The 57671-nt window shown below is 66.7% G+C and carries 51 protein-coding genes and 1 tRNA gene (1 of these 52 running past the window's edge); 29 read left to right on the top strand and 23 right to left on the bottom strand.

Annotation, left to right across the window (positions count from 1 at the left end):
- Together NGM06_RS04885 and NGM06_RS04880 are read right to left on the bottom strand one after the other, a co-directional pair.
- On the bottom strand, positions 1–22 hold the 5' end (the start) of the coding sequence (locus NGM06_RS04885) for a DUF8215 family protein (RefSeq protein WP_254269198.1). Its footprint begins 488 nt before the window's first position; only the first 22 of its 510 coding nucleotides appear in the window; its start codon is at positions 20–22; its stop codon lies off the left edge, out of view.
- A gap of 79 nt (positions 23–101) precedes the next feature.
- Positions 102–1445 (bottom strand): ATP-grasp domain-containing protein, encoded by a 1344-nt coding sequence (locus tag NGM06_RS04880; RefSeq protein WP_254269197.1) that lies wholly within the window; start codon positions 1443–1445, stop codon positions 102–104.
- A 114-nt stretch (positions 1446–1559) separates the two neighbouring features.
- Between NGM06_RS04880 and NGM06_RS04875 the strand changes: the two genes are divergently transcribed.
- From NGM06_RS04875 to NGM06_RS04855, 5 genes are all read left to right on the top strand, one after another.
- A complete protein-coding gene (locus NGM06_RS04875) occupies positions 1560–2630 on the top strand; it encodes a succinylglutamate desuccinylase/aspartoacylase family protein (protein WP_254269196.1) in 1071 nt (356 codons plus the stop codon).
- Between the two features lie 120 nt (positions 2631–2750).
- Positions 2751–3143: a succinate dehydrogenase, cytochrome b556 subunit gene (gene sdhC, locus NGM06_RS04870; protein WP_163521002.1), complete on the top strand. Its 393-nt coding sequence runs from the start codon at positions 2751–2753 to the stop codon at positions 3141–3143.
- Position 3144: 1 nt separating this feature from the next.
- Positions 3145–3510, top strand: a complete 366-nt coding sequence (locus tag NGM06_RS04865) for a succinate dehydrogenase/fumarate reductase transmembrane subunit (RefSeq protein ID WP_254269195.1) — start codon at positions 3145–3147, stop codon at positions 3508–3510.
- 1 nt (position 3511) lies between these two features.
- Positions 3512–4402: a succinate dehydrogenase/fumarate reductase iron-sulfur subunit gene (locus NGM06_RS04860; RefSeq protein ID WP_254269194.1), complete on the top strand. Its 891-nt coding sequence runs from the start codon at positions 3512–3514 to the stop codon at positions 4400–4402.
- 21 nt (positions 4403–4423) lie between these two features.
- Positions 4424–6283: an FAD-binding protein gene (locus NGM06_RS04855; protein WP_254269193.1), complete on the top strand. Its 1860-nt coding sequence runs from the start codon at positions 4424–4426 to the stop codon at positions 6281–6283.
- A 314-nt stretch (positions 6284–6597) separates the two neighbouring features.
- Here the strand turns inward: NGM06_RS04855 and NGM06_RS04850 are convergent, their stop codons facing one another.
- From NGM06_RS04850 to NGM06_RS04845, 3 genes are all read right to left on the bottom strand, one after another.
- The gene (locus NGM06_RS04850; RefSeq protein WP_163521151.1) at positions 6598–6798 is read right to left on the bottom strand and encodes a XapX domain-containing protein; all 201 of its coding nucleotides are present in this window, start codon (positions 6796–6798) and stop codon (positions 6598–6600) included.
- Between the two features lie 166 nt (positions 6799–6964).
- Positions 6965–7129 (bottom strand): DUF7556 family protein, encoded by a 165-nt coding sequence (locus NGM06_RS24440; protein ID WP_438267635.1) that lies wholly within the window; start codon positions 7127–7129, stop codon positions 6965–6967.
- Positions 7130–7285: 156 nt separating this feature from the next.
- Positions 7286–9502, bottom strand: coding sequence for a PKD domain-containing protein (locus NGM06_RS04845; RefSeq protein ID WP_254269192.1), 2217 nt, complete (start codon positions 9500–9502; stop codon positions 7286–7288).
- Positions 9503–9887: 385 nt separating this feature from the next.
- On the opposite strand from NGM06_RS04845, the gene NGM06_RS04840 reads away from it, so the two are divergent.
- The 4 genes from NGM06_RS04840 to NGM06_RS04825 all read left to right on the top strand — a co-directional run bounded on the left by NGM06_RS04840 (position 9888) and on the right by NGM06_RS04825 (position 13597).
- Positions 9888–10904, top strand: coding sequence for a DUF1616 domain-containing protein (locus tag NGM06_RS04840; RefSeq protein WP_254269191.1), 1017 nt, complete (start codon positions 9888–9890; stop codon positions 10902–10904).
- Between the two features lie 47 nt (positions 10905–10951).
- Positions 10952–11545, top strand: coding sequence for a metal-dependent hydrolase (locus NGM06_RS04835; RefSeq protein WP_254269190.1), 594 nt, complete (start codon positions 10952–10954; stop codon positions 11543–11545).
- Positions 11546–11672: 127 nt separating this feature from the next.
- Positions 11673–13094 carry a hypothetical protein gene (locus tag NGM06_RS04830; protein WP_254269189.1) on the top strand — a complete coding sequence of 474 codons (1422 nt, stop codon included), beginning with the start codon at positions 11673–11675 and terminating at the stop codon, positions 13092–13094.
- Between the two features lie 116 nt (positions 13095–13210).
- On the top strand, positions 13211–13597 hold the full coding sequence (locus tag NGM06_RS04825) for a methylglyoxal synthase (RefSeq protein WP_254269188.1): 387 nt from the start codon (positions 13211–13213) through the stop codon (positions 13595–13597).
- A gap of 179 nt (positions 13598–13776) precedes the next feature.
- Here the strand turns inward: NGM06_RS04825 and NGM06_RS04820 are convergent, their stop codons facing one another.
- The 4 genes from NGM06_RS04820 to NGM06_RS04805 form a co-directional block, all read right to left on the bottom strand.
- A complete protein-coding gene (locus tag NGM06_RS04820; protein WP_254269187.1) occupies positions 13777–15447 on the bottom strand; it encodes an alkaline phosphatase family protein in 1671 nt (556 codons plus the stop codon).
- 322 nt (positions 15448–15769) lie between these two features.
- Entirely contained in the window at positions 15770–15988 is a 219-nt protein-coding gene (locus NGM06_RS04815) for a hypothetical protein (protein ID WP_254269186.1), read from the bottom strand.
- 145 nt (positions 15989–16133) lie between these two features.
- Positions 16134–17156 (bottom strand): lipid II:glycine glycyltransferase FemX, encoded by a 1023-nt coding sequence (locus tag NGM06_RS04810; protein ID WP_254269185.1) that lies wholly within the window; start codon positions 17154–17156, stop codon positions 16134–16136.
- A gap of 8 nt (positions 17157–17164) precedes the next feature.
- Positions 17165–18799 carry an alkaline phosphatase family protein gene (locus NGM06_RS04805; protein WP_254269184.1) on the bottom strand — a complete coding sequence of 545 codons (1635 nt, stop codon included), beginning with the start codon at positions 18797–18799 and terminating at the stop codon, positions 17165–17167.
- A 230-nt stretch (positions 18800–19029) separates the two neighbouring features.
- Here NGM06_RS04805 and NGM06_RS04800 point away from each other — a divergent pair, with 230 nt between their 5' ends.
- The 3 genes from NGM06_RS04800 to NGM06_RS04790 all read left to right on the top strand — a co-directional run bounded on the left by NGM06_RS04800 (position 19030) and on the right by NGM06_RS04790 (position 21634).
- The gene (locus NGM06_RS04800; RefSeq protein ID WP_254269183.1) at positions 19030–20583 is read left to right on the top strand and encodes a right-handed parallel beta-helix repeat-containing protein; all 1554 of its coding nucleotides are present in this window, start codon (positions 19030–19032) and stop codon (positions 20581–20583) included.
- A gap of 594 nt (positions 20584–21177) precedes the next feature.
- Complete coding sequence (locus NGM06_RS04795; RefSeq protein WP_254269182.1) at positions 21178–21417, top strand: hypothetical protein; 240 nt, start codon at positions 21178–21180, stop codon at positions 21415–21417.
- Positions 21407–21634, top strand: coding sequence for a hypothetical protein (locus NGM06_RS04790; RefSeq protein ID WP_254269181.1), 228 nt, complete (start codon positions 21407–21409; stop codon positions 21632–21634). The genes NGM06_RS04795 and NGM06_RS04790 overlap by 11 nt, the downstream gene beginning before the upstream one ends.
- A gap of 120 nt (positions 21635–21754) precedes the next feature.
- Here the strand turns inward: NGM06_RS04790 and glmM are convergent, their stop codons facing one another.
- Complete coding sequence (gene glmM, locus NGM06_RS04785) at positions 21755–23068, bottom strand: phosphoglucosamine mutase (RefSeq protein ID WP_254269180.1); 1314 nt, start codon at positions 23066–23068, stop codon at positions 21755–21757.
- A gap of 1 nt (position 23069) precedes the next feature.
- A complete protein-coding gene (locus NGM06_RS04780; protein ID WP_254269179.1) occupies positions 23070–23630 on the bottom strand; it encodes a DUF7344 domain-containing protein in 561 nt (186 codons plus the stop codon).
- A 493-nt stretch (positions 23631–24123) separates the two neighbouring features.
- Between NGM06_RS04780 and NGM06_RS04775 the strand changes: the two genes are divergently transcribed.
- The 8 genes from NGM06_RS04775 (at position 24124) to NGM06_RS04740 (ending at position 32656) form a co-directional block, all read left to right on the top strand.
- A complete protein-coding gene (locus tag NGM06_RS04775; protein WP_254270074.1) occupies positions 24124–24705 on the top strand; it encodes an acyltransferase in 582 nt (193 codons plus the stop codon).
- Positions 24702–25790 (top strand): DegT/DnrJ/EryC1/StrS family aminotransferase, encoded by a 1089-nt coding sequence (locus NGM06_RS04770; protein ID WP_254269178.1) that lies wholly within the window; start codon positions 24702–24704, stop codon positions 25788–25790. The genes NGM06_RS04775 and NGM06_RS04770 overlap by 4 nt, the downstream gene beginning before the upstream one ends.
- Positions 25780–26769 carry a Gfo/Idh/MocA family protein gene (locus tag NGM06_RS04765; RefSeq protein WP_254269177.1) on the top strand — a complete coding sequence of 330 codons (990 nt, stop codon included), beginning with the start codon at positions 25780–25782 and terminating at the stop codon, positions 26767–26769. The genes NGM06_RS04770 and NGM06_RS04765 overlap by 11 nt, the downstream gene beginning before the upstream one ends.
- Complete coding sequence (locus NGM06_RS04760) at positions 26766–28187, top strand: nucleotide sugar dehydrogenase (protein ID WP_254269176.1); 1422 nt, start codon at positions 26766–26768, stop codon at positions 28185–28187. The genes NGM06_RS04765 and NGM06_RS04760 overlap by 4 nt, the downstream gene beginning before the upstream one ends.
- The gene (gene wecB, locus NGM06_RS04755; protein WP_254269175.1) at positions 28184–29245 is read left to right on the top strand and encodes a non-hydrolyzing UDP-N-acetylglucosamine 2-epimerase; all 1062 of its coding nucleotides are present in this window, start codon (positions 28184–28186) and stop codon (positions 29243–29245) included. The genes NGM06_RS04760 and wecB overlap by 4 nt, the downstream gene beginning before the upstream one ends.
- A complete protein-coding gene (locus NGM06_RS04750; protein ID WP_254269174.1) occupies positions 29238–30353 on the top strand; it encodes a polysaccharide deacetylase family protein in 1116 nt (371 codons plus the stop codon). Before wecB ends, NGM06_RS04750 begins: the two co-directional genes overlap by 8 nt.
- Entirely contained in the window at positions 30350–31438 is a 1089-nt protein-coding gene (locus NGM06_RS04745; protein ID WP_254269173.1) for a GNAT family N-acetyltransferase, read from the top strand. Before NGM06_RS04750 ends, NGM06_RS04745 begins: the two co-directional genes overlap by 4 nt.
- Positions 31439–31624: 186 nt before the next feature.
- The gene (locus NGM06_RS04740) at positions 31625–32656 is read left to right on the top strand and encodes a glycosyltransferase (RefSeq protein WP_254269172.1); all 1032 of its coding nucleotides are present in this window, start codon (positions 31625–31627) and stop codon (positions 32654–32656) included.
- A 10-nt stretch (positions 32657–32666) separates the two neighbouring features.
- Here the strand turns inward: NGM06_RS04740 and NGM06_RS04735 are convergent, their stop codons facing one another.
- Positions 32667–32834 (bottom strand): DUF7331 family protein, encoded by a 168-nt coding sequence (locus tag NGM06_RS04735; RefSeq protein ID WP_254269171.1) that lies wholly within the window; start codon positions 32832–32834, stop codon positions 32667–32669.
- A gap of 321 nt (positions 32835–33155) precedes the next feature.
- Between NGM06_RS04735 and NGM06_RS04730 the strand changes: the two genes are divergently transcribed.
- The 4 genes from NGM06_RS04730 (at position 33156) to NGM06_RS04715 (ending at position 39163) form a co-directional block, all read left to right on the top strand.
- Positions 33156–34958: a hypothetical protein gene (locus NGM06_RS04730; protein WP_254269170.1), complete on the top strand. Its 1803-nt coding sequence runs from the start codon at positions 33156–33158 to the stop codon at positions 34956–34958.
- Positions 34959–35009: 51 nt separating this feature from the next.
- Positions 35010–36476 carry a flippase gene (locus tag NGM06_RS04725; RefSeq protein WP_254269169.1) on the top strand — a complete coding sequence of 489 codons (1467 nt, stop codon included), beginning with the start codon at positions 35010–35012 and terminating at the stop codon, positions 36474–36476.
- Positions 36477–36574: 98 nt separating this feature from the next.
- Positions 36575–37546, top strand: coding sequence for an NAD-dependent epimerase/dehydratase family protein (locus tag NGM06_RS04720; protein ID WP_254269168.1), 972 nt, complete (start codon positions 36575–36577; stop codon positions 37544–37546).
- A gap of 186 nt (positions 37547–37732) precedes the next feature.
- A complete protein-coding gene (locus NGM06_RS04715) occupies positions 37733–39163 on the top strand; it encodes a S8 family peptidase (RefSeq protein WP_254269167.1) in 1431 nt (476 codons plus the stop codon).
- 242 nt (positions 39164–39405) lie between these two features.
- On the opposite strand, the gene NGM06_RS04710 is transcribed toward NGM06_RS04715, so the two are convergent.
- From NGM06_RS04710 to NGM06_RS04685, 6 genes are all read right to left on the bottom strand, one after another.
- Positions 39406–40275 (bottom strand): CheF family chemotaxis protein, encoded by an 870-nt coding sequence (locus tag NGM06_RS04710; protein WP_254269166.1) that lies wholly within the window; start codon positions 40273–40275, stop codon positions 39406–39408.
- A 118-nt stretch (positions 40276–40393) separates the two neighbouring features.
- Entirely contained in the window at positions 40394–42268 is a 1875-nt protein-coding gene (locus tag NGM06_RS04705; RefSeq protein WP_254269165.1) for a methyl-accepting chemotaxis protein, read from the bottom strand.
- Between the two features lie 225 nt (positions 42269–42493).
- Positions 42494–43714 (bottom strand): HEAT repeat domain-containing protein, encoded by a 1221-nt coding sequence (locus tag NGM06_RS04700; protein WP_254269164.1) that lies wholly within the window; start codon positions 43712–43714, stop codon positions 42494–42496.
- A gap of 86 nt (positions 43715–43800) precedes the next feature.
- The gene (locus NGM06_RS04695; RefSeq protein ID WP_379793204.1) at positions 43801–44412 is read right to left on the bottom strand and encodes a flagellin; all 612 of its coding nucleotides are present in this window, start codon (positions 44410–44412) and stop codon (positions 43801–43803) included.
- Between the two features lie 192 nt (positions 44413–44604).
- Positions 44605–44886: a DUF7521 family protein gene (locus NGM06_RS04690; protein WP_254269163.1), complete on the bottom strand. Its 282-nt coding sequence runs from the start codon at positions 44884–44886 to the stop codon at positions 44605–44607.
- An 88-nt stretch (positions 44887–44974) separates the two neighbouring features.
- A complete protein-coding gene (locus NGM06_RS04685; RefSeq protein WP_163520945.1) occupies positions 44975–45313 on the bottom strand; it encodes a helix-turn-helix domain-containing protein in 339 nt (112 codons plus the stop codon).
- 112 nt (positions 45314–45425) lie between these two features.
- Between NGM06_RS04685 and NGM06_RS04680 the strand changes: the two genes are divergently transcribed.
- Entirely contained in the window at positions 45426–45839 is a 414-nt protein-coding gene (locus NGM06_RS04680) for a chemotaxis protein CheW (RefSeq protein WP_254269162.1), read from the top strand.
- Positions 45840–45871: 32 nt separating this feature from the next.
- Here the strand turns inward: NGM06_RS04680 and glmU are convergent, their stop codons facing one another.
- The gene (glmU, locus tag NGM06_RS04675; protein ID WP_254270072.1) at positions 45872–47053 is read right to left on the bottom strand and encodes a bifunctional sugar-1-phosphate nucleotidylyltransferase/acetyltransferase; all 1182 of its coding nucleotides are present in this window, start codon (positions 47051–47053) and stop codon (positions 45872–45874) included.
- A gap of 451 nt (positions 47054–47504) precedes the next feature.
- On the opposite strand from glmU, the gene glmS reads away from it, so the two are divergent.
- The gene (gene glmS / locus NGM06_RS04670) at positions 47505–49325 is read left to right on the top strand and encodes a glutamine--fructose-6-phosphate transaminase (isomerizing) (RefSeq protein WP_254270071.1); all 1821 of its coding nucleotides are present in this window, start codon (positions 47505–47507) and stop codon (positions 49323–49325) included.
- Between the two features lie 78 nt (positions 49326–49403).
- Positions 49404–50351, top strand: coding sequence for a polysaccharide deacetylase family protein (locus NGM06_RS04665; protein ID WP_254269161.1), 948 nt, complete (start codon positions 49404–49406; stop codon positions 50349–50351).
- A gap of 558 nt (positions 50352–50909) precedes the next feature.
- On the opposite strand, the gene NGM06_RS04660 is transcribed toward NGM06_RS04665, so the two are convergent.
- From NGM06_RS04660 to NGM06_RS04650, 3 genes are all read right to left on the bottom strand, one after another.
- Positions 50910–50995, bottom strand: a tRNA-OTHER gene (locus NGM06_RS04660).
- 80 nt (positions 50996–51075) lie between these two features.
- On the bottom strand, positions 51076–53379 hold the full coding sequence (locus NGM06_RS04655; RefSeq protein ID WP_254269160.1) for a PAS domain-containing protein: 2304 nt from the start codon (positions 53377–53379) through the stop codon (positions 51076–51078).
- A gap of 102 nt (positions 53380–53481) precedes the next feature.
- Positions 53482–54336, bottom strand: a complete 855-nt coding sequence (locus NGM06_RS04650; RefSeq protein ID WP_254269159.1) for a CheF family chemotaxis protein — start codon at positions 54334–54336, stop codon at positions 53482–53484.
- 172 nt (positions 54337–54508) lie between these two features.
- On the opposite strand from NGM06_RS04650, the gene NGM06_RS04645 reads away from it, so the two are divergent.
- On the top strand, positions 54509–55531 hold the full coding sequence (locus NGM06_RS04645) for a lysylphosphatidylglycerol synthase transmembrane domain-containing protein (protein ID WP_254269158.1): 1023 nt from the start codon (positions 54509–54511) through the stop codon (positions 55529–55531).
- On the opposite strand, the gene arlJ is transcribed toward NGM06_RS04645, so the two are convergent.
- Positions 55528–57264, bottom strand: coding sequence for an archaellar assembly protein ArlJ/FlaJ (arlJ, locus tag NGM06_RS04640; protein WP_254269157.1), 1737 nt, complete (start codon positions 57262–57264; stop codon positions 55528–55530). The genes NGM06_RS04645 and arlJ overlap by 4 nt on opposite strands.
- A gap of 234 nt (positions 57265–57498) precedes the next feature.
- Between arlJ and NGM06_RS04635 the strand changes: the two genes are divergently transcribed.
- The gene (locus NGM06_RS04635; protein WP_254269156.1) at positions 57499–57651 is read left to right on the top strand and encodes a hypothetical protein; all 153 of its coding nucleotides are present in this window, start codon (positions 57499–57501) and stop codon (positions 57649–57651) included.
- Positions 57652–57671: the final 20 nt, after the last annotated feature.

Raw genomic sequence — 57671 nt, 5'->3', positions numbered from 1 at the left:
GTCTGGCGGGCCGGTCGGCCATGACTGTCGGTTCGACGACGGCTACCGTCAAAAGTGTGCGGTCGCGCTATCGCGGGTCGCGGACTCCCGAGGCCGCCGACTCACTCCTCCTCTTCTTCGGTCTCCTCTTCGGCGTCAACGCGCTTCTGGACGTTGACTTGGTAATGTTTCAGGATGTCGCGGCCGAGCAGGACCGGGTAGTCCATGTGGCCGCGGTCCTCGATGCTGGCGGTGACCGTGTGGCGGTTCCCGCCGACGCCCACCACCACGTCCACGACGGGCCGGGACCGACTCGACTTGCTGCTGCCCGACTTGACCTTGGCGATGCTCTTGATGGGACCGGCACCGATTTCGGCGGCGAGTCTGGTGTCGATGCTGGTCCGAGTCGCGCCCGTGTCGGACTTGGCTATCACGGTTTCGGACCCGCTGGTACCGCTCAGGATGACCTCCTCGGTGTAACCGATGACGATGGGTTCGCCGGAGGGCGTGTCCTTGGGTCGGGGTTTGCAGGCGGGAACCGAGTCGTCCAGCGAGGCAGTCAGGTTCTCCACCGTCGCCTCGTCGGCGGTGCCGCCAGCTTGTTCGATGGCCAACTGGGCGATGTACGGCGCGGCGCTTCGACCGGTCGCCTTGAACAGTCCCTTGAACCCCGCGGTCGGATTGACTTCGAGGACGTACCAGCCGTCGTGGCCCTCGATGAGGTCCACGCCCGCGCAGTCGAGTCCGATGGTGCTGGCGGCGTCCCGCGCGATGTTCGCCGCCTCCCGCGGGAGTTCGTCGGTGGCGTCCTCCACGGCACCGCCGAGCGCGACGTTCGTCCGCCAGTCGTTCTCGGGCGCGTATCGGTTCATCGCGCCGACGATGCGGTCGCCGACCACGTACACCCGGAGGTCGCGGTGTTCGCCCTCGTCGCGTTCGATGAGTTCCTGGAGGAACGCCTGCCGGTCGCCGACTCGCGGGTTGACGAGTTCGTCCGGCCCGACCTTCCACGTCCCGCCGCCGTGAGTGCCGATGGCGGTCTTGTACACCGCTTCCTCGCCGAAGTCGCTCCGGCCGTCGTTGAGGCGGTCGTTCGAGAGCGCGAGCAGCGCGTCGGGCACCGGAAGTCCGTCGTCGGCGAGCGTGGTCGCGGCCGAGAACTTGTGGATGGCCGTCATGACAGAACTCGGGTCGTTGAGGACCGGCAGTACCGAGTCGTAGATTTTAGCGAGACCGAGCGCTTCGGACGGCTGTTCGGTGTTCGAGAGCAGGAGGCGGTTCACGACGATGTCCACGTCGGGTTCGAGGCGGACGTCCCCGTCCTGTAGCTGAACCGCCGTGTTCTCCTCTCTGAGCCACGAGGGTTCGTGCCCGAGGTCCGCTATCGCGTTCAGAATCGCCTTGGTTTCTTTGCTGTTGTGAAGACTGAGTACACCGACCCGCACACTCGACCCGTCTGCAGTCATTGGTAGTTACTAGTTGCACGGCATCGGTTAAAAAGGGAGACATCGAACGGTCGCCGAGAATCCAGAGACACCGTCTGCCGCGTCTTTATATAGGGCCGGGTCTGAATGGGTGGTATGACCGGTTCGGAGGAGGACCCGGACGCGTTTACGTACAGCGACGGCATCGTCGAACCGGGACAGACCGAGAACATTCGGTACGGTATCAGCGAGACGTATCTCGGCGACCCGGTTCGCATCCCCGTCACTATCGTCAACGGGACCGAACCCGGACCGACGGTGTTCCTCACGGCGGCGGCCCACGGCGACGAACTCAACGGTATCGAAGTCGTTCGAGAGGTCGCCCACGAGTGGAACCACGAGAACCTCCGTGGGACGCTCGTCTGTCTGCCCGTGTTGAACGTGCCCGGTTTTCTGGCACAGGAGCGCTATCTGCCCATCTACGACCGGGACCTGAACCGGTCGTTTCCGGGGCGACAGGGCTCGACCAGCGCCAAGCGAATGGCCTACCAGATATTCCACAACTTTCTCGCGCCGTGCGACATCGGACTCGATTTTCACACGTCCACGCGCGGGCGGACGAACATGCTACACGTCCGCGCGGACATGGACAACCCCGACGTCAACCGACTCGCCAAGTCGTTCGGGTCGAACGTCATCATCTCCTCGGAGGGTCCCGCCGGAACGCTCCGCCGGGAGACCAGCGACTACGGTATCCCGACCATCACCATCGAGATGGGCGAAGCCCACCGGTTCCAGCGAGAGTTCATCGACCGCGGTCTCGAAGGCGTCGAGAGCGTCCTCTCGGAGTACGGCGTCCACCGCACCCAGTCGGTGAAGTGGCCGGGATGGCGGACCGTCATCGACGACGCCAAGGAGAAGACGTGGATTCGCGCCGACGCGGGCGGACTGGTGGACATGCACCACGACCGCGGGTCGCTGGTCTACGAGGGCGACACCATCTGCACCATCACCAACCCGTTCAAGACCGACAGCGAACCCGTCGAAGCGCCCTTCACGGGACTGCTGGTCGGCGTGCTTGAGAATCCCGTCGTCTACCCGGGAAATCCGCTGTGTCACATGGTCGAACTGTCCGCCAAGACCAGACGCGCGTTGAAGCGCGAACGCGGCAGAACCGAGACGGTGGAGACGCCGACGCCGCCGCCCGAGAACGCGGGAGGTCGGTGACCCTGACGACGCGGACGCGACGGGACGCACCTCGAAAACCGACGGTACGTGCGGACTTCGAGTTCGGCAGTAGGTAGAAACTTCTATTTGCCCACAGTCCAACCTCCCGAACGGACAAGTATGAGTCAATCGTACAATCGAGGCCTCGTCGAAGACTTCGGCCGGTGGCGGGAGTTCACGGCCGGGATGTGGGCCTGGATATTCCACAAGTTTACCGGATGGGTACTCGTCGGCTACCTGTTCACCCACATCGCCGTGCTGAGTACCGCCACGTCCGGTGCGAGCGCGTACACGGACACGATTCAGGGGCTCGAGAGCCTGCTCCTCGTCCGCGTCATGGAGGTCGGCCTACTGGCGGTCGCCGTCTTCCACATTCTGAACGGCGTCCGCCTGCTGTTCGTGGACCTCGGACTCGGACTCGAATCGCAGGACAAGAGCTTCTACGCATCGTTGATAGTTACGGGTGTCATCGTGTTGGCTAGCATCCCGTCGTTCCTCGAGGGGGCGTTCTGAGATGGCCGAACGCTACTCCTCGTTCCGGAGCGGGAGCCTCTCGTGGCTCCTCCAGCGCGTGACGGCGGCGTTCCTCGTCGTGGTGCTGGCGTTCCACTTCTTCCTCCTCCACTTCGTCCACCACGCCTCCGAGGTGACGTTCGCCGGGACGACCGCCCGGATGGAGCAGTGGGGCTACCTCGCCACGATGATACTCTTCCTGATAACCGCGACGTTCCACGGCGTCAACGGCGTGTACGCCGCGCTGCTGAATCAGGGCCTGACGGGCACCAAGAAGACCGCCGTGAAAGGCGTCCTCGCTATCGCTGGCCTCGCGCTGGCGGCACAGGGCGTCTACCTCGCGTTCGTCATGTCGGGAGTGATGTAAAATGAGTACGCAAGTACCAGAAGAAGAAGAGAGAACCGAGAGCATAGAACACGAGGCCGAAACCTCGGTCGAACAGGAGGGCGCGTCGAAGGGCGACCAGCGACGGGCCGACCGCGACGCCAAGCGCCAGCAGTCGGTGTCGGGCGCGCCCGCCGAGATCGAGGGCGAGAGCTTCCGACTGAAGGTGTTCCGGTACGACCCCGAAGTCGAGGGCAAGATGGAACCGCGGTTCGACGACTTCGCCGTCCCGCGCGAGAAGGGGATGACGGTCCTCGACGCGCTCATCTACGCCCGCGACCGCTACGACACCACGCTGACGTTCCGCCACTCGTGCCGACAGGCGGTCTGCGGGTCGGACGCGCTGTTCATCAACGGCCGACAGCGACTCGGCTGTCAGACCCAGATTTCGGACCTCGAAGAGCCGGTTCGGGTCGAACCGCTCCCGCATCAGGACGTGGTGAAGGACCTCGTCGTGGACATGGAACACTTCTACGACCAGATGCACGCGGTCGAGCCGTTCTTCCAACCCGACGAGGAGTCCGAGGGCGACCTCGAAGAGTACAGACAGACCCGCGAGAACCGCGAGAAGATCAAGATGTCCACGCGGTGCATCTGGTGCGGTGCCTGCATGTCCTCGTGTAACATCGCGGCCGGGGACAACCAGTACCTCGGTCCGGCGGCCATCAACAAGGCCTACCGGTTCGCCATGGACGAGCGCGAAGGCGAGAACATGAAGGAACACCGGATGAACGTGATGGACCAGGAACACGGCGTCTGGCGGTGCCAGACCCAGTTCTCCTGTACGAACGTCTGTCCGAAGGACATCCCGCTGACCGAACACATTCAGGAACTCAAGCGGGAAGCGGTCAAGCAGAACCTCAAGTTCTGGTAACAACGCACGAATTTCACAACTATGCACGAACACGACGTTCTGGTAATCGGCGGCGGCGGTGCCGGACTCCGAGCGGCCATCGCGGCCCACGAGGAGGGTGCCGACGTGGCAATCGTCACGAAGCTCCACCCGGTTCGGAGCCACACCGGCGCTGCCGAAGGCGGTATCAACGCGGCGCTCCGCGAGGGCGACGACTGGGAACTCCACGCCTACGACACGATGAAGGGGTCGGACTACCTCGGCGACGCCCCCGCAATCGAGACCCTCGCGCAGGACAGCCCCGAGGAGACCATCCAACTCGAAAACTGGGGGATGCCGTTCTCCCGCGAGGACGACGGCCGGGTCTCCCAGCGACCGTTCGGCGGACTCTCGTTCGCCCGGACGACCTACGCCGGGGCCGAGACCGGCCACCACATGCTCCACACGATGTACGAGCAGGTGGTCAAGCGAGGGATTCAGGTGTACGACGAGTGGTACGTCTCGAACCTCGCGGTCACGGACCACGACGACCCCGAGGACCGGGAGTGCCACGGCGTCGTCGCCTACGACATCAAGACCGGGCAGGTCGAGGGCTTCAAGGCCCGAAACGGCGTCATCCTCGCCACGGGCGGCACCGGACAGGTGTACGACCACACCACCAACGCGGTCGCCAACACCGGCGACGGTGCCGCGATGGCCTACCGCGCTGGCGTCCCGCTCGAAGACATGGAGTTCGTCCAGTTCCACCCGACCACGCTCCCCTCGACGGGGGTCCTCATCTCCGAGGGCGTGCGCGGTGAGGGCGGCATCCTCTATAACAGCGAGGGCGAGCGCTTCATGTTCGAGCACGGCTACGCGAACAACGACGGCGAACTGGCCTCCCGCGACGTGGTGTCGCGCGCGGAACTCACGGAGGTCAACGAGGGCCGCGGCGTCGAGGACGAGTACGTCTACCTCGACATGCGCCACCTCGGCGAGGAGCGCATCACCGACCGACTGGAGAACATCCTCCACCTCGCGCGCGACTTCGAGGGCGTGAACGGTCTCGAAGAGCCGATGCCGGTCAAGCCCGGCCAGCACTACGAGATGGGCGGCATCGAGACCGACGAGAACGGCGAGACCCTCATCGACGGTCTCTACGCCGCGGGCGAGTGCGCCTGCGTCTCGGTCCACGGGTCGAACCGACTCGGCGGCAACGCCCTGCCGGAACTCATCGTCTTCGGCGCACGCGCCGGGCGTCACGCCGCGGGCGGGGACCTCGGCGAGGCCGAGATTACCAAGGGCAAGACGGACGAAATCGAAGAGGAGGACGGTCTCGAAACGCCCGTCGAACCCGGTGCGGTCGAAACCGGCGACGACGTGGCCGCAGACGGCGACGAAGATGCCGTGGCGGACGGAGGGGCCGCGGTCGTCGAACCCGAGGAGACGGTCCGACGCACCATCGAACGCGAGCGCACCCGTATCGAGCGACTCATGGAGAAGGACGACGGCATCCAGCACGCCGAACTCCGCGAAGAACTCCAGCAGTCGATGACGGCGAACGTCAACGTCTTCCGGAACGAGGAGAACCTGAAGGACGCGCTGGAGGACATCCGGGAGGTCCGCGAGGCGTATCAGGACGTGTACGTCAACGACCCGTCGCGGACGTTCAACACCGACCTCATCCACACCATCGAGACCCGCAACCTCATCGACCTCGCGGAAGCCATCACCCTCGGCGCGCTGGCGCGCGACGAGTTCCGCGGCGCACACTGGCGACAGGAACATCAGGAGCGCAAGGACGACGAGTGGCTCAAGCACACGATGCTCTCGTGGAACGACGGGTCGCCCGAACTCTGGTACAAGCCGGTCATCCTCGAAGGACAGGACAAGACCTACGAGCCGAAAGAGCGGTCCTACTGACCGACGCGACCGTTTCCGCGAGACCTGCGTTCGGGCTCACCCGTTCGCTCGTTTCTGCAGTCACTCCGCGACTCGTTGTAGCGAACGCGAACGTCGTCTCGGAGGGAGCGACAGCGACGACGCTCGGTGCCGATGTCTCCGTTAGTGGCACAGCCCTCTCGGGGTAGTCGGACTGGCGGTCCCGCAGTGTGCGCACACTGTCGTCGCCCGGAACCGCACGAGGCGTCCGGTCCGAGTTCGTCTCGGCTTCGTACTTGAACCCTCGGCCGAACCGTGGACGGCCCCACAGCGTTACGCGGAGAGAACAGAGTCGTCTATCCGGCGAGTCCGAGCATCGAGAGGAGGTCCACGCCCGCGTCGAAGTATTCGACCGTCTTGTAGCCGACGTAGATCCCGACGATACCGACGACGCCGGGGAGTTCCGGCGGCGCGGGCATCGGAATCCCGAGGAAGGTGAACAGCGCGCCCGTGACGAACCCCGTCAGGAGTGCGAGGAGGGTGAGTGTGACGTTCATGTCCTCGGCGTTGGCGCTGGAACTCAAAAGCAGTTTCTGGTTGCGGGTGTCGGGAACAGGCTCGGAAGCCACACCCGCTCGTCCGTCTCACGGAGCGCAGAGCAGTGACTCGGAGCAGTCGCGATACGGAGAACTGCGTGGAAGGGCGGAAAAGCGGGTCGTTACCTCAGCGCCACTGCGAAAGGGTGTTCGACTCGTCGAACGGCATCGCCAGATACGCTTCGTCGTTCGAGATGTCGGCGATGACGGTCGTGCGTTCTTCGTCGCTGTCGTCCACAGCGAACATGACTTCTCCCTCTTCGAACGATTCGTCGAGGTCTGACGTGGGGATTGTCCAACTCAGGGTAGATCACCGTCGTTCGTTTCGACGTACCCGGTTGTAGCCGCGGTAGGTTCTTTAGTATACACCACCCTCCCGTTCGTAACGGGAGGTTACGGGCGTCTTACTGCCGCCAAAACGATTGAAACGGAGCGATACGCCCGGCGTTCAGCCCCGCAGTCTGCCCGCGAGGAGCGCCGCGCCGAGCAAGGCGACCAGCGACACACCCGGACCGAACCCGGGGACGCCACCGCTGGTGTCCGACCCGGCGTCGGTCGTCGCTCCACCGGCGTCCTGCGCGTTCACTTCGACTTGGACCTCCTCGGTCACCGTGGCACCGTACTCGTCCTCGACGACCACCGTGACCGTCTTGGTACCCGCCGACCCGAAACTGTGTTCGACCGACTCGCCCGTCACCGTCGCGCCGCCGAACTGCCACGTCACCGTCACGTCGCCGACGTCGTCGCTCACGTTAGCCGAGAAACTGCTCGCCTTGCCGACCGTCGCGGCGTCCGGCGTCCGGACGCTGACCGTCGGCCGGTCGTTGACCACGAGCGTCGCCGTCGCGGTGTCGCGGAGTCCGTTCTCGTCGGTGACCGTCAGGTTCACCGTGCGCTCGCCCGGACGCTCGAAGCTGACGGTCGCCGTCTTCCCGGTGGCCGACCGCTCGCCGACGGACCACTCGTAGCGCGTCAGCGTGGCGTTCTCGGCCATCGACCCGCTCGCGGACAGTTCGACGGTGTCGCCCGCCATCACCGCGTCCTCGGCGTCGATGCTCGCGCTCGGGGCGGGCACGGACGTCACCGCCAGCGTTCTCGCGCCCTCGGTCTCGGCCGAGAGAATCGCCGTGCCGTTCGCCTCCGAGACCACCGTCGTCCGTCGCAGCGACCAGCCGTCGGCAGTGCGCTGGGCCACGCGGACGTCCGAGAGGTCGGTCTCGACGGCGCTCTTCTGGACCGCGAACTCGACGGTGGCCGACCCGTCGGTCACCGCCTCGGACCCGTTCATCGACACCGCGTAGAGGGGGTCGCCGGGCGGCGAGAGCGCGGAGAGGTCGGTGCGCTCGGCGACCGCGAGGACTCCCGAGACGTTCGAGTCCGCGAGCGTGACGGCCTGCACCGGCGAGTCCTCGAACCTCACGGTGGTCCCGGACTCGTTGGCGTCGTCGTCCTCGACGGCCGCGACCGCGGGGCCGCCGACCCGGACGACCCACCCGTCGCGGTTGTCGCCGTAGCTCGTGGACTCGCCGACGGCGAGGTAACCCCCGCCGTGGCCCTCCACGACCGGCCAGAACTTGTCCCAGTAGTTCTGGCCGTACGTCCGCTGCCAGTCGAGTTTCCCCGCGGAATCGGTCTTCAGGACCCAGCCGTCAGCCCCCGAGTCCCCGAGGACGTGCTTCGTCCCGGAGACGGCGTACCCGCCGTCGGGGTCGTCGTGGATACCGAAGAAGGCGTCGGACTTGGCGGTGCCGTAGGTCCGCTGCCACTGGGTCTGGCCGTCGCCTCGAATCTTGAGCAGCCAGCCGTCTTCCCCGCCGGCGCCGCGACTGGCGGTCCGACCGGCCAGCACGAACCCGCCGTCGGACGCAGCGGTCGCGTCGTGGACCCGGTCGAACTCGCCGCCGCCGTAGGTCCGTTGCCAATCGAGTTCTCCCCCGCTATCGGTGCGCAACACCCACGCGTCGCCGGGGTCCACGCTGCTGCCCTCGGTGGTTCCGGTCAGGAGGAGTTCGCCGTTTCCGGTCACGAACACCGAGTTGACGTACTCGTCGGCCCCCGACCGGCGCGTCTCGTAGGTCTCGCTCCAGACCTCGTCCCCGTTCGGAGAGAGTTCCATCAGCCACCCTTCGGCGGACCCGCTGTCGTCCTGCCAGCCGCCGACGTACAACGTCCCGTTCGAGCGCGTGAGCGACCAGAGCGCCGACGGACCGCTGTCGTCGTAGGTCCGCTCCCACTGCTTCTCGCCGTCGGGACCGAGTTTCATCACCCATCCCGTCCACGCCTGTCCGATGCGCTCGGTCTCCATTCCGGCGACGAGGTAGCCGTCTTCGACCTGCACCACGTCGTAGATGCGGTCTGTCCCCGGTCCGCCGTAGGTCCGTTCCCACTTCGTCTGGCCGGTCCGGTCGAGCATCGAGACGTAGCCGTCGTGCTTCCCGTCGGTCGCCGAACTGTTCGACCACCCCACGACCAGATAGCCGCCGTCCGTCTTCAGGCCGGTCGCTAGCTTGTCGTCGTCACCCCCGCCGACCGTCTTCGCCCAGCGCTGAGACGGTCCCGACGAGTTCCCGGCGTCGTCGGGCGTACTCGCGGCCGTTACGGGTCCAGTGACCGGGGCCGCGACGACGAACAGCGCGAGCAGCGTCGCCAGAACAGTTCGGTTCACGTTCGGTACCTCCGTTCGGGAGTCGCGTAGTCGTTCCTGAGCATCGTAGTTCACTGTGGTACGTGTTATTCTGACGTTGAAGCGTTCTCGCCGGACGGAGACCGCCCGAGCGAGGGTTATCGGGGAGGTACCGCCGTTCGAGGCTTTGTTATACGCGAGTTGTCGCCCGCGTAGGCCGCGCCTGAACACTGCGCGCAGCGTTTCGCGAATCGCCGGACGCGGCGCTGCCGACCGGAAGCTCGGCGTGCGGCCCCGAGTAACGTCGCGTTGTACTCCGACAGCCGGGCGATAACAAAGTAGCAATCCGGCGTTGGAAGGGTGTAATGAGCCGTCGAACTCTCCTCGGTCAGTATCGGACGAACGTCGCCGCCTCCCCGGACGACCCATGAGTCACGGAACGACGGACGAGACGCTCGTGGACCGCCTCGCCCGCCCGACGCTCCCGCTCGACCTGCTCGCTATCGTCGGATACGCCGTGGTCGCGGTCGTCCTCCTGTCCCGACCCGGCGTGTACGGGTCGCCGCTGGGGGTCGCGGTCGGTCTCCCGCTGGTGTTGTTCGCACCGGGCTACGCGCTCGTCGCCCTGTTGTTCCCCGGTGCGACGCCCGACGACGCCGCGACCGGTCGGACCCTCGCGGCCGTCCGCCAGCACGGACTGGTCGAGACCGAGCGCGCGGCGCTCGGGTTCGGTCTCAGTCTGGCGGCGCTCCCGATTCTGGGCGTCGCGCTCGCGGTCTCGCCGTGGGGAATCGACCCGGGCACCGTCCTGCTGTCGGTGGCGGCGCTGACGGTCTCTCTCTCCGCCGCGGCCGGGGTGCGCCGCCTCCGGCGTCCGGTCGACCGCCGGTTCGCGCTCCCGATTCGGGCGTGGGCCGACGGCGGTCGTCGGGCCGTCTCCACCGGGTCGCTGGCCGACAGGGCGGTCAACGTCGGTCTCGCGGCCGCCGTCGTCGTCGCCGTCGCCGCCGTCGGCTACGCGGTAGCCGCGCCGGGCGGCGGTCAGGAGTTCACCAGCGTCGCCCTGCTCTCCCAGAACGAGACCGGTGAACTCGTCGCGGACGACTACCCGGAGAACTTCGAGCGCGGCGAGAGCCGACCGCTGGTGGTCGAACTGGCCAACCACGAAGGCGAGCGGACGAGTTACTCGGTCGTGGTCGAACTCCAGCGAGTCAGACAGGCGGCCGACGGCGGCGCGAAGGTGGTCGAGGACCGCAAGCTGGCGACGTTCACGCCGACCATCGGCGCGGGGCAGGAGTGGCGGACCACCCACGAGGTGACGCCGACGATGACCGGCGAGGACCTCCGACTGGCCTACCTCGTCTACGAGGGCGACCCGCCGACGGACCCGACCACCGGGAACGCCTATCGCAACGTCTACGTCTGGGTGAACGTGACCGCGTGACGACTCCCGATGTCCAATCACTAATCCCGATGTCCAATCACTAATCCATGTGGCCGTGGGAACACCTCGCCGTCGGCTACCTCTGCTACTCGCTTCTGGTCCACGCGCTCTACGGTCGCGCGCCGCGGGCGTGGCCGGTCGCGGCGGTAGCGCTCGGTACGCAGTTTCCGGACCTCGTGGACAAGCCGCTGGCGTGGACGTTCGGCGTCCTGCCCTCGGGCCACTCGCTGGCCCACTCGCTGTTCGCGGCGCTGCCGGTCGCGGCGCTCGCGGTCACGGTGGCGGCGGCGCTCGACAGACGGAGCGTCGGCGCGGCGTTCGCGTTCGGCTACCTCAGCCACCTCCCCGCCGACGTCTTCTACCCGCTGCTCGTCGGCGGCGAACCCAACTACGGCTTCCTGCTCTGGCCAGCGATTCCGGCGTCCGGGACCGAGACCGGCGTCGGATTCCTCGCCATGGTCAGGACGCTGTTCGCGCGGTACGTGACCGAACTGGCCAGCGGCGCGATATCGGCGTACGTCGCGGTCGAACTCGGCCTGCTGGCGTCGGTGGTGGCGCTGTGGCTGTACGACGGCACGCCGCCGCTCCGGTCCGTGTGGTCGCGGGTGCGGGTGAGTCGCCCGGCCGAGGAACCCCGATGACCAGCGGCCGACCTCCGTGACTCGACTCCCCCTTGCCCCGCTGTAGCACGCTTACCGCGGTCGAAGCGACGGCGTAGCCCGCCGCAGGCCGTCTATAACAATGGGTCCGAGGGACGGACCTACCCGCGTGAACGACGACGAGAGTCCGCCGACGAGACGTGCGTGGCTCCGCGCCGCCGGAGCGACCGTCGTCGCCGGGTCGCTCGCGGGGTGCGGCGAGTTCGCCCCCGATACCACGACCCGAGGGACCACGGCTCGTTCAACCGAAACGACCACCGGCGCGACCCCCGAGACGGCGACTCAGACCGAGACCGGACCGAACAGGACCACGAACGACCTCGTCGAGGCGGCCGACTACGGCACGGTCGTGAACGTCGCGGAGGCGGGCGCGGACGCCTCGGGCGGGGAGGCGATAAATCCGATCCTGGAAGAACACGTCGGCGACGACACGCTGCTCTACTTCCCGTCCGGGCGCTACCGACTCGACGAGTGGCGAGCGACTGGCTACCGGAACCTCGGTATCGTCGGCGAGAACGCCGCGCTCGTCCCGCCGAAGGACGTCAACTACTGGCTGATGTGGGGCGACCTCCGGGAACTCCTGTTCGCGGGGTTCACCATCGACTGCCGCGGCGACAACGTCGCGCCGGTGTCGCACATCTCGGTGAGCGGCGGCACCAACGCCGTGAAGGACGTGACTGTCCGCGGGCACCGACGCGCACCCCGAACGGCCTTCGAGATAGCCGCCGCGGACCCGAACGCCGACCTCCGGTTCGAGAACGTCTCGCTCCCCGACGGCTCCACCAACGGGCACGCCCTCTACGTGTTCCCCGACAGCGTCGGCCGACTCACCTTCCGGGACTGCCGGATCGAACACTGGCGCGAGGGACTGTACGCGGCGTACCACTCCGGCCCGCTCCGAGTCCTCGGGGGCTACTACGCCAACAACGGCATCGAGCAGGTCCGGGTCGGCGGCGGGACGAACGGCGCGCTGGTCCGCGGCGTGACCGTGCGCGTGGACAACCCAAAACAGCCCCAGCACAAGCCGAACATGCGCGGTATCTGGGCCGAGGAGGGCGGGAGCGTCCGCATCCGCGACTGCGACATCGCCATCACCGACCTCACCGGCACCTACAGTTCCGGCGGTATCGTCGTCGGCCGCCAGTTCGGCGAGGCCGTCGTGGAGAACACCCGGATTCGGACCGACGCAGACACCCTCGCGGTCAACGTCAGGGACCCCATCGAGAGCATGCAGGGCCAGACCGTTCCGAGCATGGGCGCGCTCCCGAAGCGGACGCGGTTCAGGGCGCGGGGCCTCCGCATCTCGGGCACCGCGAGCGACGGGCGAGCGGTCCGCGCCAACGGCCGCGACGACTGCCAGTTCGAGAACGTCTGCATCCAGCACTCCCGCGGGTCCCGCGACGGCATCTCGGTCACCGACGCCGAGGGCTGTTCGGTCAGCGACTCGACCATCGACGTGAGCGGCGAGGCGGTCGTCAGCGAGTCCGCGACGGTGCAGACCACCGGACTCACCACGGAGGGGTCCTGCTGAACGCGAGCGTCTACTGGCCCAGACGCGCCTCGAACGCCCGAACTCCGTGGTCGCTCGACGCAGTCAATATCTGTCCCCGCGAGTACGCTTTTGCTCCTGCGCGATAACGAGTCGGTATGCCCCGCGTCGCACTCATCGCCCACGACGACGAAAAGCCGGTCATCGTGTCGCTCGCCCGGGAGTACGAGTCGCTGCTATCGAACTTCGACCTCGTCGCCACGGGCACGACCGGCGAGCGAATCGCCGACGAAGTCGGACTCGCCGTCGAGCGCAAGGAGTCGGGTCCCATCGGCGGCGACACCCAGATCGGTGCGGAGGTCGTCGAGGGCGACATCGACGGCATCGTGTTCCTGCGCGACCCGCTGACCGCGCAGGCCCACGAACCGGACATCACCGCGCTCCTGCGACTCTGCGACGTTCACGACGTACCGATGGCGACGACGCGCGCCTCCGCGGAGTACCTGCTGGACGGATTGGCCGCCGACGTTGGGGAAGAGGCGTGAGACGGGATAGAGCAATCGAGACGGGGAAGTAGTGGCTGGAGAGCGGAGAACGACGTTCGCAGAACGAGACGAAGAAGCTGATTACTGCGTGAGCAACTGAAGACCGCACAGCACCGCGACCGCATCGTGACTGCGCCAGCACTGTGAGGACCGCAGGGAAGTCGGACGTCCCGGACCGCTCAGATGTACCCGAGGTCGCTCAGACGCTCCTCGACAGACCCGTCGTCGGCCGGGCCGTCGCCCCGCGAGTCGTCGCTGCCGAACGGAACCTCGCCGTAGTCGGCGCGCGCGACCGACTCCGAGAGCAGGTCGTCGGGCACTTCCCCGGTCATCCGACCGGGCACGTCGAGACCGGCGGCCGCCATCGCTATCGGGGCCACGTCGGTGAGCGAGAGGCGGTCCGGGACGGACCCGGCGGTGGCGTCCTCGAACGACGGACCCGCGGCGAGGAACACCCCGTCGCGCTTGTGGTCGTGGTCGTCCACCGGCACGAACTCCTGTCCGATGAGGTTGGTGCTGAGAGCGTGGTTCATGTCCGCGGGCGCGAACAGCACGTCGCAGGCGTACTCCGCGAACGGGCCGTCGTACACCTCCTCGCGCCGTCGGACCCACTCGAACACGGGGTCGCCGTCGGGCGTGCGGAGGTCCGAGAGCGTCCGAATCAGGTCGTCGCGGACCTGCTCGTACTCCTCGGGCGTGACGATGCCCTCGGGTTCGCGCCCCGCCAGATTCACCCGGACTCCGAGTTCGATGCTCCGGCAGTAGGCCGTCGATTCGGCCCAATCGACGCCCTCGCTGGCGGCCGACACCGCCTCGTAGGGGAGGACGTTCGAGAGGAACTCCCCGAGACCCAACCGCGTCGCCAGCGCGTAGGCGTCGCCCGGCGAGACGCCGACCCGGTCGAGCGTGGCCGTGGCGGCCGAGACGACCTGCCCGGTGACCGACCGACCGCCTCCGGCGGCGGCCGCCGACCCGTCGCTCTCCGAGGACTTCCCGGTCAGGGTCGCCTTCTCGGTCATCAGACTCGGTCCCGACGGGTCGGTCGTCGTCTCGACGAACCCGGCGTTCCGGAGAATCTCGTTGACGTAGACGGTGTAGCCGTCCACCCGACCCATGCCGTGGTCCGAACAGACCACGACGTTGGCGTCGTCGGCGACCGCTCGCACCCGGCCGAGGACCTCGTCGGCGCGCTCGTACGCCCGGCGGAACGTCTCGCGGTCGTCGAAGTCGTGGAAGACGGTGTCGGTCTTCTGGACCTGCACGACCGCGACCCGCCAGTCGTACTCGGTCAGCAGGTACTCGGCGGCCTCCCCGCGCATCCGAATCAGGTCGAGCGAACTCCCCTCCTCGTCGTCGCAGTCCTCGCTGGTCTCGGCCTCGGAGTAGATTCGATACTCCTCGCCGATGGCCTCGGTGAGTTCGTCGCGGACGCCCTCGGGATAGCCCCCGTCCTCCTCGTGGGCGAGATACCCCGGCACGAGGACGCCCTCGACGGGTTCGGCGGAGTGCGTGACCGGGACGTTCAGCACGACGACGGGTTCCGCTATCGCGGTCAGGTAGTTCCAGATGGCCGGTTCCCGGACGTGGTCGCGCGTGACTAGCACGTCGTCGCTGGGGTAGCCGTCGGTGTGGTGGAAGAAGCCGTAGGTACCGTGGTGGCTCGGGTCGGTCCCGGTGTACATCGACGGCCACGCGCTTCCGGTCCACGGCGGGAACGTCGATTCCAGCGGTGCCTCGACCCCCGACTCGCGCAGCGACGCGAAGTTGGGCAGCGACGACTCGAAGGCGTCGAGGTAGTTGAAGTCCAGCGCATCGAAGCCGAGGACGACGGTGTTGTGGTTGCTCGACATCGGTCTCCCGCGGTCGGGTTCTCCGCGACCGCTCTCGGGACGGCTACGCGTTCGCGGCGTATTGTTGTCGGGCGCTTAGGCCGACGACACAGAACGGTTAACGAGTGTAGCTATTCGTGATTCCGAAGTTTGTGTCCGAGACAGCGTCGCGTCCGCCGAATCGTAGCGTCTGGGCTGTGAAGCGCCGCGTCTGGCGGTCCACGTGCGCTCGCGGGACCGAATCCGCTTCGACGGTCGAGTCGCGCCTCGGCGGACGCCAGCGCTACCGCCGAGTCGTCGGGTTAAGCGACTGCTGTACGCGCTCTCAGGTCCGAACTATCTGCTACCACGGTGCGGGGACCACTCCGAAGTGCCAGAGGGCGAGCGCCAGCAGGACGAGAATCGCCTTGGCGAGTCGGCCGCCGGAGTCGGTCACGACCACGAGTTTGAGACCTTCGAGTTCGCCGAGCGTCGGCACGCTCGCACGCTCGACGCGCAGGCGGAGTTTCGCCCGCACGAGGGTCGGCCGCTCGGACTCGGAATCGGGGTTCTTGGAGGTCATTGGTCGGGTGACTGAGTCGGTTCCCGCTCGATGTTACCCCGCCCGGCGTGACGCCGCCAGAACGACGAGTCGGTCGATGGCGGAGCGCCTTCGATAATTAAATTAGAGCGTGGAAGAAAATAAGCTCTTCGCCTGTTGAAACTGTTTATCTAAATTTCTTGTAGACGCTCGACAGCGCGTTGGTGACCCGCGACCCCTTCTCCATGGTGTAGTACGACCGGAGTCGCGGACCGAACTTGGCCTTGTAGCCGCAGAGTCGCTGCTCGTTCGCGCCCACCAAGTCGTAGTTCTCGACGCCGCGGTCCATCGCGTCGGTCATGACGGCCCAGTCCACGAGGTCGTTGACCGGCAGGTCGCGGTCGTGTTTCGCGCCGCCCTGCCACCGATAGGCGGTGTCGCCCGACTCCAGCACGACCATCCCGCCAGCGACCTCGCCGTCGATTTCGCAGGCGTAGGGCCTGACCGTCCCCTCCGGAAGCTGCTCGTAGAGGTCGGTCACGAACGCCGGGGTCACTCCGTAGCTCTCGCCCTGTTCGTCGTGGCGGTCCCGGACCTGCGAGATGATGGTCCGAATCTCGTCGCGGCCGCCCTCGTACACTCGGTAGTCGCCCTCGGTCCGGATGTTGTTCCGGGCGTCGCTGGAGAACGACATCAGCACGTCCTCCTCGCCGGGAGTGAGGTCCACCGAGTAGGTGTGGCGCACGTCGATGTCGAAGTCCCGCCACTCGAAGGGCCGCACGTCGCGGTACGACGGTGCGGTCCGCACGTTGACGTACTTGGGACCGAGTTCCCGCTCCACCCAGTCGAGACACCCCTCCACGAACCGCCGGTTGCGGCGCTCGCGCTTGCGGCGCTTGAGCTTTCGGTGGTTCAGGAGCGCCGGGCCGAGATACGAGACCCAGAGGCTCGGTGCCGGGGAGAACGCCGTCGTCATCCCGCCCTTTCGGGTCTCGAAGACGGGGAGCAACCCGACCGGTTCCTGTCCCTTGTAGCCGACGAGCGGGTGAACTCGGGCGTCGGCGTGGTCGGCCTGCGCCGCGAGCGACCCCCGATAGTGGAAGGCGCTCGCCTGTGGCGACCGCTCCACGAGGTCGTCCCACTCGTGGTGGTCCAACTCCGTCGCGCGTCCGATACTGATGCCGTCGTTGTCGATAATTGTCACGCTCATGCTCTGCGTTATTCGAGGTAACCGAGGTCCGCGAGTCGCGCCTCCACGTCCCCGTCGTCAGTCGTAACCTGTCCGCCCGCGTCGAACGCGGGGTACGATTCAGTGCCGACCGCCCCGACCGCCGGGAGGACCGACCCGTCCATGCGCTCGGCCGCCGGAACCCCCATCGTCGCCAGAACCGTCGGAGCCACGTCGAAGAGGTGCGCGCCCGAGAGGTCCGCGCTCGGGGTCACTCCGTCCCCCGAAATCGCCACGATGCCGTCGCGCTTGTGGTTGTACGGTTCGCTCGGCGGGGCGAACTGGCCGTCGCCGACCCGGGTCGAGAGGAACTCGTCGTAGTCGCGCGGGACCGTCACCACGTCCGGGGCCGCCTCGACGTAGGGACCCGAGAAGACCTCTTCGCGCCGGGCGACTCGCTCGAAGACCGGTTCTCCGTCGGGCGTCTCCACGCCCGAGAGCAGGTCCACGATGTCCGCGCGGAGGCGGTCGTACTCCGCCTCGGAGACGACGCCGTCGGGTTCGCGACCCGCCAGATTCACCCGGACGCCGAGTTCGATTCGGTCCCTCGCGTACGCCCGCGAGGCCGGGAAATCGACCTGTTCGGACCCGGCGCGGGCGACTTCGGTCGGGACGCGCTCTGCCACGAAGTCGGCGAGACCCACCGCGTCGAGGGCCGCGTGGATGCGCTGACTGGTGAGTCCGACTCCCGCGAGTCCCGCCACGACGCGTTCGAGCGTGGTCGAGTCGTCGTCAGACTCGGTCTTCCCCTCCTCGCCGTCCTGCAACTGGTTGTCGGCGATGGTGGACCACGTGGGCATCCCCTCGCCTTCGGTGGTGGTCTCGACGAGTCCGCGCTCGCGCAGCAACTCGTTGGGTCGGAACTCGTGGCCGGTGTACTCGCCCATGCCGTGGTCGCTGGCGACGACGACGGTGTCGGGGTCGCACTCTTCCAGAATCGACCCGACCTGCCGGTCCACCGCTTCGTAGACGGCCCGGACCTTCCCGTGGTCGCCGGGGAACTCGTGGAAGACGGTGTCGGTCTGCTGGAACTGGACGAAGCCGAACTCGGGGTCGAAGCGGTCGGCGAGGTGGCGGAACGCTCGGCCCCGCATCCCCACGAGGCGCTCGTACCACTCGACCGCCTCTCGGCCGTCGGCGTCGCGGGGCGCGTACACTCGGTACTCGCCGATTTCCTCGCGGAGCTCGTCGAGCAGTCCCTCGGGGTGGCAGTCGGGGTCCTCCGGCGCGGTGTAGCCCGGTACGACCGCGCCGTCGATTTCGCGCGGCGGGTGCGTGACCGGCGCGTTGACCACGACGCTGGTCTTGTCGCGACCGTCGAGGAGTTCCCAGAGGGTGCGCTCGCGGACGTGCGTCGCGTTCACCACGTCCCAGTCGTAGCCGTCGAAGGTCAGGAACCCGAACACCCCGTGCTTACCCGGGTTGACGCCGGTGTACAGGGAGGGCCACGCGCTCGGCGTCCACGGCGGAATCTGGGACTCCAGCGGCCCGGCCGCGCCGGTCTCGAACAGCGACTCGAGGTGTGGCAACGAACCGGCCTCGAAGAGCGGGTCGAGGACCGACCGACACCCCGCGTCTACTCCGACGAGGAGAGTCTGCAAACTCGTCTGCGGGCGGTCAGCCATGTACCGTCTATCACCGTTCGTTCGGCCTTTGTTATGGTCCGTCTGTCAGCCGTGAGATACCACTTATCGGCGGAAATGCCGGGTTAAGCCGTCGTTACCGTCCCGAAACCGAGCGTTGCGACGAGACTGTCCCGACTGTTTCACCGGCGGCCATAACACTTAAATTGGTAATGTAGCATTGAACTGAAGTCGGAACCTTTAAGAATAGATAGTGTCGCATTGAGAATTACATGGCACGCGACGAGACGGCACGCGAACGCAGTTCGGAAGACTCACTCCTCGACCGACGGTCGTACCTCAAGCTGGCGGGGGCGGCGGCGGCGTCGGTCGCGGCGGCAGGCGCATCGAGCAGGTCCGCGGAGGCGGCGTCCTACGACACCATCGAGGTCTCTGCCGGAGAGACCAAGGTCATCAACGTGGACGCTGGCGAGACGTTCGAGAACAAACTCATCGACATCACGGCCGACGGCGCGCACGTGAAACTGATGACTAACGGCAGCGGTTGGACGGTCCGCAACGTCGGTGTGAAAGGCCAGAACGACAACATGAGCAACACCTACGGGACGTTCTACCTCCGCTGTACCGACGACGGCGAGGCGCTGGCCGAGAACATCTACTTGGGCGACGGCGCGGTGGACCGCTGCGGACACGCCGCGGTGTCCGACTGGTCCAACGCCGGGACGGTCACGATCCGGAACATCCACGTGGCCGGGTGGGCGGCCGACGGGATGTACATGTCCCATGCGGGCAACACGGTCAAACAGACCATGGGCGTCACGCAGATAGAGAACGCCTACCTCAAGAACAACAACATCGAGAACTGTCGGCTCGGCACGCCCGGCAGTTACATCAAAGACAGCGTCATCCACGTCGAGAGTCAGGACGCGGTGACCTCCAACGAGTCGGGGCAGGTCAACGCCCGCGGTCTCTGGTTCAAGGAGCAGTCCGGCCTGAAGGCCGTCAACTGCGACATCTCGGTCACGGGTTCGCACGCCGTGTTCGCCAGCGACGGCGGGTCGGGCACGCTGGAGAACTGCCGCGTCGAAGGGCCTATCACCGGGCCGGTCGAGCAGGTGAACGTCTCCGGAAGCCCCGACGTGTCGGCGCCCGACAGCGTCCCGATGTCGGCCGAAGAGGCCGCCTCCGGCCAGATAGACTCCTCGTCGAACACCTCGTCGTCCACGGACACGACTTCGTCCACGGACACGACCGACTCCACGCAGGACGACGGCCAGCAGTCCGGCGACGGACAGGGCACGCTCCTCGAACTCGTCCCGGACGACAGCGCCAACAGCGTCACGTACGAGTTCACCGTCGAGGGGAGCGTCCGCAAGCGCACCTCCGGGTCGGGCCACACCGCCGAGGGAGGCGACAGCGTGACCGACAACGGCGACGGCACGGTGACCGTCTCCGGGGTCGCTGGCAACGGGTACGGCGACGCCTTCTTCGTGGACGGGGCCATCACCTCGATGAGCCTCGACGAGAGCATCTGGACGCTCAAACTCGGTGGAAACGAGGTCACCGCGGACGACCTGACGCTCCCGAACAAACTGGTCATCGACGGCGGTAACCGGCCGCGCTCGTCGGCCGACTACACCTTCGAGGTCAGCGGCGCGGTCCGCAAGGACACCGACCTCGGGTCGGTCCAGAAGAGCGACAGCGTCTCGGACGGGACGATAACGGGCGCTGTGTTCGGCGGCACGGACGGCTACCGGTTCTCCGGCGAGATAACCGGCTTCAGCCTCGACGGTCCCGCGAACGTCCGCGTCGAGGACGGGTCCTGAGTCGAGGCAGTCGGTCCCCACTGACGCGTTCCCGGACTCTCCGCTTGCTGACGACTCTGCGATTCAAGACCGGGGCACCCTGCTATCGGCGTGGCCCTCCATTCCGCGTCCCCTCTCTGCGGTCCCAGTCCTCCACGACTTCCCCCTCGTCCCTCCGACTCTCCTCTTTGCCCTCTACGACTCTTTCCGTTGCTCTCCACACGACTCTCCCCCTTACCCTCCACGACTCCCCCACCTCGTTCGCCCGCTGTGACTCCCCTGCTGTCCTGCGAGACTCCCCTCCACTTCCGTTCCGAGTGACCGTCGCGTTTCCGCGACGGCAGATCGACTCGACCGGCCGTCCAGCGTCGGTCGAACACGTCGATCGCGGTACTGTTGCACACTGTTCCGTCGGTAATCGACCGCGGAAAGGTGGGGTTACCGAACGGGACGAGCGACATCAGTTCACGCTCGCGGAGCGCTTTCCGGTGGACGGACTCCCGAGAGGCGTTTGCTCCCCACCGACACCGCGCAACAGTCTTACTTAAATAAACAACCAAGCATTGAACCTAAGTCGGTACCTTTTTCAGGTGGTAATCACGCATTGAACATTGCATGGCACGCGACGCGACGGCACGCAACTCCGAATCCGAGTCTTCCCCCTTCGACCGACGTTCGGCCCCCAACGTGGCAGGTGCAGTCCCGGCGACGGTCGCCGGGGCGCGAACAACGATTCTAGGACGGGCGTCCGACGAGACGACGACGGTCTCCGCCGGGGTGAGCGACCGGTTCCCTGTCTGCGAGTCGGCCGAGGACTCGTTCGCCGACGGAACGGAGGGTCACGATGGCTCCTAAGAACGCACAGGACACCAGCGAGCGCTGGCACGAAGCCCCGCGCGACCCCGAACCGTCGGACCTCGGCTACGAGATGGACGACTGGGAAGTCATCCGCGCCCGGAAGGACGACCGGGGCCACCTGATGTTTCTCCCAGAAGAAGAGGACATGCTCCGCGAGGAGGCGTTCATCGTCGCCGACTCGCGTTCGGTCTGCGACGTGATGGACCGCATCTAACCCGAGCGCGTCTCGCCTGACCGCGTCGAATTCGTCTCTCGCTCGACCCCCCTCGTCCGACTCGGTTTTCACTCGACCGTCTCTTTCTCACGTTCCGCCCGACTGCTTCTCCCTCTACGTCTACCGACGCGCCTCTTCGACCAGCCCTCGGGCTTCCGCGAACAGTTCATCGGTCCGCGCTTCGCTTCTGGCTTCCGCAGTCACTCTGACCAGCGGTTGGGTCCCGCTGGCGCGCACGAGGAACCACCCGTCGTCGGTCCCCACGCGCACGCCGTCGAGGGTCGACACGTCGTCGTACGCCGCGAATGCACGTTCGCGGACGTGCTCGACGACCGCCTCCTTCTGCTCGGTCTCGACGTTCCCGCGCCGGAGCGGGTAGCGGTCGACCTCGCCCACGAGCGCGTCGAGCGACCCCCGCCGCGAGACCAGTCCCGCCAACCGACACGCCGCCAGCGGGCCGTCCGGGCAGAGGGTCTCGTCGGGCCATATCCACGCGCCGCTCGGTTCGCCGCCGAAGGCGACACCGCCGTCGGTCGCTCGCTCGGCCACGTACACGTCGCCCACGCGCGTCCGCGAGACCGACACGCCCTGCGTTTCGAGGAGGTCGGCGACGGTCAGACTCGTGTCCACCGGGACCGCCACCTCGTCACCGGGGTTGGCGGCCTCGCGGGCGAACAGCGCGAGCAGGAGGTCGCCCGACACGAACTCGCCGCGCTCGGTGACCGCCCGCATCCGGTCGGCGTCCCCGTCGTGGGCGATGCCGAGGTCGGCGTCGGTCGCGGCGACGAACGACGAGAGGTCCCGGCAGTTCTCTGCGGTGGGTTCGCTCGGCCGGGCCGGGAACGAGCCGTCGGGCCGCTCGTTGAGCGTCAGCACGTCGTGGCCCAGTCGCCGGAGCGCCTCGGCCGTGACCTGTCCGACGCCGCTGCCCACGTCCACGACGACAGAGAGGTCGCCCGACGCGGCCCCGCGCACTACTTCGGTCGCGTGGCGTTCCGCCGCGCCGTCCCACTCGGTGACCTCCCCCAGTTCGTCCCACGCCCGGAGGTCGAAGTCTTGTTCGCGTACGCGCGAGGCAATGGTCTCGCGCTGGCGCTCGTCGAACGCCTTCCCCGAGGGGTTCCAGAGCTTCAGCCCGTTGTCCGGGGCCGGATTGTGACTCGCGGTCACCATCAGGCCCGCGTCGGCGTCGAGCCAGCCGACGCTCCGGGCCACCGTAGGTGTCGCGGCCTCGCCCAGACGGACGGCGTCCGCGCCGCACTCCCGGAGACCGGAGACGGCCGCGTCCGCCAGCATCCGGCCGCTCTCGCGGGCGTCCCTGCCCACGACCACGCGGTCGTAGCCCTCGCTGGCGAGCGCGCGTCCCACCGCCAGCGCGAGGTCGCAGGTGACTTCGTCGCCGACTCGGCCGCGGATACCGCTGGTTCCGAACATATCAGTTGCCCTCTCCGTTCGCGCGGTGCAGTTCGGGCGGCGTTCCGACCGTGCCGCTGCGCCTGTACGACAGGAAGTGGACGACCGCCGAGACGCCGAACACGACGAGAATGAGGGTCGCCAGCAGGAGTCCCGGAATCGCGCCGAAGAGCGGAGCGTCGAGCCACACCGCCGCGACGAGGACCGAACTGGCCGCGACCAGCGCGAGGTAGTACCGGTCCCACGGGAACTCGTCGCGGGAGACGTCGCCCAGATAGATGTCGAGATCGGACGCCCGGTCGCCCAGACGGACGATGCCCGCGTCGCGGTCGTACTCCACGATGTTCGCCTCGTCGAGTTTCGGGAGGTGGGTCTGGTAGAGCGAGATGTACACGCGCTTGCGCTGGTCGGTCGATAGCGCCGCGGGCGTCGTCTCGTTCTCCCACGCCGCGACCTGCTCGGTCAGGTCGGAGAGTTCGGACTCGCCGCCCTCCCGACGGAGGTAGTACAGCGCGTATCGACGTCGTGGACTCTTCAGGACCTCGAAGACCTCGTCCTGAGAGAGTTCGTCAGCGCGAGACATGCTCCCGTCGGTATCGGCAGGTCGTCGGAGGCGATACACGTTCAGAGCCACCGGGTTGGGAGGATGTCCGCAGGTAAGACCGCCGCATACCGTGGAAATTGGCACGTTGGCACTTTGTTACCCTGTTGCTGTCGGGGGGTAACGTCACGGTACGGTCGCTCGGACCGCCGGTACGACTCAGTTGTCCGCGTCGGCGTCGGGACACGGGGTGCCTGTCGCTCGCGGTCGAAATCGGCGAGGCGCGAGACCGGATTCACCTGACAGTGGCCGGATAGGCCGCGGATACTCGGTCTCAAGGTGCCATATAACAAAGAGGTCTGCAGGTCATTGAGTCGATAACGCCCGGCCCGCCGTCCGGCGATACGGCCGGGCAGAGCGACTGACCTACTATGATTCCGCTATCGACTACGAGCGCTCGAACGGTTCCCCGTTCACGCGCGGAGGTGAGTACATCGTGACCGAAGCAGACACCCGGTCCCAGACCGACGGTCGAATCGACCCACAACTCGGCGACGACTGCGACGTCTCCCCCGCCGCCACGGTCGGCCACCGCCACCGCGACGGCGCTTCGCCGCCGGTCGTGGGCGACCGCGCCACGATTCGTTCGGGGAGCATCGTCTACGCCGACGTGGAGATCGGCGACGACTTCACGACCGGCCACAACGTCCTCGTGCGCGAGGACACCCGAATCGGCGACGACGTGGTGGTCGGCACCGACACGGTTATCGACGGGACGACGACCATCGGGTCCCACGTCAGCCTCCAGACGGGCGTCTACGTCCCGACCGAGACCACCATCGGGAGCGAGGTGTTCGTCGGTCCCCGCGCGGTGCTGACCAACGACCCTTATCCGATTCGGAAGGACGTGGAGTTGGAAGGACCGACTCTCGAAGACCACGTCTCGGTCGGCGCGAACGCCACGCTCCTCCCCGGCGTCACCGTCGGCGAGGGGTCGTTCGTCGCGGCCGGAGCGGTCGTGACCGAGGACGTCCCGCCCGAGACGCTGGCGATGGGCGCGCCCGCTGAGCATCGTTCGCTGCCCGAGGTCCTCGACGGGGGGAACGACATCGCATGAGCGACGTTCCCATCGCCGCCCCCGAGATGGGCGAGCGCGAAATCGAGCGCGTCCGCGAGGTGATGACGTCCGGCCGCCTCGCGGACGGTCCCGAAGTGCGGGCGTTCGAGGACGAGTTCGCGGCGTTCTGCGGGACCGACTACGCTCTCGCCACGAGCAACGGCACCACCGCACTCCACGCCGCCCTCGAAGCGGTCGGCGTCGGCGAGGGCGACAAGGTGGTGACCACGCCGTTCTCGTTCGTGGCCAGCGCCAACGCGATTCGACTCGCGGGCGCAGAACCCGTGTTCGCCGACATCGACCCCGACACCTTCAACCTCGACCCCACCGCGGTCGAGGAGGCGATTCGGCGCGAGGACGACGTGGCCGCCGTCGTGCCGGTCCACCTCTACGGACTCCCTGCGGAGATGGACCGCCTACTCGACGTGGCCGACGACTACGACCTCGCGGTGGTCGAGGACGCCGCACAGGCCCACGGCGCGGCGTTCGACGGGCGGACCGTCGGGTCGTTCGGCGACGCGGCCTGCTTCTCGATGTACCCGACCAAGAACATGACCACGGGCGAGGGTGGGATGATAACCACCGACCGCGAGGACGTGGCCGAGCGGGCCGCGAGTTTCGTCAACCACGGTCGGCCGCCCGAAGGCGGCTACGAACACGTCCGGGTCGGGCACAACTTCCGGATGACCTCGATGGCGGCCGCCATCGGCCGGGTCCAGTTGGACCGCCTGCCCGACTACAACGAGGCCCGGCGGTCGAACGCCGCCGCCCTCACCGACGCGCTGGCCGACGCCGACGTGGTGACGCCGACAGAACCCGACGACCGCCGCCACGTCTACCACCAGTACACGATTCGGACCGACGACAGGGACGGACTCGCCGACCACCTCGACGACGAGGGCGTCGGCACGGGCGTCTACTACCCGACGCCCATCCACGAGCAACCCGCCTACGACGGCGTGAGCCACACCGCCCCGGTCGCGGAGCGAACCGCCGAGCAGGCGCTCTCCCTGCCGGTCCACCCGAACGTCTCCGAAGAGGACCTCCGAACCATCACCGCCGCAATCCACGAGTATGAACGTTGAACGCAACCCGACGAACGCCGCGGTCGTGGGCGTCGGGAACATGGGCCGTCATCACGCGCGAGTGTACAGCGAACTGCCGAACGTGAATCTGGTCGGCGTCTTCGACGTGGACGGCGAGCAGGCGCGGGAGGTCGCCGAGGACCACGGCACCCGCGCGATGGACATGGACGCGCTCCTCGACGCCACCGACGTGGCTTCCATCGCGGTCCCGACCCAGTTCCACGCCGACATCGCGGGCGACTGCATCGACAACGGCGTGGACGTGCTGGTCGAGAAACCGTTCGTGGACGACCCCGCGGTCGGCCGCGAACTGATAGAGCGCGCCGACGAGGCGGGCGTGACGATTCAGGTCGGCCACGTCGAGCGGTTCAACCCCGCGATTCGGGCGCTCGCCGACATCGTGGCCGACCTCGACGTCATCGCGGTCGAGGCCCACCGACTCGGGCCGCCGCCGGAGGGCCGTGCGGTGGACGAGAGCGCGGTGCTGGACCTGATGATTCACGACGTGGACGTGGTGCTGGCGATGCTCGGCGAGACCCCCGAGAACGTCACCGCCAACGGGGTCAAGAACAACCAGTACGCCACCGCGTCCCTCGAGTTCGGCGACGGGACCGTCGCCTCGCTCACCGCGAGCAGGGTGACCCAACAGCGGGTCCGCAAACTCTCGATAACCGCCGAGAGCTGTCGGGTCAACGTCGATTACATCGACCGGTCGGTCGAGATTCACCGCCACTCGCTGCCCGAGTACATCGAGGACAACGGCGACGTGCGCTACCGCCACGAGAGCATCGTGGAGCGCCCGACCGTCGAGACGGGCGAACCGCTCAAGAACCAACTGGAGTCGTTCGTCGCCGCGGCCACCTCGGACGCCGACCCGGTGGTCTCCGGCGAGGACGGCCTGCGCGTCCTCGAAGTGGTGCGACGCATCGACGACATCGCGGCCGAGGAGCGACGGCCCGCGGAGGTGAGCGCCCGGTGAGCCTGCAGGAGGTCGTCCACCTGTACGACAGCGACCTGCCCGAGTCCGACCAGCGCGAGGCGTTCCGCTCGGGACGGGTTCCGGTCGCGGTGTACGGTCTCGGCAAGATGGGACTCCCCCTCGCCGCGGTGTACGCCGACGTGTCGGGCAACGTCGTCGGCGCGGACGTGGACCCCGAGGTAGTCGAGACCATCAACGACGGGGAGTGCCACGTCAAGCGCGAACCCGGTCTGCCGGAACTGGTCGCCGAGACGGTGGAAGACGGCGCGTTCGAGGCCACCGACGACCCCGCGGAAGCGGCCGAAAGCGCGGCGCTGCACGTCGTCATCGTGCCGACGCCCATCACCGACGACCACGAGGCCGACCTCTCCATCCTACAGTCGGTGGCCGAGGACGTCGGGTCGGGACTCGACCCCGGCGACCTCGTCGTCGTGGAGTGTACGGTGCCGCCCCGGACCTGCGAAGACCTGCTCGAACCGATGCTCGCCGAGGCGGCGGGTCACGACGAGTTCGGTCTCGCGTTCTGCCCGGAGCGGACCGCCAGCGGGCGGGCGCTGGAAGACATCCGCGGCGCGTACCCGAAGGTGGTCGGCGGCGCGGACGACGAGAGTACCCGAGTCGCGGCGTTGGTCTACGGCGAAATCACGGACAACGACGTGCTCGCGGTCTCGGACGCCACGACCGCGGAGGCCGTCAAGGTGTTCGAGGGACTGTACCGGGACGTGAACATCGCGCTGGCGAACGAACTGGCCACCCTCACCGACGAACTGGGCATCGACGTGAACGAGGCCATCGAGACGGCCAACACCCAGCCGTTCTGCGAGATTCACGCGCCCGGTCCCGGCGTCGGGGGTCACTGCATCCCCTACTACCCGTACTTCGTCATCAACGGCTTCGACACCGAGGCCAGACTGCTGGAGACCGCCCGCGAGGTCAACGACTCGATGCCCCGGTTCACGGTCGAGACGCTGACCCGCGAACTCGACGCCGAGGGCGTCTCGCCGGGCGAAGCCACGGTCGGGGTACTCGGACTCACCTACCGGCCCGGCGTCGAGGAGACCCGCGCCACTCCCGCCGGACCCATCGCCGAGCGACTCGCGGACCTCGGCGCGGATGTCGTCGCGGTGGACCCCATGCTGGACGACGCCGAGGGGTTCGCGGCCGAAATGATATCGCAGGATGAGATTTACGACCGCGGACTCGACGCGGTCGTGCTCGTGACGCCCCACGAGGAGTTCGACGACATCTCGTGGGAACGGTTCGACCCACTGGTGGTCGTGGACGGCCGCCAGACGCTCGAACTCGACGAGACCGACCACCGAGTCTACACTATCGGGAGCGGAAAATCAATGGAAACGAACTCGAACGCGACGGACGGACGTATCGACGCGGCCGACCGCGAGGGGGGCCGACGATGAAGGTCCTGACCGTGGTCGGCGCGAGACCCCAGTTCGTCAAGGCCGCCGCGGTGTCCCGGGAACTCCGCCGGAGCCACGAGGAGGTGCTGGTCCACACCGGCCAGCACTACGACGAGGAGATGTCGGACGTGTTCTTCGACGAACTGGGCATCCCGGAACCCGACGACAACCTCGGCGTGGGGTCGGACAGCCACGGCGCGCAGACCGCCGAGATGATAGTCGGCCTCGAAGAGCGAATCGAGGCAGAGGACCCCGACGCGGTGCTGGTCTACGGCGACACCAACTCCACGCTGGCGGCGGCGGTGGCGGCGTCGAAGATGGACACCGACCTCGCCCACGTGGAGGCCGGACTCCGGAGCTACAACCGCGAGATGCCCGAGGAGGTCAACCGGGTGTTGACCGACCACGCCGCCGACCTCCTGTTCGCGCCCTCCCGGCGCGCGGTCGAGAACCTCCGCGAGGAGTCGGTCCCGGGCGCGGTCCACGACACCGGCGACGTGATGTACGACGCCGTCCTCTGGGCGCGCGACCGGGCCGAGGAACACTCGACGGTGCTGGAGGACCTCGGCGTCGAGGCGGGCGAATACGTACTTGCGACGGTCCACCGCGCGGGCAACACCGACGACCCCGCGAAGCTCGCGGCCATCCTCGACGCGCTGGCCGAGGACCCCCGGGAAGTCGTCCTGCCCGCCCACCCCCGCACGGTAAACCGTATGCGGGAATACGAACTCTACGAGGACGCCCGGGAGCGACTGACCCTGACCGACCCGGCGGGCTACCTCGACTTCGTGCGCCTGCAGGACTGCGCCGACGCGGTGGCGACCGACTCGGGCGGCGTCCAGAAGGAGGCGTTCTTCCTCGACACGCCGTGCGTGACGATGCGCGAGGAGACCGAGTGGCGCGAGACGGTCGAGGCCGGGTGGAACGCGCTGGTCGGCGCGGACGAAGAGCGTATCCGCCGCGCACTGGCGAACGCGGACCCGCCGACCGAGAAGCCCCGGCCCTACGGCGATGGCGACGCCGCGGCGCGGATTACCGCCCTGTTGGACGATGCCTGACCCCGACGATTCCCGACGGATCGGACCGAAAGACGACCCTCACGTCGCCGGAGTCCCGTCGGCCGTCGCCGACGCCGAGTTCGCGCTCCTGCTGACTCACGACGTGGACCGACCGTACAAGACGGTCCAGTCGGTGTACCACGCGGTCGAACACCGCGACCCCCGCCAACTGAAGGCGCTGCTGCCCGGCGAGAACCCGTGGTGGCAGTTCGAGGAGATTACGGACCTCGAAGCGTCGCTGGGCGTCCGCTCGGCGTTCTACGTTCTGCGCGAACAGCACGTACTCGAACGCTCGCCGAGCGACTGGCTGGACCCCTTCTACTGGGTCGAGCATCTGGGCCGGTACGACATCGAGACGCCCGAGATGCTCGCCCTGCTCGACCGACTCCGGGACGGCGGGTGGGAGGTCGGTCTCCACGGGTCCTACGACGCCTACGACGACAGGGACCGCCTCCGGATGGAGAAGACCGGACTGGAGGCCGCGCTCGGCGAGGAGGTAGTCGGCGGCCGCCAGCACCACCTCAACCGCGGCCCGGAGACGTGGGACCACCACCGCGCGCTCGGCCTGCGGTACGACGCCAGCCTCGGGTCGAGCGAGGAGTACGGTTTCGACCACGGCTACCTGCCGCTCCGGCCGTTCGGCGACGAGTTCGTGGTGTTCCCGCTGACCGTCATGGAGTGTGCGCTCCCGGACCCGGGCGAGGACTTCGCGGCGGCGTGGTCCGAGTGCGAGCGACTGCTGGCGGAGGCCGCCGACGAGGGCGCGGTGATGTCGGCGCTGTGGCACCCTCGGCTGTTCAATCAGACCGACTTCCCGGGCTACCGGCGGCTCTACCGGCGACTCGTCGAGCGAGCGCTGGAGATGGGCGCGTGGGTCGGCCCGCCCGCCGACTACTACGACCTGATGGCCCACCCCGCGGACAGTGAGGAGCGAAGCAGCGCCGAAGCGGCCGAGGCGGACGATTCGGAGACCGGGCGAGCAGAGACAGACGACCCGAGTACCGCGGCGACCGGCCGCGCCGAGAATCGCCACAGGAGACGCCTACGGACCGAACAGGTGGACGATAACAAAGTGAAAACCGGTGCTAACACGGAGTCAACAGGATGAGAGTCGAGCAACTCGAACTGTCGGAGTGGGAGTCTGCGCTGCCGAGTGACGGATTCGAAGTGTTTCACCTGCCGGAGGCGCTGGAGGTGGTCGCGCGCCACACCGACGCCGAGATGAAACTGTTCGGCGGGTTCAAGGGCCAACAGCCCATCGCGCTCCTGCCAGTGTTCGTCCAGCAGAAGTCGGTGGGGACCGCGGTCACGTCGCCGCCACCCAGCATGGGAATCCCGCGCCTCGGGCCGATTCTGATGCCGACGAGTCCGAAGCGCCGCAAGCAGGAGAAGGTCAACAACGAGTTCACCGAGTCGGTCCTCCAGCAGGTCGGCACCGACCTCGGTCTGGACCGGCGACTCGCCGAGGCGGGCGTGGAGTCGCCGATGGCCGAGACGGTTCTGGACCGACTCGACGTGGACTCGCGACTGACGCTCTTCCGGATGGAGTGCAACGCGGCCTACGGCGACCCCCGGCCGTACGCGTGGGGGAACCTGCAGGTCGAACCCAACTTCACCTACTTCCTCGACGTGGCCGACCGGAGCGCCGACGACGTGCGCAAGTCGTTCTCCAAGAGCCTCCGCCGGGAGATTCGAGACGCCGAGGACCTCGACGTGACCGTCGAGACCGAAGGAGTGGAGGGCGCACGCGACGTGTTCGAGGCGACGAGCGCGCGCTACGCCGAGCAGGACGAACCGTTCGCGCTGACGTGGCCGTACGTCCGCGACCTGTTCGAGGCGCTGTCGGAGAACGACCGGGCGCGGGCCTACGTCGCCCGCGACGGCGACGGCGAGTACCTCTCGGGCATCACCGCGCTCTACTCGAACGACCACGCCTACTTCTGGCAGGGCGGCGCGAAGTGCATCTACGAGGGGACCGCGGTCAACAGCCTCATCCACTGGCGACTGGTCGAGGACCTCATCGAGGACCCGCCGGTCGAGTCGGTGACCAAGTACGACCTGATGGGCGCGAACACCGAGCGCCTCTGCCGGTACAAGGCCAAGTTCGGCGCGGACCTCGTACCCTACTACGTCGTGGAGTCGTCTGGCGCGGCGATGGACGTCGCCAAGCGGGCGTACAAACTCGTCCAGTGAGCGTCTGACCCGCCCACGGACGAACCGCCGCGGCGGTGAACGCACCTCGTTTCTACGGTACTTAACCGACCGGCAGTCGAGTCGATTCTCCGTGACCGCCCGTTGAACCGCTGAAACGGGCGAATTACAAAGGCCGACCCGAGTCAAGTAGCCGAGAAGTGGTCCCGCTCGGACCACGGAGAACAAATGAAGGTGCTGAGTCTCACTGCGAACGTCCCCGGGTTCTACCGGCGGGAGACCGACGCGCTGGCGGAGTTGGGCGTCGAGCGAACCACGCTCGAAGTGCCCGGCGACCCCGAGGCGGGCCGGTCGATTCGAGACTATCTCCGATTCGTCCCGGAGGTGCTGGCCGAGTCCGCGCGCGACTACGACCTCGTCCACGCCAACTACGGCCTGACCGCCCCGGCCGCGCTCGCCCAGTCCCGCCTCCCGGTCGTCCTCTCGCTGTGGGGGTCGGACCTGCTCGGCGCGTTCGGGTGGCTCTCGCGGACCTGCGCTCGGCGCGCCGACGAAGTGGTCGTGATGTCCGAGGAGATGGCGGCCGAACTCGACCGGGAGACCCACATCGTCGCCCACGGGGTGAGCCTCGACCAGTTCCGGCCCGCCCCGCGGACCGAGGCCCGCGCCGCGGTCGGGTGGTCCCACGACGCCCGCCACGTCCTGTTTCCCTACGCGCCCGACCGGGAGGTCAAGGACTTCCCGCGGGCCGGACGCGTGGTGGAGACGGCCCGCGAGCGGGTGGACGCCCCCGTGGAACTCCACTCGCTCGGCGACGCGGACCACGACCAGATGCCGAACTACATGAACGCGGCGGACGCGCTCCTGCTGACCTCCCGCTGGGAGGGGTTGCCGAACTCGGTCAAGGAGGCGCTGTGCTGTAATCTGCCGGTGGTCGCGACCGACGTGGGCGACGTGCGCGAGCGCCTGCGGGGCGTCTCGCCGTCGTTCGTCGGCGACTCCGACGCGGGACTCGCCGCGGCGCTGGCAGAGATACTCGCCGACCCCCGGCGGTCGAACGGCCGGGAGTCGGTCGCGGACCTGCGCGTCGAGCGGACGGCGGCGCGCCTCACGGCCGTCTACGAGCGCGCGCTCGGTCGGGACTCGGCGAGTCGACGAGTGCCGGGAACCGCCGCGGGTCGCAGGACGGGAGAAACGGCACCCGACGCTCCGATGGTACGCACTGTCGAATCTCCGCCGTATCAGAAAGAGGAGAGCTGAAGCGACTCGGCTACGCCATCTCGGCGACTTCGACCGCCGCGTCGGACTTGAGCCACGCGTCGGTGTTCTCGGTGTCGTAGACCACCATCTCGCCCGCGCCGTCGCTGACGGCGGCGTATCGCTCCGTCTGAAGCGCGTCTTCGTCGCGGTTGTTGTCGGTATCGTATTTCTCGGTCATTGGGTGTCGCCCGCTTCTGTTCCGTAAGCGGGTTTCTATGGGTAACTTACCGCCGCGAGTTGATAAGGGTTAGCTAACTCGCAGGTAACCGCGCGACCGCAACCGGCTCGTTGGGGGGCCGAGTCCACACCGTGGCGGGCCGAGTTCGCTTCGCGATGGGCCGACCAGTCCGGGACCGTACCTGACGCCTCGCGTCCGAAAATCCCCGCCCGTGACGGGTTTTTCACCGCCTACGGCGGCACAGGCGGCCCATAACAAAGCCCCGACGCGGGGAGTTCTGGAAGTAACTACGCGTCCGGACGGGCGCGGTCTGACATCACCATGGATACGGACACGCACACCTCCCGGAGACGGGAGAAAGGCGCACTCATCGTCGGTTTCGCGTCGCTCGCCGCGGCGGTGCTCGTCGCTCACGGGTCGCCGCCCGAGGCGTACGAACTCTCGATATACGCCGGGACGCCGGTCGCGTTCTGGGTCGGAACGAGCATCGCGCTGCTGGTCGGGGTCTTCGTCGGTCTCCGGGCCGAGGGAATCGCCGGGCGGTTGGCGCTGGTCCTCGCCGGAGTCGCCATGTTCGCGGTGGCCTCGCTCCCCGTACTGCGGTCGTACTACTTCTTCGGCGCGGGCGACTCGCTGACCCACCTCGGGTGGGCCAAGGACATCGCCGCCGGAAAGCTCTCGGTGCTGAACTTCCTCTACCCCGGGACTCACACCGTCGCGGTGATTCTCTCGGACGTGACGGGGATGGGACTCCCCCGCGCGATGCTGGTGATGGTGTCGGCGTTCACCGCGGTGTTCCTCCTGTTCGTCCCGCTGACGACGTGGACCATCACCCGCGACCGGCGCGCGACCACGCTGGCGGCGCTGTCTGCGCTGCTGTTCCTGCCGATAAACAACGTCAGCGTCTTCGACATGCCCCATCCGACCACGCAGGCCATCATGTTTCTGCCGCTGATACTCTACCTCGCGGCGCGGTACCTGGTCCGCGCCGACCGCGAGGGCCTGTTCGTCGGCACCCCGACGGGGGCGCTGATGGCGGTCACCTCGATGGCGGTCGTGCTGGTCCACCCCCAGCAGGCCGCGAACGTCCTCGTCGTGTTCGGTTCCATCTTGGGCCTCCAACTCCTCGCCCGCTTCGTCGGGAGTCGCGAGACCGACCACCGGACGCTCGCGCTCCAGACGGTGTTCCTCGCAGGAGTGTTCGCGGTGTGGGCACCTCGCCACGAGCGCGCGACCGGGGCGACCTCCGCGCTGCTCGGCATGCTGTCGAGCGGGTTCCGGCTCGGCCAAGAGACCACGCAGGCCGCGGGGTCGGTGTCGGCGGTCGGCGGCTCCCTCCAGATACTGTTCGCCAAGCTGTTCCTCGTGAGCGTCGTGTTCTGCGCGCTCGCCGGACTGTCGGTCCTCGGCGGCCTCCTCGGCCGGTTCGAGGACGCGCCCGACGTGACGTCGTTCTCCCGGTACCTCGGACTCGCGCTGGTCCCGCTGTTCGGACTGTTCACCGCCTACTTCATCGTCAGCTACGAGAAGCTGCACTTCCGACAGCTCGGGTTCATCATGGTGCTGGTGACGATACTCGGCGCGGTGGCGCTCGCTCGCGGGATGGACACCCTCTCGACGCGATTCTCGCCGGGAACCGCGCGGACGGTGGTCGGCGTCGCGGTCGTGGTCATGCTCGCGCTGTCGGTCCCGACGGTCTACCAGTCGCCGTACATGTACCAGAGTTCCAGCCACGTCTCCGAGGCCCAGATGAGCGGGTACGAGACGGCCATCGAACACCGCGGGTCGAGTCCCTTCATCGGCATCCGGTCGGGCGGCGAGCGGTGGACCGACGGGGTTCTGGGCTACCAGCAGAGTCGGCGACTGAAACTCGCCGCCGGGAGCCTCTACACCGACGACTCCCACCCCGCGGTCGGAGAGAACTTCACCGGACGCTACGTGGCGCGCCACTACGACGACCGGTACCTCGCGTTCACCGACCGGGCGCGCCAACGCGACCTGCGGGTGTACGACGGCTTCCGGTTCGGCGCGCGCGGGTTCCGGTCGCTCGACGCCGCGCCCGGACTGAACCGCGTGCAGGCCAACGGCGGCTTCCAGATGTACCGGATAAACGGGACGAGCTAACGTGACGCGAGTCGCGCACAACCGACCGAACGACGATGCACTCGAACCACTATGGACTTGAAACGCTTCGCGCGCTCGTTCAAGGCGATGCTGAGCGCCCGCGCCCTCCACATGGTCGCCAGCGGCGTGTTGATGGTCGTCCTCGCCAGAGTCCTGCTCACCCAGACGGAGTACGGGTTGCTCGGGGCGGCGCTGGCGGTGATGGGCGTCGTGCAACTGTTCACCGACCTCGGCATCGCGAAGGCGGCCGCGCGCTACATCACGGAGTACCGAGAGACGAACCCGAGTCAGGTTCCCCACGTCCTCCGGGCGGCGGTGGTCTACCGCCTCGCGGCCATCGGCGTCGTGGGCGGCCTGTTCGCGCTCCTCAGCGGGCACATCGCCCGGGTCGTCGGCCAACCCGAAATCGGTCCTCTACTGGTCCTCGGAGCGGGGTACGTCGCGGTCCATTCGCTGTTCACCTTCTCGCAGGTGCTGTTCCAGGGGTACAACCAGATAACCTACAGCGCCGCGATTCGGGCGGTCGGGTCGGTCGGCCGACTCCTCCTCGCGGTGGTGTTCGTCCTCCTCGTCGGCGGCGCGGTCGGCGCGCTGGTCGGCTACATCGTGGGCTACGGCGTGGGCGCGCTAGTCGGCCTCGGCCTGCTCTACCGGAAGTGCTACCGCGACGCCGACCGCGACGAACCGCCCGAGGACGGTCTCACCCGCCGGGTCGCCCGGTACAGCGTCCCGCTGACCGCGACCCGCGGGGCCAACATCCTCGACAAGCGCGTGGACACGATTCTGGTCGGCTACTTCATGAACCCGGTCGCGGTGGGTTACTACTACCTCTCGAAGCAGATAGTGGACTTCATCCACTCGCCCGCGGCCTCGCTCGGGTTCACGCTCTCGCCCGCCTACGGCGAACACAAGGCCGAGGGCGAGACCGACCACGCCGCCCAGATATACGAGACGACGCTGAAGTACATCCTCCTGCTCTACGTCCCGGCCGCCGCCGGGATGGTCATCGTGGCCGAACCCGCGATTCGACTCGTCTTCGGCGCGAAGTGGGTCGACGCCGTGCCTGTCCTCCAGATGTTCGCGGCCTACGTCGTCCTTCAGGCGGTCTCGTACGTCACCGGCGACGCCCTCGACTTCCTCGGTCGGGCGCGCGAGCGCGCCGTCGCCAAAGGGGGCGGGTCGGTCGGTAACTTCCTGCTGAACCTCGTGATGATTCCCGCGTTCGGCGTGGTCGGGGCGGCCGCGGCCACCGTCATCACTCACACCGCGGTGTTGGCCGTGACCCTCTGGGTCATCCACGCCGAACTGTCGCTGTCGGTCACCGAACTCGTCCGTCACCTCGCGGCGGTGGTCGCGGTCACGGCCGCGATGTCGGCCGCCGTGTACACGGTTCTCGCCCAGATTGGAGGCATCGGCGCGCTGGTCGTCTCGATTCTGGCGGGCGTGGCGGTCTGGGCCGGACTGTCGGTGGCGGGCGGCCTGCTCGACCTCCGGCGCGTCAGAACCATCCTCACCTGAAGACCGAACAGACGATTCGACGAACTCACTCACTCACCGAAACCCATGTCACGAACGAGACTCCCAATTATTTGGCTCTCGGCGGCGAGGGTCGGAGCATGAACGACACCGACGCGTCCGACCGCGGAGCGGTCGGAGCGGACCGGACCCCCGACGTGTCGAACCAGACCGTACTGATAACCGGCGGCGCTGGCTTCGTCGGAAGCCACCTCGCCGAGGCGCTGGTCGAGGACAACGAGGTGCGGGTGCTCGACGACCTCTCGGGCGGCGCGCGCGAACACGTTCCCGAGGGCGCGCAACTCGCGGAAGGCGACATCTGTGACCACGAGACGGTCGCCGAGGCGATGGACGGGACCGACCTCGTGTTCCACGAGGCCGCGCTGGTGTCGGTCGAGGAGTCGGTGGAGAACCCGACGGAGAGCAACCGGGTCAACGCCGCCGCGACCGTGAACCTGCTCGAACGCGCCCGCGAGGAGGACGCCCGCGTCGTCCTCGCGTCGTCGGCCGCCGTCTACGGCCACCCGGAGTCGGTGCCGGTCTCGGAGGGCGACTCGAAGGACCCCACCTCGCCGTACGGCATCGACAAACTCTCGCTCGACCACTACGCCCGGCGGTACCACGACCTGTACGGACTGGAGACGGTCGCGCTACGCTACTTCAACATCTACGGACCGCGCCAGAACCCCGAGTACAGCGCGGTCGTGAACGTCTTCTTCCGACAGGCGGCCGACGGCGGCCCGCTGACGATCGAGGGCGACGGCCAGCAGACTCGGGACTTCGTTCACGTCTCGGACGTGGTGCAGGCCAACCTGCTTGCGGCGACGACCGACCGCGTGGGCGAGGCGTTCAACGTCGGCACGGGCCGCAGCGTCACGGTCGAAGAACTCGCGGAGACGGTCGTCGAGGTGACCGACTCCGACGCCGAGATTACCCACGTCGAACCGCGACCGGGCGACATCCGACACAGCGAGGCCGACGTCTCGAAGGCGCGGACGGAACTCGGGTACGAACCGTCGGTTTCGCTGGAGGCAGGTCTCCGTGCGTTGGCCGAGTCGAAGCAAGGTCGGTAATCGGACCCGCGCGTTCTGTTTTCGGCGTTCAGAGAGCTTTGCCGGACGAACGGTCCCGAGAGCTATCGTTCCGTGACCGATTCCACTCTCGGAGATTAATCGACAATAAAACTACTATTCTGCCGAGTTCTGTTTACTTACTCGTCTATAAACATTTATATGAATTGTAGTGGATGTATGTTATGCATGTCAGACCATAGCAGGCGGACGTTCCTCAAGGCGGCGGGGAGCGCTGTCGGTAGCGCAGCGCTGGTGAGTGGACCGGTCAGTGCGGACGGAAGCGGAGCGCGAAAGACGCGGTTCCTCGTCGACCTGCAGGAGGTTTCACGCAGTGACGTCCCGGACGACGTGGAGATCATCCACGACATCTCGGAGATCGACCTCCTCGCGGCGCGGGGGGACCCGGACGCGGTCCCCGGTGGGTCGTCCACGACGCCGGACGTGACGGTCTACCGAGACGACCAGACGTACGACGGCGGCCCGGCCAAGGAACACGACGCGAAGGGCGAGGGCAGCAAGGGTCCCGCGTGGGACAGCGGCGAACCGACCAACACCGAACTCCAGTGGGACAAGCGCAAACAGCGCGTCGGCGACTTGACCGAGAACCCCGGTAACGGTCGGACCGTCCAAGACACCACGAAGGGTGAGGGTAGTCGCGTCGCCGTCGTGGACACGGGCGTCTACGACGGCCATCCTGACCTCGCAGACGTGGTCAACACGGAACTGTCGGCGAACTACACCACCGACGACTACGACTTCCGACCCAACGGCGCGGGCGACCACGGGACTCACGTCGCGGGCATCGTCGCCGGGACGAACGCGAACGGCGAGGGAGTCCTCGGTACCGCGCCCGCGACCGAAATCGTCGCTCACCGCGTCTTCTCGGGCGTTCCCGGCGAAGGCGCGTCGACCGGCGACACGATAGCGGCGCTCACCGACGCCGCGACCAAGGGCTGTGACGCCGCGAACTTCAGCGTCGGGTACCCGCCCGCGAACCCGAACGAGGACTGGGTCTCCGGCGTGAAGGAAGCCTACAGCCGTCTCGCGGAGTACGCCCGCTCGCAGGACATGATAATCGTCAACTCCGCCGGGAACGCCAGCGTCGACATGACCCCCGACGACGTCATCAGCCTCCCGACGGAGGTCGAGGGCATCTTCGGCGTCTCCGCCACGGGTCCCATCGGCTACCTCTGGGACGACAAGAAGCCCAGCCGCGAGGACAAGGGACTCAAGAAGTTGGAGAAACCGACGACCCAGCCCGCGAAGTACACCAACTACGGTGAGGGCGTGGACGTGAGTGCCGAGGGCGGTAACTACGACCTCGACGCGTATCGGAAGGGCATCGAGGGCTGGTACTACGACCTCGTGTACTCGAGCGTCGTCGAGTACGACGCCGACGGCGAACCGGTTCCCGACTACGGTTGGAAGGCGGGCACGTCCATGGCGGCCCCGCAGGTGACCGGCGCAGTCGCGCTCGCACGCTCGCTCCGACCCGACATCACCGCCGAGGAACTCGAATCGCTGATAAAGGAGACCGCGACGGACGCACCGGGCGGCGAACTGTACCACGGCGCGGGCCACCTCGACCTCCGCCGACTGGTCAAGCGCCTCCGATAACCGGCGCGGACCGTTCTCGTTTTCGCAGTTGCGTTTTCGGCGTTCGTTCCGGCGACCGTCTTCGGATAGCCCGACTGCTCGACAGTCTCGGTTTCGGATGTCGGTCGTCGTTCCACGTATCGTCAGAACCGGATTCCGACCCGTCGCCAGCCAGACGGAGCGTAGCGACCGAACGATTCCCGTATCGGGCGCTCGTTCGTGGATGTCGAACGACGGTACGCCGGTTCGAAATCAGATTCGCGTCACTTCTCGTTGATGGACTCGCTCGCGATGTTGCGGCCGCGAGTCTTCAGACTCACTTCCCGCCGTTTGCGGACTTCTTCGAGTACGTCCACTTCGATGAGTCGCTCGAAGATACTCTCGACTTCGTCCACTTCCATGCCGAGGAAACCGGGAATCTCGAACGGCGAGACCCCGGAGTAGAGCGCCATCAGCACCTCCTTCTCGACCTCGTCGAGTTCGACGCCGCCCTCGTTCTTGCGTTCGCCTTTCTGAAACAGCGATTCCAAGAGCGCACAGCGGCGGGTCTGTCCCGACACGTACGTCTGGACGCTGGTGTCGCCCTGCGTGTGTTCGACCTCCAGCACCGTCCGCTGTTCGCCTTTGACCGTCCGGGTCGCGCGTTCGACCGACCCGATGTCGTCGAGTTCGATGCCGACGAACGTGCCCGAGGCGATGGCGACGTTGACCATGCCGTCGGTAATCTTGACGCGGGCCTTCTCCCAGTTGGTGTCCTGCACCACGCCCCCTTCGACGGCGGGGTGCTTGGTCAGAATCATCTTCTGGTTCAGCAGGGCACCGTAGAGGTCGGTCTCGAACTCCTCGATGTCCACGTTCGTGCCGATAAGGATGACGTTGTCGCCGAACTCGACGCTGAGGTAATCCGAAACCGAAGCGACCGCCTGATTGACGTCGTAGCGGCCTTTCAGGCCCTTCACGTCGGACAGCGGAATCGACCGCTTGCCCTGATTACCGGCCAACACGATCCGCTTGTTCGACAGCAGAACGCGGCCGCTGGTCCAGTCGGGGTCGTTGAGTTTGCGGCCGCTCTTCACGACCTGCAAGAACTTCCCCTGCGTATCTGTGATCTTGTGCTCGCCTTCCTTGCTCATGAGTCGTGTCTACGTTCTCGGCGCGGTCGCTCGCGTCGGCGACCCGTCGCCTAGTGGGTCCCCGGAGGGATGTGGTCTGTCGGGATTCGATACGGTCATCACAGGGACGGATTGATGGTCAGGACTCGCTTCGCATGTCGTCTACTCGCGCGGCGAGTTCCTCGATGGCTTCGGTCTGTTCGCGGGTCGCCGACACGATGTCGTCTGTCGCGCCCTCGACCTCGCGGGTCTGGTCGCGCACGTCCTCGACCGTCGCCATCACCTGCTCGACGTTGGCGGCTTGCTCGTCGTTGGCCTCCGCGACCTCGGTCACGCCGGTCGCGGCCTCTTCGACCGCGTCGGCGATCTCTTCGAGCGCCACCAGTGCGTCCTCGATTTCCTGCCCGGCGTACTTGACCTGTTCGTTAGACTCCTCGACCGCGACGACGGTCTCGTTGGCCTGCGACTGAATCTCCTCGATACGCCCGGCTATCTCCTCGGTGTGTTCGCGGGTCTCGTTGGCCAGTTCCTTGACCTCGTCGGCGACGACCTCGAACCCGCTTCCGGCCTCGCCCGCGCGTGCGGCCTCGATGTTGGCGTTGAGCGCGAGCAGGTTGGTCTGGTCGGCCACCTCGGCGATGACCTCGACCACGTCTTCGATCTCGTTCATCTGGGATTCGAGTTCGGTCACGGTCCCCACGAGTTCCTCGCTCATCTCGATGACCTCGTCGGTGGCCTCGCGAGCGCCCTCGCTGGATTCGAGACCGCTGTCGGCCGACGCTTTGGCCTGTTCGGCCGCCGACGCGACCTCGTCGGAACTCGCCGCGACCTCCTCCATGCTCGCCGAGAAGTTCTCCATCTGGGTGGCGACCTCCGAGAGCTGTTCGGTCTGCTCGCCGACGCGCTCGTCGATGGCGCGGGCCGACTGGGAGGCCTGTTCGACCGAGCTTTCGAGGTCGTCGGCCTTCTCGCCGACGCGTTCGGTCAGCGTCTCGAACCGCTCGGCCATGGCGTTGACCTGTCCCACGACTTCGACCAGTGAGTCGTCTACGACCCCGTGTTCGTCTTCGAACGACGCGCGGGCCGAGAGGTCGCCCATCTCCATCGCGGTCAGGGTCCCGATGAGTTCCTCGACCAGCGAGGTGACGCCCTCCTGACGCCGGACGTCCTCGGTCCGGTCGCGGACCGTCTCCACGACCGCGATGAGTTCACCGTCGTCGTACAGCGGCATGGCCGAGAACTCGATGCTCCGCTCGACGCCCTCGCGGTCCACCATCGTACTCTCGTCGGTGTAGAGCCTCCGTTCGGTGTCGGCCCTCCCGACGCCGAACTCGACGTCTGCCGATTCCGGGGCCTCGGCCACCTTGTCGGCCAGCGTCTTCACGCGCCGCCCGTCGGGGTAGAACGCCTCGGAGACGTTTTCGGTCCCGAGCGCCTGCTCGGCCGGGACGCCGGTGAGGTCGGCCAGCGCGGAGTTCCACGCCGCGACCTCGTCGCGTTGGGTGTCGAGCATGAAGACCGGAACGCCGATACCGTCGAGCAGGTCGTCGTCGTCCACGTTGAGTTCGTCCTCCTCGTCGGCCGACCCGACCGACCCCGCCGACCCGTAGGCGTCGAGACCGGTCCGCATGTCGGCCATCGTCGCCGAGAGCGCGGACTGGAGTTCGTCTTCGGCGCGCTGGAGTTCCTCGGCGACCGCCTCGTTGTTCGCGCCGAGTCGGTGGCCGAGTCGCTCGAACGTCTCCGAAACCAGTTCCTCGACGCCGACTTCGTAGGTTTCGGCGAACGCCGCGGCCGACACCTCGGCGTCGACGTGTCGTCGGCCGAGGTCGGTCGCGTCACCGGACGCAGACGCGGGGTCGTCGAGAACTTGCCCGAGGTGGACCGCCTGCGCCTGACGGAGGTCGTCGCTCGCGTCGGTGTTCCGATACGCCTCGTCGAGTTGCGAACGCGTGACGGTTCGACCGCCGGAGACGGAGACCTCACCGGTCTGGGTACCGCCGTCGAAGGTCACGTTTCGCTGTCGTTCGGCGGGGCTATCACCGCCGCGTAAATTCCGGAGAATTTTCAGTAATCTGTCCCTGACCATCTTATGCCTGAAAGAGACACCAACCGGATATAAAGTTTTACGCAAATTTCACGCGCGATAACCCGGTGGCGTGCGCGAGTCGGCGTCGTCGCGATTCCGCCTCAGGTCCGGCGCAGGCGTCCGCTGTCCGGCGCTGAATCGCCGATACCGCTACCCTCTCCCACCGAGTTTCGAGAGCGCGGAGAACGCCCGTTCCCGGACCTCCTCGTCGTCGGTGTCGTCGATGATGGCGTCGAGTCGTCGGCGGGCGCGTTCGCCGCCGACCTTCCCGAGCGTGAACGCCGCCTTCGACCGAGCGTCGCTGCTCGCCTCGGGGTCGTCCAGCACGTCCAGCAGGGCGTCCTCGGCGCTCTCGCCCCCGACGTTGGCGATGCTGGTCGCGGCGAACTGCGCGGTCATCCCGTCCTTGTCGTCGAGTACCGACGCCAACGCCTCGATGGCTGCCTCCCGGTTGCGCTCGCCGGTCACTCTGCCGAGCAACCACGCCGCGTTCCGACGCTGGTGGGGTTGGGTCCCTTGGTCGAGGATGTCCACCAGCGAGTCCACGACGCTCCGGTGGTCGGTCGCGCTCAGTTTCTCGACCATCCGTTCGCGCAACTGGTGGCTCTGCTGGCCGGGCGCGTTCGAGAGGAGTTCGATGAGCGAGAACACCGCCGCTCGCCGGACCGCCTCGACCTCGTCGGACAGTAACGAGACCAGCGCGTCCAGCGGTTTCGCGCTACCGAAGTTACCGAGCGAGTTGGCCGCGATGCGCCGGACCGTCTCGCTCTCGTCGTCGAGCAGGTCCAGCAGCGCTTCGAGCGACTCCTCGCCGCCAATGCGACCGAGCGAGTCGGCGGCCTCCCGTCGGACCTCGACGCTCTCGTCGCCCAGTCGCTTCCGGAGCGCCGGGACGGCCCGCGGGTCCTCGATGCGGCCGAGCGCGCGGGCCGCCCGCGCCCGGACTCGCTGGTCGGCGTCGCCGAGACGGCTCACGAGCGCCTTCGTCCCGGCTTTGTTGCCGATGCGACCCAGCGCGTTGGCCGAGGCCATCCGGAGTTCCGGTTGGTCCGCCGAGAGGGTCTCGACCAGCGCCTCCGCCCGCGCCCACTCGGCTCCTTCGGTCGGTACTTCCTCGCCGGTCAGCGCGGAGACCAAGCGTTCGACGGCGTGACGCTGGTCGAGGGCGTCGATGGCCGCGGCGCGAACCACTTCGCTGTCGTCGCTCTGGGCCGCAGTCACCAGCGGGTCCAGCACGTTGCGGTCTTCGGCGTCTACCTCGCCGAGGATGTCGGCCGCGCGCTGACGGACCGGCTCGCTGTTGCTGTTGGTCAACAGCGTGGTGAGTTTGTCCACGTCCCCCGTCTTCTCCAGTTCGAACAGCGAAGTCACGACTGTCCAATCGAATCGGTCCGAGAAAAAACGTGGTGGTACTCGACTGAACGTCGAGAGGAAGGTCGGTTAGCGAACTGTGCGCGTTAGACCGTGACTGCGCTCTCCTGGGAGAGCGACTGCGGAACGTTGGCGCGGTAGAGCGTCACTGCTCCGTACTGCGTGGTGAGCTTGAGTTTGACCTCTTCGCCCTCACCGAGCGCACTGCTGATTTCTTCGGGACTCATCTTGATTTCGAGACGGTCGTCCTGCGTGTTGAGGACAGGCTTCGAACCGTCGGGGTCCTTGATGGTGTTGACCGTGAACGAGTCAGAATCTGGTCCAGTAACCTCGTCACTAGCTTTACCTTCGTCAGAGTCGTAGACGAGGGTCTGAGCTTTCTTTGGGCCGATCCACTCGATAGTGGCGGCCGAGAGGTTGATGTCGTCGGACCCGGACCCGCGCATGACCGTCAGGCTGATGTCGGTGACCTGCTCGTTACCGACGTTACCGAACGCGCTCACGACCTGCACGCGGTTCGAGACCTGCGCGCTGGACTCCTGACCAGTCTGCTCGGACTTCGTCTGGAGGAATCCTGCCGTGTTGATGAGAACGCCCGCTGCGATTGCAGCGACCAGCACCATCGCGATGAACACGATGAGCGTACCGATACCCACTTGACCTCTGTCAGTTAACCGCTCCTTGATTTTTTCTTTCATTTTCTCACGTCCTGTCCGAACGTCAATGTGACATTGACCACGGACTCTATCCGGAACGATACAAACCTCCGTAATAAATCTACGGCCACGATTATCAGACGTGATATTGGTCGGTGCGACCGAGTCGGAATCAGACAGGTAGCGTATACTCGGGTCAAACCCTCCGAGAGATGGAATTTCGGCCGAGCCGACTCATCTGTGCGCAGTAATACTGTAGATGACGAACAGGTAGCCGACGGTCGTGATGAGGTAGTTGACCGACAGTAACATTCGGGTCTGTTCGAAGTTAGTCGCAAACGCACTGACCGTCGTCGCTATCGCCGCCGCGACGATGAGTGTAAAGCCAACTGACAGATGGAACATCGCCTGCCTCGACGTTCGATTGTACGCGCGAACCGCGAATCCGACCATGGAGAGACCGGCGACTGTGAGGGTCAGGCTGAACACCGTATACAGCAGTTCTATCGTTTGCATGGGTTCTCTGTGTCGAGAGACCGTCGACCTGCGCGACGTGGTCGGGCCGAGAGCGTGTGCAAGCTACCGTCCCGGACAGCGATTGTACTCACTCGGCCTTGAGGTCGCGCCAGACGTCCGCGAGCGCGTTGTCCACTTCGGGCCGGTCCTCGGCCGACACGTCGATAGCCCCGTCCTCGAACGAGATTTCGAGTGCATCGACGTTGCGTCGGTAGACTTTCGTGCGTCTCCCTTCGTCGGAGAACTCCCGGCCCGACAGTTCGAGGAGTTCGGCCTCGGTGAGTTCCTCGATTCGGCGGTAGCTGGTCGCTATCGGGATTTCGAGTTCGTCGCTCAGCTCCTGGGCCGACTTGGGTTCGTTCGTGGCCCGGAGTATCTCGGCATTGTACTTGTTGCCGAGTACTCGGAGGAGTTCGACGGCCTCCATCAGTTATCGCGTTTGAAAACGTGGGTTAAAAAGGTACCGTAGCCGATTCGTCAGCCGAGACCGAGTAGTCGGCGTCGGAACAGTAAAGTGGTCCCCGCGGGTCGCATCGAATATGCCCGAGACCGTCGGCGACGTTCAGGTCCTCGAATTCAGGCTCGAGGACCGGAAGTACTGCATCGACATCGCGCACGTGGACGAAATTGTCGACAAGGAAGAACTGACACCGCTCCCGAACTCCGACCCACATGTCGAAGGTGTGATGGACCTCCGCGGAACGACGACCACCATCATCAATCCCAAGCAGGTGCTGGACTTGGAGACGACCGAAACCGGCCAGCGCGTGGTCGTCCTCGAAGGTGACGGCGATGGCGAGAACGTCGGGTGGCTCATCGACGCGGTGAACCAAGTCGTCAGCATCGACACCGGCGAAGTAGACGAGAGCGTCGAGAGCGAGTCGGTTCGAGGTATCGTCCGACAGGACGACGACTTCGTGGTCTGGGTCAAGCCCGAAGAGATAAACGACTGACCGACCCGGCCTCGATAGCTGGCCCGCCTCCGCTATCGGTCCCGCGTGACCGTCTCGCCCGGCGGAACGCCCGCGCCCGGCGAGAGCTTCGTCCCGACGTTCAGACTCGCGTTGATGCCGGTTTTTGCGCCGTCTCCGGCGACAACGCCGAACTTCCGGCGACCGGTCGAGACGCGTTCACCCTTGACCGTCAGTTTCACTGGTTGGTCGTCGTGACGGAGGTTGGCGACGTTCGTCCCTGCACCGAAGTTCACGTCGCGGCCCAGCACGCTGTCGCCGACGTAGCTGAGATGGGCGACGTGCGTCCCACGGCCGAGAACACTGTTCTTGACCTCGACGCTGTGGCCGACTTTTGCGTCTTCATCGACGAGAGTCGCGCCGCGGACGTACGCGTTCGGCCCGACGCTCGCGCCCGAGCGTACCAGCGCCGGACCCTCGATCACCACGCCAGCGTCCACGGTCGCACCTTCCTCGACAACCACGTCGCCTCGGATGTCGGCGTCCTCGTGGACGGTGCCCCGGAGGTCGCGGTCTAACTCGCCGAGTTTCCACTCGTTGGCCTCCAGCAGTTCCCACGGACGTCCCACGTCGAGCCATCGGTCGAGTTCGACCGCCGAGACGTCGTACTCCTCGATAGTGCGCGCGAGAACGTCGGTTATCTCGCGTTCGCCGCGCTCGCTCTCGGGCACGTCCAGCCAATCGCGGGCCGCCTCGGGAAACAGGTACGCCCCCGTGTTAGCGAGGTCGGTCGGAGGGTCGGCCGGTTTCTCGACGATGTCGGTGACGGTGTCGCCGTCCGTCGAGAGGACGCCGTAGTTCGAGGGAGCTGAGACCTGCATCGCGCCGACCGCGGGTCCCGCCTCGAACAGCGCTTCGACGCTCTCGGGGTCGTAGAGGTTGTCGCCGTTGAGGACGGCGAAGGGACCGTCTAGCAGGTCGCGGGCGGCCCGCACCGCGTCGGCGGTGCCCGACTGGGACTCCTGCACGGCGTAACGCACCGGGATGCCCGCGTACTCCTCGCCGAAGTAGTCCCGGACGGCGTCGGCCTCGTAGCCGACGACGACGACGAGTTCGTCCGCGCCCGCGTCCACGGCGGCGTCGGCGGCGTGGGCGGCCAACGGGCGGTCCGCGACCGGCAGCATCGGTTTGGGGAGCGACGCCGACAGTGGTCGAATCCGCGTTCCCTCGCCCGCCGCGAGAACGACCGCCTGAATGCTCTCGGGTGTCATCGTGGGAACGACTCGGGGCGAGGCCTTTGTTACCACCTCCTTGTACGTGGGTAAGTGTGAGGTACCGCACTGATAGTGACTCCTTCCCCCGAATAACGCGGTGCCCGAACGGGAGACCGAACCGCGGTACGCTCGGCGAGAACGGGCCGACGAACGGCGATAAGTCGGTCCTACGCCCGGCGTATTTTCCCCTACCCGACGGTCAGCGAGCGTATAACAAAGGGGTCCGGTGGCAATCTGTCGAACAGCACCCGCCTCCCACGTGAGGGCGGTCAGGACGGTACAATGCGCGATGGATCGAACGGCGCGAACGATAGGCGGAGGTTACGTGACGGACCGTGCGACACCGTCCCGAGCGAATATCGCACTACGATGCTCTAATCATGATAGCTACCAATACGACGCAAGCGACCGAGACGACGGGGGTGTGCCGCTGATGTGTGGCATCATCGCCCGAATCGGCGGTGACGACGACGCCGTCGACGAACTGCTCACGGGACTCGAGAATCTGGAGTACCGGGGGTACGATTCGGCCGGAGTCGCCATCAAGAACGGTGGCGGTCCCGAGGTGTTCAAGCGCGAGGGCGAGATTTCGAACCTGAAGGAAGCGCTCTCCGAGGAGGTGCCGGACGGCGGTCTCGGCATCGGTCACACCCGGTGGAGCACTCACGGCCCGCCGACCGACGCCAACGCTCATCCCCACACCGACTGCACGGGCGACGTGGCTGTCGTCCACAACGGCATCATCGAGAACTACGACGAACTCAAGTCAGAGCTACGGGCCCGCGGTCACGAGTTCGAGAGCGACACCGACACCGAGGTCATCCCGCACCTCGTGGAGGAGGAACTCGCGAAGGGTGCCGACCCCGAGACCGCGTTCCGAGCGACGCTCGACGAACTGTCGGGCAGTTACGCCGTGGCGATGATAACCGAGCGCGACCACGCGGTGTACGCCACGCGACGGGGGTCGCCGCTGGTACTGGGCGTGAGCGACGGCGAGTACTTCCTCGCCAGCGACGTGCCCGCGTTCCTCGACTTCACCGAGGACGTGATCTATCTGGACGACGGCGACGTCGTCGTCGTGGAGTCCGACGACCACCGCATCACGGCCGCCGGGGGCGAGACGGTCGAGCGGTCGGTCCAGACGGTCGATTGGGACCCCGAAGACGCGGGGAAGGGCGGATACGACCACTACATGCTCAAGGAGATTCACGAGCAACCCGCCGCGCTCCGCCAGACCCTCCGCGGACGGGCCGACCCCGCCACCGGCGACATCGACCTCGAAGACTTCCCCGCCGGGACGTTCGCGGACGTGGACCGGGTCCAGTTCGTCGCCTGCGGCACCTCGTACCACGCCGGACTGGTCGGCGCGCAGTACCTCTCGGCGGGCGGGGTCCCCGCCCAGACGTTCCTCGCCAGCGAGTACGCGACCGGTCAGCCGCCGGTGGACGACAACACGCTGGTCGTCGGCGTCACGCAGAGCGGCGAGACCGCCGACACCCTGTCCGCGCTCCGGCAGGCCAACACCTCGGGTGCGACCACGCTCGCGGTGACGAACGTCGTGGGGTCGACCGCGGCCCGCGAGTGCGACGACGCGCTGTTCATCCGGGCCGGACCCGAAATCGGCGTGGCGGCGACCAAGACGTTCTCCTCGCAGGTCGTCTCGCTCGCGCTGCTCGCCGAGCGTCTCGTCCGCGACGTGACCGGGACGCGAACCGACGACACCCGCGAGCGACTCGGTGCGCTCGCGGACCTGCCGGGCCACGTCCAGCAGATTCTCGACTACAGTAGCGCCCGTCGAGTCGCCGAGGAGTACCGCGACAGCGACGCCTACTTCTTCATCGGCCGGGGGTCGGTCAGGCCGGTCGCGCTGGAAGGGGCGCTGAAGTTCAAGGAGATATCCTACGAACACGCCGAAGGGTTCGCCGCGGGCGAACTCAAACACGGACCGCTCGCGCTCGTCACGTCGGAGACGCCGGTGTTCGCGGTGTTCACCGGACGGAACGACGAGAAGACCCTCGGTAACGTCAAGGAGGCCGAGGCCCGCGGTGCGCCCGTAGTCGCGGTCGCCAGCGACGGACAGGACGCGGTCCACCAGTACGCCGACGAGGTCCTGACGATTCCCGACACCCACCCCGACGTCGCGGGCGTGCTCGCGAACGTCCAGTTGCAGTTGGTGTCGTACCACGCCGCCGACCTGCTCGAACGCGCGATCGACAAGCCGAGAAATCTCGCAAAGAGCGTGACCGTCGAGTAGAAACCCCCGATTACCGTGCAGAACGCTCCTGAACGGTCGGCCCGATTTACTCGCCGACCCTCCGATAGCTACGATACGATGGGTTCTGTCGTACTCTCCCTCGACGCCGAACTCGCGTGGGGGTTCCACGACCGCGAGACGATACCGGCGGACCGGGTCGCCACGGCCCGCGAGTCGTGGCTCCGTCTGCTCGAACTGTTCGACGACTACGAGGTCCCGGCGACGTGGGCGGTCGTCGGCCACCTCCTGCTCGACTCCTGCGACGGCGACCACGCCGACCACCCGGCCGCAGACGACTGGTTCGAGCGCGACCCCGGCACGTGGGAGGGACGGGACGAGCAGTGGTACGGGTCGAAACTCGTCGACGCGATAGAGAACGCCGACGCCGACCACGAGGTCGGCTGCCACACCTTCTCGCACGTCGAGATGCGGTCGGTCTCGCGGGAGATAGCGTCGGCCGAGATGCGCGAGTGCGTCGAACGCTCCGAGGAACGGGGTCTCTCGGTCGATTCGGTCGTCTTTCCGCGGAACTACGTGGGCCACCGCGACGTGCTGGCGGCCTACGGCGTCAAGTGCTATCGGGGAACACAGCCCCGGCGGTGGTACGACCGCGGCGTTCTGGGGTCCGCGGCGAAACTGCTGGGCTGGCCCAGTAAGGCGGTGTCGCCGACGCTGGTCACGCCCGAGGAGGACGAGTACGGACTGGTCGACGTCCCGGCGTCGCTCTACCTGTTCTGCTTCGAGGGCCGGGCGCGGGCGGCCGCCGAGCGAGTCGGCGACGACCCGATAGTCAGCATGGCCAAGCGCGGTATCGACCGCGCGAGCACCGAAGACGGCGTGTTCCACATGTGGCTCCACCCGAACAACCTGACCGACGAGCGGGACTTCGAGCGCATGGAGGCCATCCTCGAACACCTCGCGGCGGTCCGAGAGACCACCCCGCTGTCGGTCGAGACGATGGGTTCGGTCGCGGCCGACATCAAGGACGACGAACCGCTGCCGCGCGAACCCATCGGGCCGCGCTGACTGTGAACCGACGCGGCCGGGGGTTCCGGGCGAGGCGGGCGCTTCCGTTTTCGGCCGACGCCAACCGCCAGTGACCGCTACACACCGAGCAGAGATTCGGAGACCACCGGACGCGACGGGGTTCCCGTCCGATGGAGGCGCTCACCGACACGTCCACGGGACGCGCCGCGAGCGCGTTCGTGCGCTCGCAAGCGGGGAGGCACGGGGCGCGGTCGCGGTGGCGGTTGCGGTGCAGGGCGGTTGCGCCGCGGTGCTGTACTCCTCGGTTCGAGCAGTAGCTAGCTTCTGGTCGGCTTCTGCGTCTGGGCGGGACGGTGAAACGCTGACAGTCAGGACTCCGGTAGACGACTCACGAAGTAGCGAGTGCACGAGGCGCTCGCCGAAGTATTCGTCGCAAAAGCCGAAGGGGCGGGAGTCGAACCCGCCGAGACGGTCCGGGCGTGGGGCGCAAAGCGCCGGTCCGGGCCTGCGACTCGTCTGCTCGACTCCGCGCCGTCTCACCGCTCCCGCGATTGCTGGCGCTCGACGACGAACCGCCTCGCAGAGAAGTCGCGGGAGCGGAAGGGGCGGGAGTCGAACCACGCGAAGCCTGTAAGGCTGCCACCGGGGAGACCGGTGGTACTCTACCACTGAGCTACCCTTCCACGTTCGCAGTTCGGTCGCGTCCGACTTCGTTGTGGCCGGCGTGAGCGGCCACAATCTGACCCTCAGATGTGGAGCGCCATCAACGTTGTGCAGTCTCGTCTTCGTGGACCGACACGCGCGAGAACTCGAAGCGCGTCCCGGTCGAGTCGGGTCGGTCCTCGTCGGCGATTTCGACCGTCCACCCGTGAGCGTCGGCGATGGACTCCACGATGGCGAGTCCGAACCCGGTCCCCTCGTCCTCGGTCGTGAACCCGTGGTCGAAGACCCGGTCGCGCAGGTCTGCCGGGACCCCGGGTCCGTCGTCGGCGACGTAGAAGCCGTCGCGGTCGTCGAGCGGGCCGACTTCGACTGTGACGGTGGGGTCGGTCGCACCGGAGTCCGACGACCGACTGCTGGTGGTCCCGTGTTCCACAGCGTTACGGAAGACGTTCTCCAGCAGTTCGCGGAACCGCGCGTCGTCGGCCTCGACAACCGCGTCGTCGGTGAGACGGAGACCGGCCTCCTTCGTATCGACGGTCTCCCACGCCGCCTCCGCGACCGACGACAGCGCGACGGGGTCGGTGGCGTCCACGACCTGTCCCTGTCGGGCCAGCGTGAGCAGGTCCTCGACCAGCGAGTCCATCCGGTCGAGCGACCGGCCGATGGGCGCGAGGTGCTCGCTCTCACACTCCTCTGCGAGGAAGTCGAACCGGCCGAGAGCGACGTTGAGTGGATTGCGTAGGTCGTGGGAGACCACGCTGGCGAACTCCTCCAGTCGCTCGTTCTGGCGCGAGAGTTGGCGCTCGCGTTCTTTCTGCTCGGTGATATCGACGTAGATGGCGAACGCCTCGGCCTCGCCGTTGCCCGCCGGGGCCGTGTGGAGCAGGAAGTCCCGACACCCGTCGCGAGTCCGGCGATTGACCTCCTCGCCCTCGATTCTGTCGCCGCGTTTCACCCGTTCGTTGAGCGACTCCCCCTGATGGTGCTGGTCGGCGGGCAGGATGTAGTCGTCCACCTCGTCGCCGATTATCAGGTCCTCGGGCCACCCGAACACGTCCTCGAACGCCGGGTTCACCGACTTACAGATGGCGTCGACGCCGTCTATCTCGTAGCGCACGACCGAGTTGGGCACGTTCTCGAACAGCGCGGCGAAACGGTCGCGCTCGGCCCGGAGTTCCGTCTCGGTCCGGACGCGGGTCAGCGCCTCCGAGATGTGGGCCGCGAGGAGTTCGGCCAGTTCGCGGTCGTCCTCGTCGAACCCGTTCGGTTCCTTCGAGACCGCCTGAAAGACCGCGAAGTCGCCGATGGGAACGCTGAGTGCCGAGCGGTACTCGCTCTCGGCGGGCACCACGTCGGTCTCGCGCAGGTCGCCGACCAGCGACGATTCGCCTTCGCGGTACGCCCGGGCGGCGAGGTTGCCCTCGGTTTCGACGGGCGTCTCCTCGTAGTAGCCGTCCGTGGAGACGACCTTCGAGACCGTCTTGGTCACGAGGACGCCGTCGTCGTGGGCGTCCACGGTGCAGAGGTCGAAGGCGAGAATCTCCTCGGCGGTCTCGATGGCGAGGTCGTAGATGGCCTGTTCGGTGTCACAGGCCACCGCCCTCGCGGCCACGTCGTGGAGCGCCTCTATCTTCTGCTTGGTGTCGCGCAGTTCCGACTGGGCCTGACGGCGCTCGGTCACGTTCCGGAAGTACACCGACAGACCGTCCTCGGCGGGGTAGATTCGCACCTCCAACCACGTTCCGGGACGGAACACCGACTCGGCTTCGATGGTAACCGGCTCCTGCGTTTCGAGGGCCTCGCGATAGGCGTCGCGGAACTCGTCGCCGAGACCGACCGAGAACGCGTCTCGGATGTCCTCACCGAGGACGTCGTCGGGGTCGCAGTCGAAGAAGTCGGCCGCCCGCTCGTTGACGTAGCGAAACCGCCACTCGTCGTCCAGCGCGAAGAACGCGTCCGTGATACGCTCGAAGATGCGCCGAATCTGCTCGTCGGCTTCCTCGGCTTCGCGTTCGGCGCGGTACTGGGCGACCGCGTTGCCGACCCGGTTGGCCAGCACCGCGTACTGGTCGGTTCCGGTCTCCTTCTGGAGGTAGTCGGTCACGCCCGCGGAGATGGCTTCGCTCGCTATCTCCTCGCTCCCTTTCCCCGTGAACAGGATGAAGGGGAGCGACGGAGCGGTCTCGCGCACCTCGTCGAGGAACGTCAGCCCGTCCATCTCGGGCATCTCGTAGTCGCTAACCACGCAGTCCACCGCGCCGTCGGTTACGTGAGCCAGCGCGTCGCTCGGGGAGGTTTCAACGACCGTCTCGATGCGGTCGCTCGCCCGCTCCAAGTACGTCGCGGTCAGGTCTGCGATGGCCGAATCGTCGTCCACCAACAGGACGCGGATGGCGTTCCCCATACTATGTTTATCTTTACCAAAGTGCGGTATAAAAATCCACAGGAGAAGTGCAGTGGTTTTTACTGTGGAATAAATGCCCCAAACCCGGAGATGACGAGCGGGTCACGTGTTCACCGTCTCGATACGGTCGCTGACGAGGAGTTGTCCCTGCGCGGTCAACGAAAGTCCCTTCTTCCCCTCGTCGACCAGACCCTTTTCGCGGAGGTCGTTGAGCAGCATGGTGACCCGACTCGAATCGACGCCGAGCGTTCCGGCGAGGTCCCCGCTTCGCGCACCCGAGTAGATGGCGACCAGCGCCTCCATCTCCGCTTCCGAGGTCGTCACGTCCTCGACTTCTTGGGCTATCTCGGAGTATTCGAGTCGCAGATAGCGCCCGAGCAGGTTGAGTTTGCGGTCGCTCTCGATGGCGAACTCCGAGGTCACCGACTGGCCCTCGTCGGCGTGACGAACGAGCAGCACCGGCCCCGTCTCCCGACTCTCCTTCTTGAAGTAGGTGACGTTGGCGAGTTCCACGGTCACCGACTCGTCTCCCGCGAACTGAACTGCGCCGGACTGTATCTTGAGTTTCGCCGGACGGAACGACGCGTCGGTCACTCGACCGCCGATTCGAGTCGGATGCTTGATTCTCGCGTCGGCCCCGTTGAGTTCGGCCTTGAACAGCACGGTCTTGAACCGAGACACCTCCTCGCTCCCGGCCTCGACGACGGCGACTCTGCGGCGGTCGTCCTCGCGGTAGGCGATGGTGATGGTGTCCTGGAAGAACGACTCCAGTTCGCCGGGAACGTGACCGACGTTGATGTCGAAGATGGCCGAGAGCGGCACGGTTGTCTTCGACTCGTCGGTGGCTAACACGAGACGCTTCCGACTGAGGACGATTCGGCCCTTGACCGGTTCGGGCGAATCGAACGTGTCGAGAGTGAAGCGTGCGACGAAGTCGGCGATGACCTTTTCGGACATGGATTGGCGAGAGACGCCCGTTTCGGCGTACTACTCTTTGAAGAGCAATTCTCAGTGAGGGTAAATATTTTTTCGGTCCGGCCGGACCAGCGACGACCGGACTCGCCCCGTGCGAGAGCCACGCGACTCGGGCCGAGAAACCTAACTGTCTCTCGCGCGTTTCGTGGCGTAGATGTCCACCGAGACCTCCGGCGAGGTGTTCGACCGGCGCACCACCATCAAAGTAATCGCCGGATTCGCGGTAGCGGCGGTCCTCCTCTACCTGTTCGGCCGGGTCATCGGGTGGACGGAAATCCTGCGCACCTTTCGGAACGCGAAACCGGTCTGGATCGGGTTCGCCTTCGTCTCGACGCTGGTCTCGCTCGTCGTCTGGGCCAAGTCCTGGGACGTCATCCTCTGTACGGTCGGCATCGAAGTCCCCTTCCGGAAGATCGTCGTGACCTACTTCGCGGCCACCTTCGCCGACTACGCCACGCCGTTCGGGAAGGCCGGAGGCGGTCCCTTCATCGCCTACGTGCTGGCGGCCGACACCGAGGCCAACTATCAGGACAGTCTCGCCAGCGTCGTCACCGCCGACCTGCTGAACCTGCTCCCCTTCTTCACCTTCGCGGGTCTCGGGACGCTCGCGCTCCTGATACAGGGCGAGGTTCCGAAGCAGGCCGAGGTCCTCGTCGCCGGACTCGGCGGGATGGCCGTCCTGCTTCCCCTAGCCATCTACGGGTCCTACCGGCACCGAGAGTTCGTCGAGGGTCTCGTCGTGAAAGTGGTCTCGCCGGTCGCCCGGCGCGTCGATAGAATCGACGCCGAGAGCATCCGGGACCGCATCGACGAGTTCTACGACCTCGTGGACCGCATCGCGGCGAGCAGGCGGCAACTCGCCTACACGCTCGTGTTCGCTTACGTGGGATGGCTGTTCTTCGCCGCACCGCTCTATCTCGCGGGGCGGACGCTCGGCGTCCACCTCAATCCGGTGCTGGTGCTGTTCGTGGTCCCGGCGAGTTCCATCGCGGGCATCGTCCCGACGCCGGGCGGCGTCGGCGGCGTCGAGTTCGCGCTGGTCGGCCTGCTAGTGGCGCTGGCCGCGCTCCAGACCGACCTCGCCGCGAGCGTGGCGCTGGTCTATCGGGTGGCGAGTTACTGGTTCGCGCTGGCGGTCGGCGGACTGGCGGCCTTCTCGGTCATCCACCGGACCTAGACGTTGAGGAACGACCCGACCACGATTCGAGTGAACACCGCGATGGAACTGGACCCCCACGTCAGGAAGACGAAGTGCATGTAGGAGTTGACCTTGTGCCCGCCGTCGGCGATGCGGATAATCAGCGAGGACAGCAGGGAGTTGAGCAGGGTGATGATGACGAGCAGGTACTCGATGGTCGGGATGTCGTACACGTTCGTGTGGATGATGGTCGTGATGTCGAGTTGGCTACTGTTGAGACCGACGGACATGCTCGCCAGCACCTGCACGATCTCCAGACCGATGAAGAACGCGAAGGTGGAGGCCGCAGTAATCCCGTAGAGGACCCCGATGAGGGTCACGGTGGACTGGGCGCGGCGCTCGCGCAACTGGAGGACCTCGTTCATGTTGGCGGAGATGAGTTCGCCGAGTTTCTTCGGGTCGCCACCCATCTGTCTGCCGACGAGGAACATCTCGCTGAACTTCTGGATGAGGTACGACCGCGAGTCGGCGGTGAAGTGTCGCCACGCCATCGCGGGTTCGATGCGCATGTTGAGTCGTTTGTAGAGGTCGCTGACGTTCTCGCTGAGCGCACCGAAGTTCTTGCCCCGCAGACTCTCGAGGACCTTCGTGGTCGTACTCTGTTTGGCGCTCTCGGTCGCGCCCAGCGCCCGGATGAAACTGGTGAACTCCTCGTCGCGCTCCTTTATCCGCTCTTCCTCCCTGCGAGCGACGATGCCGGGTATCAACAGCGGCGTGGACGGAATCGCGGCGTAGAACGGCAGGGGAATCGCGTCGGGGTCGAGACTCGTCCGGCCCATCAGCACCAGCAGACAGCCACCGATGAGGAGGAAGGTCAGCAGGAGACCGACCGCCACCGAGATGCGGATGCGCCACTCGGCGTCGGTGGTGTGGCCGTCCGGGTGGTACCAGACCGGGTCGTACGGTGCCGTGTTCCGAATCATGACGAGGAACCCGGTCTGGACGAACGCGAACATCACGACGACCGCACTCACCGTCATGGTCGGGTTCGTCCCCGTCAGAATCGGCAGGACGGTCGCGAACACGAGCGCGAACGTCACGGACAGCACCATCGAGAGGTAGAGGTCCTTCATCACTTCGAGGTTCTCCAGCGACCCCTCGTAGATGGTGACGTAGTTCTGGATGACCACGTCCTGCTCGGACAGCAGGAAGTCCTGAATCTCCTGGCCCGCGTTGATGGTGTAGGCGAGTCTGTCGAGGAAGTCGGCGAACGGCTTGCTCGGCGACTTGTTCGCGCGGATTCGCAGCGCGTCGTCGAGACTCTGGTTCCACGTGTCCACCAACTGGGTGATGCGGCGCATCTCCTCGGCCAGCGCGCCGTACTCCTCCTCCTCGCCGAGCGTGCGGAACACCTCCACGCGGTCGATGTTGGCGGTCGAGAGGATGGTCATGTGCGTGATGAACAGGTGGAGGCGGTCCTCTATCTCCTTGCGCTTCTGGTCGCGCAGAATCTTGGGGTAGATGACCGCGACCACGAGCGACAGCAGGCCGAGCAGCGGGATCGGCAGGCTGATGAGCAACGGGAAGTCGGTGATTACGAAGACCACCACCGTCAGCACGAGGAAGACGACGGAGGGAGCGACGACGAGTCCGAGGTACCGGGCGACCGGCGTCTCCATGTGCTGGTAGGACTCGATGGTTGAGGACGCGAAGCTAGCCAGGAGGTCTTTGGCGTCCTTCGGATTCTCACCGGACTGTTCGTTCGTCGCCATGGTCGTCGTCGGGCGGCAGGTGTTCGCGGGGTTTTCGTCCCACCTTCATCTCTTTTTCCCTCGGAATATCTGTACTGATACTCGGCGCGCGCGGCCCGACCGTGCGGGGACCCGGTCTCGGCGGCCGTCGTGCGGGAAATCGGCGGAAGGCACAGGGAACCATAACGAAGATGATTTGACGGGCGTGCGCAATCACTGGCACGTCCCATGAACAAGATGGAATTCTTTCAAGTATTGACTCTGTGGTTCGTCGCAGCGACGTTCCTCCGGAGCGGGTCCGGTAACTCGAACCCGGCACTACTGGTCATGACGTTCGTCGCCCTCGGTCTCGTATACGGTATCCCGGTCTATCTCCTCGTCGAGTTGGTCGAGCACATCGCAGAGTGAGGCCGAACGATTCGCGGTCA

The sequence above is a fragment of the Halorussus aquaticus genome, from assembly GCF_024218795.1.
GTDB lineage: Archaea > Halobacteriota > Halobacteria > Halobacteriales > Haladaptataceae > Halorussus > Halorussus aquaticus.
This window is presented reverse-complemented; position numbering and strand designations above follow the sequence as displayed.

Bases quoted from the DNA above. Each gene is read 5' to 3' on its own strand.
- NGM06_RS04880 (WP_254269197.1), bottom strand. From the start codon at position 1,445: ATGACTGCAGACGGGTCGAGTGTGCGGGTCGGTGTACTCAGTCTTCAC.
- NGM06_RS04875 (WP_254269196.1), top strand. From the start codon at position 1,560: ATGACCGGTTCGGAGGAGGACCCGGACGCGTTTACGTACAGCGACGGC.
- sdhC (WP_163521002.1), top strand. From the start codon at position 2,751: ATGAGTCAATCGTACAATCGAGGCCTCGTCGAAGACTTCGGCCGGTGG.
- NGM06_RS04865 (WP_254269195.1), top strand. From the start codon at position 3,145: ATGGCCGAACGCTACTCCTCGTTCCGGAGCGGGAGCCTCTCGTGGCTC.
- NGM06_RS04860 (WP_254269194.1), top strand. From the start codon at position 3,512: ATGAGTACGCAAGTACCAGAAGAAGAAGAGAGAACCGAGAGCATAGAA.
- NGM06_RS04855 (WP_254269193.1), top strand. From the start codon at position 4,424: ATGCACGAACACGACGTTCTGGTAATCGGCGGCGGCGGTGCCGGACTC.
- NGM06_RS04850 (WP_163521151.1), bottom strand. From the start codon at position 6,798: ATGAACGTCACACTCACCCTCCTCGCACTCCTGACGGGGTTCGTCACG.
- NGM06_RS04840 (WP_254269191.1), top strand. From the start codon at position 9,888: ATGAGTCACGGAACGACGGACGAGACGCTCGTGGACCGCCTCGCCCGC.
- NGM06_RS04835 (WP_254269190.1), top strand. From the start codon at position 10,952: ATGTGGCCGTGGGAACACCTCGCCGTCGGCTACCTCTGCTACTCGCTT.
- NGM06_RS04825 (WP_254269188.1), top strand. From the start codon at position 13,211: ATGCCCCGCGTCGCACTCATCGCCCACGACGACGAAAAGCCGGTCATC.
- NGM06_RS04820 (WP_254269187.1), bottom strand. From the start codon at position 15,447: ATGTCGAGCAACCACAACACCGTCGTCCTCGGCTTCGATGCGCTGGAC.
- NGM06_RS04815 (WP_254269186.1), bottom strand. From the start codon at position 15,988: ATGACCTCCAAGAACCCCGATTCCGAGTCCGAGCGGCCGACCCTCGTG.
- NGM06_RS04810 (WP_254269185.1), bottom strand. From the start codon at position 17,156: ATGAGCGTGACAATTATCGACAACGACGGCATCAGTATCGGACGCGCG.
- NGM06_RS04805 (WP_254269184.1), bottom strand. From the start codon at position 18,799: ATGGCTGACCGCCCGCAGACGAGTTTGCAGACTCTCCTCGTCGGAGTA.
- NGM06_RS04800 (WP_254269183.1), top strand. From the start codon at position 19,030: ATGGCACGCGACGAGACGGCACGCGAACGCAGTTCGGAAGACTCACTC.
- NGM06_RS04795 (WP_254269182.1), top strand. From the start codon at position 21,178: ATGGCACGCGACGCGACGGCACGCAACTCCGAATCCGAGTCTTCCCCC.
- NGM06_RS04790 (WP_254269181.1), top strand. From the start codon at position 21,407: ATGGCTCCTAAGAACGCACAGGACACCAGCGAGCGCTGGCACGAAGCC.
- glmM (WP_254269180.1), bottom strand. From the start codon at position 23,068: ATGTTCGGAACCAGCGGTATCCGCGGCCGAGTCGGCGACGAAGTCACC.
- NGM06_RS04780 (WP_254269179.1), bottom strand. From the start codon at position 23,630: ATGTCTCGCGCTGACGAACTCTCTCAGGACGAGGTCTTCGAGGTCCTG.
- NGM06_RS04770 (WP_254269178.1), top strand. From the start codon at position 24,702: ATGAGCGACGTTCCCATCGCCGCCCCCGAGATGGGCGAGCGCGAAATC.
- NGM06_RS04765 (WP_254269177.1), top strand. From the start codon at position 25,780: ATGAACGTTGAACGCAACCCGACGAACGCCGCGGTCGTGGGCGTCGGG.
- wecB (WP_254269175.1), top strand. From the start codon at position 28,184: ATGAAGGTCCTGACCGTGGTCGGCGCGAGACCCCAGTTCGTCAAGGCC.
- NGM06_RS04750 (WP_254269174.1), top strand. From the start codon at position 29,238: ATGCCTGACCCCGACGATTCCCGACGGATCGGACCGAAAGACGACCCT.
- NGM06_RS04745 (WP_254269173.1), top strand. From the start codon at position 30,350: ATGAGAGTCGAGCAACTCGAACTGTCGGAGTGGGAGTCTGCGCTGCCG.
- NGM06_RS04740 (WP_254269172.1), top strand. From the start codon at position 31,625: ATGAAGGTGCTGAGTCTCACTGCGAACGTCCCCGGGTTCTACCGGCGG.
- NGM06_RS04735 (WP_254269171.1), bottom strand. From the start codon at position 32,834: ATGACCGAGAAATACGATACCGACAACAACCGCGACGAAGACGCGCTT.
- NGM06_RS04730 (WP_254269170.1), top strand. From the start codon at position 33,156: ATGGATACGGACACGCACACCTCCCGGAGACGGGAGAAAGGCGCACTC.
- NGM06_RS04725 (WP_254269169.1), top strand. From the start codon at position 35,010: ATGGACTTGAAACGCTTCGCGCGCTCGTTCAAGGCGATGCTGAGCGCC.
- NGM06_RS04720 (WP_254269168.1), top strand. From the start codon at position 36,575: ATGAACGACACCGACGCGTCCGACCGCGGAGCGGTCGGAGCGGACCGG.
- NGM06_RS04715 (WP_254269167.1), top strand. From the start codon at position 37,733: ATGTCAGACCATAGCAGGCGGACGTTCCTCAAGGCGGCGGGGAGCGCT.
- NGM06_RS04710 (WP_254269166.1), bottom strand. From the start codon at position 40,275: ATGAGCAAGGAAGGCGAGCACAAGATCACAGATACGCAGGGGAAGTTC.
- NGM06_RS04695 (WP_379793204.1), bottom strand. From the start codon at position 44,412: ATGAAAGAAAAAATCAAGGAGCGGTTAACTGACAGAGGTCAAGTGGGT.
- NGM06_RS04690 (WP_254269163.1), bottom strand. From the start codon at position 44,886: ATGCAAACGATAGAACTGCTGTATACGGTGTTCAGCCTGACCCTCACA.
- NGM06_RS04685 (WP_163520945.1), bottom strand. From the start codon at position 45,313: ATGGAGGCCGTCGAACTCCTCCGAGTACTCGGCAACAAGTACAATGCC.
- NGM06_RS04680 (WP_254269162.1), top strand. From the start codon at position 45,426: ATGCCCGAGACCGTCGGCGACGTTCAGGTCCTCGAATTCAGGCTCGAG.
- glmS (WP_254270071.1), top strand. From the start codon at position 47,505: ATGTGTGGCATCATCGCCCGAATCGGCGGTGACGACGACGCCGTCGAC.
- NGM06_RS04665 (WP_254269161.1), top strand. From the start codon at position 49,404: ATGGGTTCTGTCGTACTCTCCCTCGACGCCGAACTCGCGTGGGGGTTC.
- NGM06_RS04655 (WP_254269160.1), bottom strand. From the start codon at position 53,379: ATGGGGAACGCCATCCGCGTCCTGTTGGTGGACGACGATTCGGCCATC.
- NGM06_RS04650 (WP_254269159.1), bottom strand. From the start codon at position 54,336: ATGTCCGAAAAGGTCATCGCCGACTTCGTCGCACGCTTCACTCTCGAC.
- NGM06_RS04645 (WP_254269158.1), top strand. From the start codon at position 54,509: ATGTCCACCGAGACCTCCGGCGAGGTGTTCGACCGGCGCACCACCATC.
- arlJ (WP_254269157.1), bottom strand. From the start codon at position 57,264: ATGGCGACGAACGAACAGTCCGGTGAGAATCCGAAGGACGCCAAAGAC.